Origin of the sequence: Pseudomonas sp. 3HC3 (assembly GCF_044904505.1) — a bacterium.
GTDB classification, from domain to species: Bacteria; Pseudomonadota; Gammaproteobacteria; order Pseudomonadales; family Pseudomonadaceae; genus Aquipseudomonas; species Aquipseudomonas putida_Y.
On the sequence record NZ_JADDRH010000005.1, the window covers coordinates 115,344 to 172,605 of the forward strand.

Here is a 57,262-nt window from a genome sequence, read left to right on the forward strand (position 1 = left end):
CCAGGATGCCTGCCAGCAAGTAGGTACGCAGCGGGTCCAAGGCATCCTGGCCCAGCGGCTGAAGCCCGGGAACCAGCGTGGCCGGGAACCAGGCGAACAGCAGCGCCACCAGCGGTGCGAGCCATAGGCCAAGGCGCAACTGGCGATGGTCGCCCCCGCGCGTCCACCATGCGTACCAACCCAGGCTGAGCAGGTAGGCAGGCAGCAACATGACGCTCAGCAACAGGGCTGAAAAGGACAATGCCGCGGCGTAGAAGCGCGGCGACCCTTGGGCCATTTCACCCATCAGGGTCGCAACCACCGCGATGGTAAAAGCGACCAGCGCCACCAGCAGAGGCACCGACAGCAGCCACAGGGCTGCGCGACGATCGCCCACGGCCCTGAAGCCTGGCTTCACGGCAGGTGGAGGTAATGCGTAGGACATGCCTGGAAACTCCTTGTAAGGGTCAGCCGGGCGGCCAGATTCAGAAGAACTGCCGCTGCGTGCCAGCCAACGTTCGACACCCTGTCATCTATCAAAATGACCTGTTAGAAAAATGTAGAAATTGATGGCGAGTATGAATTTGGGGCCTTTTGCCGTCAAGGTTTGAATCTTCGTCACTGGCAGGCACTCACTTGACCAAGCGCAGGGCGTAGCGCACACTCCAGGCATATAAAAAACGTTTTTCTAACAACACGAATTAATAGCAATTTGTCATCCAGAAGGATCTGACGCATGAAAGCCCTGCACCTCGCCCTGCCGCTGCTGGTTTCGCTCGCCTGCACATCGGCATACGCCGCAAACATCGATCAGGCCGAAGCCAATGCCCGCATCACTCAGGCCCTGACCTGCAAGCGCAAGGTTTCCCCTGAACAATTCGAGGCGCTGGTCAAGGCCGCCAACGGCAAGCCCATCGTGCAGGCCTCGGACCTGTCCGACGGCGAGTACACCGTGCCTAACCCACTGGACGTTTACGGCCGCGCCGTGACCAAGCTTGCAATGCACCCAGGCTCCAATGGTGAAGGTGACTTCGATACCTACTCCGGCGTATTCACCGGCGAGAGCATCCAGGCAGTGGCCAAGCTCGCCGACATTCCCAAAGACGAATTCGGCCAGTACAAGAAAGAAGTCGGTAACCACGACCTGTGGCTGTATGAAGATGGCAACAGCACGTACATCAGCTGCTCGTACGACATGCGCACAGTGGTGAAGACCATCAAGAGCACAGCTCGCAAGGCAGCGGATGCGGTACAGCGCGCCACCCAGTAACGCCTTGCGGACCTGTATGCGCTGAAAGGAGTCACGCCATGAGCTTCAGGACACTGGCTGCGAAGTTTCTGGAAACGGTCAAGGACGACCTGGGCATCCCTGCCCGTTTACGCCGGGTCATCGCCGACACTCCCAAGTTGCGCATGAGGGTGGATGACACCGCCGCCGTCATTGCCTCATCGAGCGTGGTGCGCTGGCATGAGTGGTCGCAGCGTATCGGTTTCGGCCAGGGCAGCGAACAGAACGGTCAGGTCAGGGGCTGGCGCGCCAGCGACGGCCATTACCACAGCGAGCATCGGCAGATCGCCGCACTGGCGCGGCTGGGCAAAACCGAAACCGTGCATGAATTTGCCTGTGACATCGGTGAGATAACTGGCCTGTCCGCCTCCAAATCCGAGCTGTACAGGTTTTTCTCCCTGCAGCAGATGGCCGAGCAAGCCTGCCAGGCTTTCACTCGCGACATGAGCCAGGAGGGGCTTGCGCAGAACCTGGGCTGGCCGGAGATCGGCATCGTGCATGGCGGCAGCGACTTCATGGTGCGCTACGACTGGGATGTTGGCCTGTACCTGGCCAACAGCGGCGGCTCGCACCACTTCGTCGCCGCCCGGCATATCGCCACGCAGTTGCAGCAACCGGTTACGCTGCAGGGTCGCCTGGTCCGCAACGGCCTCGATGCCGAGGCCGCCGCTCAGTTGAACGATGAATACGCCATCTATGCCGTGAACAAGGATGCGTTCTTCAATGATGCACTCGATGCCCTGCGCGACTTCAAGGCCACTCACTATTGGGGCGACCTGCCGCAGCCGTATAACAACGGCATGGCGATCTTCCTGCCCAGAGAAGAAGCGCGCTCACGCAAGGTTGCGCAAATCTTCGCCAGCGAAGGCTTCACCGATGTAGGTGAAATGCTGGTGGAACTGGCGTCGCCGAATGCGGCTGTGGAGCGCCGGGCGCGCCAGGAAGAGGTACGCGCGCGCATTGAGGCCCTGCCAGGGCTGGAAGCAAAAGCCAGCGTGGCACACCTCTTCGGCACACACGCGGCAGCCGCCCTGCGTGATGAACTGGTGACACAAGTGGACTGGCAAACCGTAGAGCAGGCCACCCTGGATGAAGCCTTCGGCATTCACCAGCTCGACGCCCAAAGTGTTTACGAAGCGCTCGCCCAACATAGCCCGGGCGCCGTCTCGAGGCATTCACTGCAAACCCTGCGCGCCACAGTCGATGGCTACGCAGCGCTGCATGATCGCCAATTGGCCAACCCGCCTACGCCCGAGAAACCAAGCCCCGACTGACTGCGGGGACGCCTGGTCATCAGGGACGACCCACGCAAGGCGTCCGCCGAAACTCGAAGTGCTAGCAGCTTGCAGGTGAGAGCAGGAAATGCGGCTCTGATGAACCGCAGAAAATCAATTTTTCAACAATGCAACGTTGGCATAAAACAGCTCAGCCAGAGCAGTATTGCCCAGCCAACTGATGAATGCGCGCTGCTGCTTGCTCCTGAGCGCGAGCCTGCTCGCAAGCCCACGACAGCGTCGCCGAATCAGGAATATTCTCAGGGATAGCCTTTTTAGCGATAAACCACAGGGCGCGCATGACAAACAGCGGGTCTTCAGTCAGTCGCGTATCTCCCGAGATCTGCAGGTAAGTAACCAGCGCCTGGGTCGCACTGACCAATCCCTTGTCCTGACTGAACTGGACCAATGTACCCAGTGCCTGCGGATTCATTGAAGGATGAATCGTCAGCGGTGTGCAGCGCTCGGAATCGAGCAAATCCCAAAACGTCACGCCGTCCTTGCAGACCATACCCACGCGACGGCCACCCGCCATGTCATCGACCTCGATGAAGGTGCCTGGCTGGTATTTGTGGATTTTCATCTTCTCGCCCTTAACGATTGAATGGCCGACCACCGCCGGCAACAGGTGCATTCTAAGCAAGCAGGCAGCAAAAAGCCTTACTACTGTGATTAGCGAAACTCAGCCTGACCGTCAGGGCTCGGGAGCTTGCCAGATAACAGTTCGCTGCAACTCGTGGGCGGCTGAGCGGGCAACCATCGCACGCACCAGCGGCTTGCCATCTTCCCCGGGAATTTCGTAATCATCCGTCAAACTGCCTTCCGGCCGCTCGGCAATCCATTGCGCGGCCTGCTTGAGGCCATCATGAAGGAAACCTGCCTGCGCATCTTGTGCCACGTGCCGCATGTCGATTGCGATCAGGACACCGCACTCACCAGCGAACGTCGGCGCCTCATAAGCAGCCTCCAGCCCGCCCACCACGTTGCCGTTGGTGTCGTGGAGCATGATGGGGTCACCAATACTCAGAGGGCCTCGATTGCGGACATAGTCACCGGCATCTTCGACAATACGGCTGGCCTCGTACTCGAAGCCTAGGTCAGCAAAGGCCGATGAGCCTTCGCGGTCGATCCGAAGCACTGCATACTTCGGCGGTATGTTCGGGGTTGGCAGCGGCACCTCTTCAAGGCCGAGCCGTTGAATGTGCTCTATCTCTGGCTTCGAGCCCGCGAGCAATAACGAGAGCTCAGCCACTTGCTTCCGTGACTGCGCAGCCTCTTCTGCCTCGAAGCGTTCTTGTCGAGCCTCTACTGTGCTGCTGAAGCTGCTATCGGGCTGGTAGTCAGGCAACGACGAAAAACCTTCGGCCTTGTCGCTCCACCCGAAGAAGTTCTGACCTAGCTCCTTGCCGATGCGTCGGATAACTGGCTCGCCGCGCGAACCATCATTTTCAAATATGACTTTCCGGCCGCTCACCGCGTGATCGAAGGGCTGTTTCTGCCACTCCAGACGCCCCAGGATTTTCCACCCCAGCACATTAGCCGTACCACGCTCCGTCGGAAACGGTCGATTGTTGAGCACTGTCCATGAACCGTTCGCCTCGCGCCTGAATGCCTCATTGCCTTTGAGCAATCGAGAATCGATCAACGCATCCTGCAACCGGTCAGGGTGCTTGATCAAGGCGTTGTATTGTTCGATGCGCTTCATTTCTTCCGGCGGCAACGGCGCCAATTCGACGCCTGCAGACTTCAGGCGATCGTACATGAAGGCCAGTGGACCAGCAGCCAGCAGATCGTTGCGGTAGCCGCCCCCAACTTGAGAGTGCGCGCCTGCGAACTTCACCTCTTCGACCCTTGAGTTGTCGTCGTTACGCAACGCGCTGGTCAGCGGAAACGTCGTACGATACTCATGCATTGCCACCAGGTGAGTGGTCGACTTTACGTTCCTGCTTATTTCCAGGTTCTTGTCAGTGTGGCTTTCAGTTATGGGCAAGCCGTAGGAGGCAACAGTGTCGAATATGGCGAGTTTGTTCACCTGCGCCTGACCAGGCGGAATCAGGTACTCCCGGGTCGCTTTCCACTGGCTATCAAGCTTAGGTACACCCCGATCAATGATCTCGTTTGCCAAGGCACGTGCTTGCGCTGCGCCGCGACTGAAGCCGATCAGGTTCAGGTCGACCTGCAGATCCTGGTTCTTGTTACAAAACGCGACAACGGCCTCGTAGGCTTGCTCGATACGGCTCTCGCTACCGCGCCCGGTACCACGCTCGACCAGGGCAGTCGGTGTGCTGCGCTGATGGCTACCCACCCCGTCGAAGTAGAGCTTTTCTGAAAGGCCCAGGTAATGTGCGGGATCATAGGCGACGGCCTCATGGCCCGAGTTTCGGGAAAGGTTGGTACCTTTCGCTGCATCACACTCATAAAGACGGGCCACGTTAGTGTGGGTGCCCAAAGGTTTGTCGTTGTCTTTGCTATTAGCCGTACCGTCAAAGTACACGCTAAAGTATACAGTCTTACTCATGTCATATCCCTATGAACAACTGCAAGCGTCAGCCTTCATTCAACTTCAGAATATGGGCCTTTATGGCCGCACCGGCCCGTTCGATAAAGTCGCCGAAAAACGCCTTGCCCAAGCCCCGCAACGGTGAGCCGTCCAGGGAATCCGCAGCTGCCTCCACGGTGACAATGGCAAACTGCTCGGCAATTATTTCGACACTACGCTTGCGCATCCAGGGCTCGTCATACGGCTTCTGATACCACGTGGCGATCTGGTATTGAATGTCGTCCCTCTCAAATGCCCGGTACAGATGCTCGGCCAGCGCGATAACAGTTTCGCGGATCAGACCGGGATCAATATTGTGCGCTTCAAGCAGCGCCTCCACAGGAGCGTTGGCAACTGCCAGAAGGTCCCCAGTGGTGTAGCCTGGCATCGGTGGAAATACGCCGGGAGGCAACTCAACACCCGTGCCCTTGTTGTCGCCCAAGTTGTCTTCGTCCTGCATATGAACATCCTCATCCAACATACCAAATCCAGATTACCGAGGCTGCTCCAGTACTTGAAGGATTGCCCCGCTCGACTAGTCATCGCCCAACTAGCCAGCTTGCTGCAAGCGCTGAGCAGCAGCATGGTAAAGAATTGTCAGATCCTGCCTGGCACCCATCACTTCATTGTGAAAAACCGCCGACACAAAAGGCGCCACCTTGAAAAAGTCCGGCAGCACTTCCGGAGCGCTGGCATGGATCGGAAAGACCGGATTGGCCGGCGCCGCCAGCTGGAACTGATAACCAAACCCGCCCAACCCGGCGCGCTCAGACAGCGCCTGGGCAATGCACAGCACTGCCACCAGGCCGATTTCCGCCACATCATCAGCGTACAGTTCACCACCATCGTAGATAAACTGCTCACCGCGCACCATGGCCTGGTCTGCCAGGCCGGTCAGAAGCCGTCGAAGCTGGTCTTCCAGTTGATTGTCATCCATGCCAAGCCTCCGCCAAGCGATCCGAGTCAGGTATCAAGATACGCACATGATTGCGCGTCACCGTCCAAGACAACCTGGCGCGGGTAAAATTCCGCCCACACTGGCAAATTGCCAGACCATTGTTGCACCTGACAGCGCCAAGCCATGTGCGGCAGGACAGCACCGTGGTTCAGCGGCTTTCATCATCGCCGTCTTTGTCGCTTGCCGAGCCGCTTCCGGCTGGAAGCGCAGCGTCGTTGAACGCGTGATTCTGGCTCGCTGAATGTTCTGCACCCGCATCAGGCGAGGCAGGCGGCTCCTGGGCCTTGTCGCTGCCGGCAGGTGGCGCCCCACCGGTCAGCGAAGCCTTGTACGCGTCGATCCGGGCGTCTGCACCTTCATGGTAGGCCGCTTTGCCTTCAGACATCGCTGTCGAAAAGGCTTGCTTGTACTCGGCCCCAGCGGCACTTGCAGTAGCGGCTAAACCCGCACCTGCAGTCAGCGCGCCAGCCGATACTGCGTCACGCACCCGGCCACCCAGGGACGCAGAACCCGAGTTGCGCAAAGATTCCACGCCAGACCGCCCCGCAGACAATGCAGCACTGCCCGCGCCACGCATGGCCCTGCCTGTTGCAGCAGCCCCCCCGGCGACCGCCCGCCCGAGGGCGACGCCAGCCGCTTCGCTGCGCTTCTCGCCGAGCGTACGATTGTCAGTCGACGCAGTCTCACCCTTGTTATCGCTGCCTTGGCTTGCACCGCCCGCGCCTTGACCGTTCGCGCTGAGCAGTGGCGTCTTGCCCCCGCGACCACCGCGCGGCCCACCACCCCTCGGCCCACCACCCTCTGGGCCACCATCCTCAGGGCCACCATCAGGAGAACCGCCGCCCTGGGATGTCAGTCGCTTCTGTCCCCCACCCAGGCGCATACCCGAGCCACTCCCGTGCAGCCTCGAACCCACAGAGGCGACGCCGCCGCGCATTTCCGCTGTTGCGCTGGTTTCACCCATGCTGCCGAGGCCGCCGCCGATCCACCTCAGCACCTCGTCAGGCAAGGTCTGAGGCAGACCGAAGATCATGTACAGCACCGGCAGAAGTGTCAGGCCGAACACCATGAACCACCAGGCAAAGGTCAGGAACTCGGCAATGACCCCAACGCCCCCGCTCGAGGAAACGACCGCCCCCCGCATGGCGAAGAAGCCCTGCGCTATGTAGTCGATCACAGGGTCGGATACCAATATCGCGGCAAACAGCCCCAGAACGGCCAGTGCCGGGCGAGCGAACAGCGACAGCAGCAACAGGTAGCCCTGCGTCTGCGAACCCACGAACGTCCGGTCGGGTGTCATGTGCATCACGGCCCAGAGCGGGGCAGCAATGATGGATTGCAACACGGCGAGCACCCAGCCGACGAACACGATCATGAACAGCGTGTAGGGCAAGCTGGGAAGGAATACGCCAAAGTAGAAGGCCAGAGGTTCAATATAGGTCGCCAGCAGCGCGAGCTGCTTGATCGGCACCTCCATGACCCAGTCCCACAGCGGGATGACAATCTTGTCGAGATCCAGCCCGTTACCCAGCGCCTTGACCGATGAAACAGTACCGGCCAGCACCCGTACTGCCGTCGCAGCACTTTTGATGGCAACATCGGCGAGCAGTATGCCGCCACGGGCAACGCTCAGGTAATCGCCCACGCACTTCATGCGGTTGAGCGAGCCCCCCATCTGCCCCGCCGTGCCACACAGTGGCGTCTGCCCGTTACTGCCCGCCCCCGTGGCAAGCTCGACCACGTTCTGCATCATGCCGTTGACGAACGAGGACATCTTGCTGTCCATGTCCGCCCTCAATGACCCTACGTTGATATCGCTTTGCGGATCTTTGGGGATGAGGCTCGCCAGATCATCGGCCTTGGCGGGCTTTGCACCGTTGTACGCGTCTTTCTCTTCAGCCTTCTTGTCGATTGCCTCGGTCACAGTGGTGAGGCTGTTGCTCAGCAACGAGAAGCGCGCATCCGAGGGCAGCCCCGCAAGGGATGGCGCACCCACCGAACCCACCGGTTCGGCAAGCACGTTGGCGATCTGCCCTCGCACCATGCCGACTCGCTGGAACCAGCCCCCAGCCGCAGCCCAGCCATCTTTCGTGAGCGTATCCAGAAAACCCTTCAAGCCACTATCGACGTCGCTCTGGCCGTCAGTGACCTCTTTGACGAGGTTCGTCGCAATCTGGTCTTCCTGCGTCCTTACAATCGTATTGAAGCGGTTTGAATCGACCTTGTCCCAACCGGGATCGTTGATGGTCGCTGGCCATGAGTTGACCCACTTGTCCAGCTCGCCCATCAACTTGCCAGCCGCTTTCACCTTCGCTAACTGAGTTTGTTCATGCACCTTCTCCAACGCCTGGGGAATGGGGTCGGTCTTGGTCTGTGCCGCGTAGGTAGACAGCTTCACGGTGCCGCAGAATGGCTCGCCACCGGCCAGGTTGGTTACCGCATTGCGATCCTTGAGGAAAAACGTGTATTCGGTACGCCCATCGACAAACGTCTGCTTGTCATAGACCTGCTCGACCTGTCCATTGCCCAGGCTCGTGCTCTTGGACTGGACAGCGGGCTGGCTACCAGACCCACTGTTGGCGTAGATGGCGTTTGCTGCCCTGGCACAGTAGGAAACAGCAACGTATTGCCGCGCAAAGTCACGCAAGCCGTAGAAATTACCCGCCTGGTTGACACCCTGAACGATCCCGTCCGACGACAGCACGCCAATCGCCATGCCGGCCTTGTAGGTGCCATTGGCAAAGCCGATACCCCAGAGGGCGAACATCAGGACGATCAACTGGATGAACGAGTAGCCGCTGGTCGTCGGCAGCAATACGGCACCGCCTGCCACGATCCGCACCGGCGTCCACAAGGACGACCAACTCTTGCCCATTGCCTCCCCGTCGTTGGCCGTGTTTGTTACCCCCATCACTGCCACATACGAGACGATCAGCGACCCGATGATCAGGATGCCGCTGTTGAAGAAGCTGAACATGGTGGCAAGGATGTTCGCGCCGGCTTCCACAGCGTTAGGGTCAGTACCTGCAACCAGGCTATCGATCACTGGCCCGAAAATTCTGCCAAGCATCTTGACCGATTGATCGGAGCAGTCGCTTGGGTCGCTGCACGGTGAAAACGGCATTTGAGCCATTGTGAATACCTACCTGAATCGAGTTGCGGACGGTTGATCTGAATCGTTCGCGACGAATTCCCTTGGAATGCTCCGTCGTCCTTGAATTGGGCTGTCATCCAACCCGGCAAGCCACAGGGCACAGGCATGCGTCGAGCCCAAGCCATGGCGCTACCCGTGCAACGTTGACTGCCAGGATAGCGAAAGCGCGCTAATCTTAAACCAGAAATCGCCTAATTATCAAAATATTGTTATGTAAGAAAACTAACAAGAAATGACATAAGGATGCTAGCTACCTGAAATTTTTGATAGCGACGCTAGATCGAGGCAAAATGTAAAGTCGTGTAAATATTGGCATTTAGCCATCAAACGATGGATAAATAACCGAATTAGCGTGATAACCTTCGCATTCCGCGGAAAACCCCTAGCGCGCAATGGATCATTCTTCAGATGGTGCTTCCACAGGTTTTGAAGTCGGTTTTCAGGCGCCAAAAGCACGACATCGCGCGCTTTCTCCCTGAAGCAAGAATGAATGGCGCGCTTGCGCAGCGCCTGCAGAAGAAGGGTGACGACGTAGCCAGACCCTGACGAAAAGGCTGTTTTACGGGCAGTTGAGCTAATTCGGCAGCAGTGGCAATTTGGCATTAGCGATCTTGGCTTAGTACGCCCCGACTCGCTCGGCGGGGATACTTAAAGTAACCAAAAAAACGATGATTTCGGGGCAGGCCCAAGAAATGCGAAAGCAAAAATGCTAAGGTCAAGCGAATCGATGAACCCATAGGGTTCGCAAGGGTTTATCCAGCACGTCAGCGGAGATCAGTGGATATCCGCATCAGGCCTACGCGACGCGGCGAGCCGCGCAGGGAAGCAGACGATGCTGAATGCCGACTGGTTGGGCGCGTTCAAGCCCTGTGAATAAATGATGGACATAGATGCAGCTATCAATACGTGATGCCAGCCGATTCGTGATCGGTGCTGGGTTAATGCGCGAGAGAGCCATAGAGGCCTCAGGCAATCCGGCAATCAGCTTTGAGAACGTAGCGCAAGCGGCGCTGCGCGAGGGCCCTGACGGCCAGAAAGTCCGGCAGACCATCGACACCCTTGCCGAACATGAGTCGGCATGGCTGCGCAGCACGCCGCCGCACACCCTGCGCACCGACCGGATCATGCAAAGCAGGGCAGCCGAAGCCAACGCTTTCACGGCCATTCATTGCGCCGTGATCAGTGCCATTGCCTTTGAGGTTGCCACCCCCAACGAAAAGCCCCATGCAGAATCCGGCCTGCGCCAGTCACTGACCCGTGCTATCGATGCGATCGACAATACCCCAGGTTCGCGAGCGGATCGTGAAGGGCTGCTGGGCAGCCTGCGAGACCAGGTGGTGTCCGCAGCCTCTGACGGCGACTTCATGAAACAAGCGCTGCGCCAGAGCGAACAGGCCTACCTGGCTGCCGAGCTGGACAAGACATTCGCCCGCTACACCAAGCCATCGCTGTCGCGCAGCGAGGACCTCAACGACAACAGCATGTAAGGACGAGACCATGCCGACTGCCCAGGACTTCCAGAGCTTCACAGCCTCCGTATTCCCGTCACAAGCGGAGGAAATCGTTATTGCCAAGCAGCCGGTGCTGGCCGAGTACGGTCAGGAGTTGCGCGGTGCAGTCAATCAGCTTGCGCCGGAGGCGTCGCGAGCACTGCTCGCAGAATATGGCGCTGCCTCGCCCACGCTGCTCAGCAGCATCGAAGCGTCCATCCTGCAACGCGAGTTCGCCCATGAACATGCGGCTCAGCAGGCGAACCTTAATCAGAACTGGCTGAACGCGGCCGACGCGCATGCGGCCGGTATCGACGAGTCGGTGGCAGCGGCTGACGATATATGGAATGCGGCTCAGTGATACCCCCAGCCTGCATCGCCTCCCAGCCTGAAAGAAGGGCCGGGTGCCACGGCGACTCGGCGCTTATTCACCACGCCGGCGCAGGGCACCCCACTGCTTAGCGCGAAGCGCTCTTGTACCCGTGCAAGGCATCCTTGCACGAGAGCGACGATACAGTGAAGCGCACCACGTACTGCATATAGTCACCAGGCGCGATATTGGCCGGACGCGCGCCTCTGTCAGCCACCGAATTGTAGGCAAGTACGGCATCACACGTTGTCCAGTCGCCAACCTCGGTATTCTGCTTGGCCGACTGCGTGCGCATCTGCGCAGCAAACCCTGCATCTTCCATGACAACCGGGATACGCTGAGGCGTGGTCGTCAAAGCCACATGCTGCCCACTGCCCACCCCCATGAAGCCTACGCTGATAGTGATGTTACCGTTGCGATCGACACGCGGGAGACCACCAAAACGCGTGGCGAACTGCTGCGTGGCCGCCAACCGAGCAAGGGTCTGCCCTTTCAACCTGGCCCAGTATGCATCGGGCGGATTGTCTGCATCATAGGCAGGTGCCGCCCTGTCGTACGGCTTGCCCGCAAGTTTCAGCGCCAGTTGCCGCTGGAAGTAACGGTCACGGCACCCTTCGTTGACATCGCGATCCAGTTCTTTGCCAGATTTGGCGCTGTACAGCAACGCGGACGCGCAGGTGTAGTCATACTGGCCGTTGAAATACAGGTACTGCCCATTACCAACAGGGCTCTTGGTCGGTATCAGGTCGAGCCCGCCGCTACCTGCACCACCAGCAACACCGGTCACAAGGCCATTGGGCATCATTGAAGTCAGCGAGCTGACCGTTTCGTCCGAGAAGCGAATCTTGGTTGTCCCGTCCGGCATCTGCTCGGTCGTGACACAGCCCGCCATTGCCACGGCGGCCAGCACGGGCAGGATGAATTTACACTTGGTCATGCACGTATCCTTACTTGTAAAGTCTGCTTGAACGCATCAGAAGAACCGCCCCATGTCTTGCTGCTGCACCTTCGCTTGACGGGTCTCGCGGAGCTGGCGCACCACGTCACCCGGGCGTATCTCGACAGGATCGCCACACGGCTCGCCCACCTCGACCACGTAGCCGTCACACACCGACACCTGGATGAGCTGGACGAAACGAGCAGCGGCCATTCGCGCACGCTTTTCACCCTCGTCGACGAATATGCCCAGCGCCAGCGGTGGCATGCGCGAATCCATGAAGTTCACGCCCTCGACAGACAGGTACAGCCGGTCAGAGACGTAGGCAGCCTCGAAAGGCATGCACGAAGCCCAGGCAGCCTCGAATGGCTGGACACCCACATACAAGGTGTCGCCCTCCAAGGCAAAGCTGAAACGCCCACTTTGCATGGGCGAGAGGAGTATCACGCGGTCGTGTTCAGGATGGCGCAGCACTTCGTCCCGCTTGAAGTTCGCCGTCCAGCGCAGAAAGTTGGCATACGCCACCACCTGCCTGGCCGCCCGCGCTACACGGGCCCGCTCCTCTGCACTTATTGCCGGCCCGACATCCTTATGGCCCTGGATACCCATGTAAATCAGTCCTCGTGCTTTTTGCGTTTTTCCAGCATTGCGAAGAAGTCATCCAGAATCTTGTTCAACATCTTCTGCGGCGTGTGGCCAAAATTCTTGGCGTGCTCCGACACCCGCTCATGGTTGTCATTACGCAAGGTGTAGGAGTTGGACGGGTCCTTTTTGCGGTTGCGGAACGAAATCAGCCCGGAACGCCGCGCCATCGACATCATGCGCTCGTAGTCCGTGTGCGAAATGTTGAATTTCTTGCGGATATCGACCTTGGTCAGGCGTTCGTCCGCCTTCATCAGCCGCACCGACTCCACCATCAGGTTATGCAACTGATTCAGCCGCACCAGGTGGTTGAAACCGCTATCGATCTGCCCCCGCTCCACAGCCCCGCGATCGGTGTCCGGACGCGCCAAGCCACTCGAGAGGTTCTTCAATACGACCTCGTCAGACAAGTCGAGCGGGTTTCGGTTCTTCTTGGTTTCCTTGAAATCGGGTGATTCACCGCTCAGGTAGTACACCGAGCCTTGCTTGGCGATTTCCACTTCCAGGAACGAACAGGCAACCATGAAGATGTCTTCAGTACAGAGCTTGCGCGACACGCCCTGCTGAATAGCCTCGCGACTAAGCGGCTCGTCGGCAGCGCGCATCGCGGCCTGGGTATGCTTGGCCCGCTGGATGTCCTGAACCATGTTGAAATACGACTTCAAAGGCAGCACCTTGTCGGACAAATTGACCAACGGGTGCAACTCCTTGACGGTGTCGGCCAGTACATCTGGCGAGGGGACCAGCAGCGACCTCAGGCCCTGGGCAAGGGACAATAACTTGGCCCCGTCTTTAACTTCATTCGCTGGTCGCATAAACGTACCTAAGATTTCCAATCCAAAATAGTCTTAAAGTGCCTGCGCAGGCTTACACACTCCGCTCAAGCAGAACAGCAGCACCAAGCTTCGTAGGCCGGGCCCGCTCTCATTCTCCAATCCTGGAAAAGATCCTCCTTCGGCACCACAAGGCAGCATTCGGGCGACGCGAGAGGACTCCCCGCCATTCTAAGCGCCCGCAAACCAGCGAAAGGCATACCCCATCCATGGAGCAGGAAGCAATGGTAATCATTGCGGCGCCAGGCACCCAATGTCACCACCCTGACCTGGATCAAGCCCCATGGACTGCAGGGTCTGCTTGGTCAATTCCACCTGCGCCTTGATCGACTCCGGGTCGTTCGCCATCTGCTGCGCGACAGCATTTTCAATCGGCGACTGGGAGGAAGCAAGATGAGACATGGTCGCCATCACCGCAATTACCACCAAAGGCGGCACCAGCCAGGCCATTGCGGTCTTGCGCCGGCGTGACCTGGCCTGGCTCTCGGCACTGCTTGCGGCCTGCTCGCGCAAGGCCTTGCGCGAAGGCTGGGACGCTGCACCCTGGTACTGCGAAGCAGTCAACGAAACCGGGCGCACGACCTCTGCAGGCACAGACGCCCTTTCAGTTTCCTGGCGCTGGAAGTAGTCGTTCAGGGCCTCGTTCAGGCATTCCGAAAGGGCCTGGCGCACCGTGTAGGCAACCAGCGCAGGCTCGATATGGGTAAGCGCACCCTTGCGGTCTGCCTCGGCATGAAACACCAGTTGCAGGGCCGCCAGTTCGTGACTGACCAGCAGCCCGCCATCGCCCTCGATCGCCAGGCTGACGCTACCTTTGAGCACCCGCAGATGGCCATCATCTTCAGCCGCATCGAAGCCGGCCACCACCAGCGACAGCTGCTGGAACGCCCTGGCGATACGCACGGTACGGGTAGCCCGCTGTGCGTCATGGGGACTTTGGCTGTCGAACACCACCAGCAAGTGCTCGCCCGAACCGAAGATTCGGATACTGGGGTCGAACTCAAAGTTCGGCGCTTTGGCTTTCATGTACTTTGCTCCTTAAAGTTTTCCAAAGATGTCTTCAAGCACGACCGCCTGTGAAAGGCCGGTCATCATCCTTGGCTTCCCTGTACGGTGATCGATGAAGAATGCAGCCGGCACACCCGCCTGTTCCTTGCCGTTGTGTTCGAATGCGGCGAACAGAAACGCGAGGTTGGTGCTCAGCTGCTCGACGGTTTCCGGCGATGGCTCGGAGCGGACCTGTTCGTGGTTGCCCAGTACCCGCGCCAGCATCTTCTGGTCCTTGGTCTGCAGGATGGTGGCGGCCAACGGCACGCCATCCGCCGGGTTACCCAGTGCTGCAGACGGGATCCACTTGATCGAATGACCCTTTGCTGCGTAGGCCCTTGTCAGGTTGTAGGCTTCGCGGCAGTACGGGCAACGCGGGTCGATGATGATGTAGACGGTATCGCCGATGCCGCCCTTGCCTTCCTTGATGCCTGCCAGGGAGTCGACGGTTTTCATCGACTCCGGGACCGCGCCTTTGAAGGTGCCGTCCATGGCTGCGGCCTCACGCACATTCGGCGCCTCAACGGGTGACATCTGCGGCGCAGCTGGCGCGGCCGCGACCGGGGCAGCTGCAGGCGGCGCAACGACGGCCTGGGCGACGCCAGGCAGGAAGGCATCGGAGATATTGCTGCCCGTTTCGGCATTCCAGGCCACACCGGTGAACAGCACCGCAGAGTCCGGCGTACTGAAAAGCACCACTTGATGGCCGTTCTTTTCAACAGTCCAGGCGGTCAGCCCGCCGAGGCCGACCGGCCGGGCACTGACGATACGCCCATAGCGCGACACCCGTTGCGCGGTCAGGTCATCAAACGCCTGTTGGCCAGCGTTTACCTGCGCGGTGCCTTGAGCGGTGATGAAGGCAGAGAGGTCCGCCGGTTGTGCCGGGGCGGCATGGGCGACGGAAACCCCCGCCGCAAGCGCCGCCAGCACGGCGACAGGTCTTGCAATCACACCCTTCATGGCTCGATGTCCCTATTAAGAATCCAATACGACCGCATTCTAACAAAAAAGCAAAAAAAGGCACCAAAAAAACAAAAAATGGCCATCTATATAGATGGCCATTTGCTTTTATCCAAACCCTCAAGACTGAGCTTCAGGCAGCCCCCTCATCGAGCGCTGCCCCTTGTGCCGCGGCATACCTCTCCTGCTGTAGGGCCTCATAGCGCTTCTTGTCGGCTTCGGAATACTTGTACGCCGACATCGCCAGTTCAAGCCCGTTGACCGCCTTGTCCAGCTGCGGCTCCGCCAGCGATACCCCCGCTTTGCACTCATACAGAAAGTGCGACAGGATCCCCGGCGCTTCCGGGAAACCGGCCTGGCGCCCGATCGTCTGCAGGGCATACCACATGTCACGGTCGAAGAAACGCAGCCAGCGCATTTCTGCGGGTGGCAGCACACCCAGGCGGCGCGCCTGGAAGAACATGGCAAAGATGATGGTGCGGACGAATGCGTGCGCGTGCAGGATCGCACTGGCATTGGGGTGCTTGATGTACTTCTGGATGATCGCCCGAGGCTCTTCCAGCGGCACTTCGGGCTTCAGCCAGGCATAAGGGTCGCCCCGCTGCTCGGCCTTGCCGGCAGGTGCCTTGAACTGATCCCAGCACCAGGCAACCATGTAGTCGCTGTCGGCCATTGCCGCCTTGAAGGCATTGTCATCCAGCGCCGTATCAGTGGCGACCACCCGCGGCAACGCTATCGCCACCAGCAGTGTTTCTGCCGGCGTCAGATTGGCAACCCGGGTCCAGTGCTGGCCCAACTGGCGACGCATCACCTCGGTGGTTTTCTCGCGATCCAGGGTTGGTGCCCAGCTGCGATCCGATTGCTCCTGCCAACCACTGATCAACGAGTGCCGGTAGGCAAACTGGCGGGAGGTCTGCGACATGCCGAACACTGGGTGGTCCAGCGGCTGGGCGATCAGGTCGAGCTCGGCGAACATGCGCAGGTGCGGGTACTGCGCCTTGTTCTCTTGCACAAAGCTCTTGATATTGTGCGTCTTGGTGAACCTGAGCTTGGGGTGGGTCTTGTTGATACGCAGGAACATGCGCACCGACAGGATCACCATCAACAGCAGGAAAAAACCATTCATGAGCAGCGACGACGAAGTGATTTCACCCCACGCCACGCTGGAAAAATCTCGCTGACAGGCACCGATGATGCCTTCCGGCGCACACATGCGCCCGACCCACTGGTTGATCGAGGCAATACCTGGCAGCGCGACAAAGTCGCCCAGCACACTTGGCAACCACAGCTCGACGTAGCGAATGTAGGTGTACACCTTGGCAATCTTGTCGTGAGCGAAGTACCAGGCACCCCACCCCCCGAGGTAAAGCACTGCCATGATCCCGAGCAAAATGGCGGGGTCATCCCAGGTAAAGCTCTTCTGCCCACCTCCCTGTTGCTTCATTCAACGCCTCCTCTGGCCGCCACAAAGACTCTGCCGGTCATGTCTGTCTTGCCAACTACCTGGCCAGTTCCTTGAGCAAATTGTGCGTGGTACGCACTCGCCCCACCATGAACACTGCGGCTCGGCGGCAAACCGCCCGCACAGTCATTTTCTTCACCACCTCGATGTAGACCAGGGCAATCGTCATGCACAGCGCCAGTGGCAGCAGAAACTTCCACAGCGCCGGTACCAGCAGCAACATCAACCACGGCAAGGCGGCACTTGCATTGATCACGAAAAAACGTGCGGGGGGAGCGCATCTGCTCCAGTGATACCGTCCTGTTGCCATAACTTCTCCGTAAACTCGTTGCAGTCAGCATTAATGGGCAGCCCGCACCTCAGCCGTGGCGCAGGTCGCGGGCAGTCGCCTCGCTGATCAGGCCTGCGGCCAGCAGGCGATCCGCCTCGGCAGCAAAGGTATGCCCTTCTTCACGCACGAACTCGGCAACCCGCTGGGTTACCCGGCCCATGTCGGTCAGGTCCATCAAGGTGTCGCGCACCTGCTCGGTAAACCTCAGCCACGATCGCGCAGCGGTGCGTTTGCCATCCACCGTCGGCACAAGCTTCTGCGCCATCATGAAGCGGCTGGTATCGACGAGGTCGTAGATGGCGGTGGCACGCTCCTGCTCCGGAAAGCGGGAAATCATCCGGCGCATGATCGCCGCCACATCCTTGGCGTGCACCGTGCCAAACACCGGGTGCCCCGTCAGCGACAGCTCCACCGCCGCGCGAATGGTCTCCTGGTCGCGCAACTCGCCGATCACGCACAGGCCAGGCGCACGTCGCATGGCCTCGCGGTTTGCCCGGTAAAAGTCTTTGAAGTGCGTGGGGATCTGCGACTGCACGAAGATCGAGTGCTTGCTCTGGACCTTGTCGTAGGTGAATTCGATCGGTTCTTCATGGCTGATCAGGTTGCCCTTGATCGGCGTGTCGTTTTCCAGGATGAAGCGGTTGATGGCGGCAAAGGTGGTGGTCTTGCCATGGCCGGTGGCACCGGCCACATAGACAATGCCATCACGTGGCGTGGCCATTCTGACGATTTCCTCGCTCAGGCCCACGTCCTGGATGCGTGGCGGGTCATCGGGAATGGCCCGGATGACAATCTGGCACGAGGTATCGCCATGGCAGGCGATAGGCGAGGCGTTTACCCGGTAGGCATAACGCAGGCGCGCACCGCGGGCATCCTTGCGCTCCGGGTCGAACAACTCGTAACGCTCGTTGACCGCCGTGCCGGAGACGATATCGGTGGTGGCGGTGTCCCGATTGGCCGCCATCTTCAGCAGTTCGTTGACTTCCCCGACATCCAGCGCACGCCGGGTGACCGCATACATCCGCCCATATTTCTTCACCACCACCGGCAATGCGGGCTGGATGAAAATGTCGCTGACGCCATGGGTCAGGGTTTCCAGCATCATGGCCTTGAACTGGTCGGCGCGATCGAAACGAAACGGGTCTTCGTAACTGGTCAGGCGCTCCAGGCGCTCGATCATCGCACCCGGCTCCAGCATCATCACGTCGTCGTGGAAGTCCTGCTTCATTGCCGCCCGCCTTCAACGCCCGCGGGCTGTCGGGCTGCAGCAGGCGATGACGCCGGGCTGCCAGCGCCGGTTACCGGCGCACGGCGTGGAGGGTTGGCAATGGTCGAAGTAGCGATCGAACTGCGCCACACGTTCATGTTTTCGTTGAACTCGGGCAAGGCGGTGATGCGCAGCAGGGTTTCGTCCACCGCCATCGACCGTCCTTCCCGGGTAACCGGGATCGCCGCACCGGAGATGATCGGCATGGTGACCTGGCCGTGACGGGCAAACTCATTGAAACGGCGCATACCATCGATATCGCGGTTCATCCGGTCGAAGCCGTAGGTCAGCATCAGGTTGGCCTGCTCGACACCTTGTTGCCAGCCCTCGCGCACGGCCAGTTTCCACACCCGCTCTTCCTCGTCGGAACGCGGCACCAGCGCCGAAACCAACGAGGTGCGGTCGAAGGTGGGCGGCGGGAAGTTCAGGTATTCGCGCCAGCTGGGCGGCACGGAGGAAAAGCGTGCCTGTGACTCGATCTTGTAGGCCGCCCCCGACAGGCGCAGCGTGTAGTCGCCGTCCTGGTTGTACAGGTGGCGCGCCTCGGTGATGACCGGCGGCACGACGCGATCCTGGATCATCAGGCTACTGAAGTCATAGACGGTGTCGAACTCACGCTCGCGCAGCTTCAGGGCTTTGTTAATGTTGGTCAGCTGCCACGCCAGGCCAGCCTTCACCCCCACCTGCAATGCCGCATCGAGAATGGCTTCGCCGCGCGCGGCCGATGCCTGGTTCTTCTCATCACGCATGGCCTCGATAGCCGACCTGGCATCGCCGGCGTCACCCTGCTGCTGCACGTAGGCGGGTTTGTCATAGAGGCGCTCGGCGTCCTCGAGGGTCATCGGGGGCATGTCCATCGCCATGTTCAGCCCCTCCCCAGCGCCAGCGGTACCGGCTTGTAGATCAGGCGCAGCGTGTTGGTGCTCTTGTCCAGCACCACATCGGCACCGGTATCGATCTGTGCACCCACATCCTTCAGCACGTTGATCGGCGTTGCTTTGCGCACCCACACGTTGATGGGCTTGAGATCGACGCGCTTGCCGCTCTCGACATAGGCGTAGCCATAACGGCTGGCGAAGGTCTGCAGAAGCTCCTGAGGCTTGCCAATGAAGTCGATATCGACCTGGTCGGTGTCTACTGCAGCCTGCCGCGAAGCAGCTTGCACACGGTCGGCGTTCAGCCGCGAAACGTAGGTGTGCTGAGAATTGACCGCTACCGACACCTTGTCGGCGATGATCCGGCTGGCAAACGCCTCGGTGTCTTCGGTAGTAGGCTTGGCAGAGCTGGCACAACCACCCAGCGCAACCAGTGCCACCAGCACACCGCCAGCCTTGCAGGCGCGTGCACCCATGCGTATTCCTTTCATGTAAAAACTCCTGAAGTTGTCTTGTTCATCGACCCGGGGTAACCCTTACCCAGAAGCCTTGGCATTCTGCGGCGACCTGCGTTACTGGTAGCTGACCACCAGCCTGGCGTGGCGCTGCCGCTCGAGGTACTTGCCCCATTTCACCGCCAGCGGGATCAGGTCTTTCTTGTAGATGTCGTTGAATTTGCGGGTACGCGAGTGGTAATTGGCGGCGCGGGTCCAGAAGTCCTGGCCGTTGTTCTCGTCCAGCTTCTGGCGCAACAGCCATGCCGCCAACTCCGCGTTGTAACAACCGCGCCAGGCAACATCGGACTTGGTGATCGCCGGGTATGCGGCAAACACACCTTTCGGGCCCCAGTGGGTGGTATTGATCTGGAAGTGGCCAAGGTCGAAGGTGCCATTGCGGTTCGACACGCTTTGGCCGTTCTTGCCGCTCTCCTTGCTGGAGATGGCCAACAGCACGTTGGCCGGCACACCCTGGCGCTGGGCGGCCTGCACGACGCAGTCGATATCCGCAGGCCGCACGGCATAGAAGTCATCGGCCAATGCCTGCATGGCGCAGCACATCAGGGCGATGAACAACCACTGGGGCCGCTTGCGCATCATGGTCAGATGATCCATTTCTGGTGCTGGAACCAAAACCAGAACGCGCCCTCGACGAACAGCTGCCCGGTCGAGACCTGCCAGCTGCGATAGGACTTCTTCATGCCGAATACCCACAGCGCGAAGCCGATCGACAGCCAGTTGAGGGCGATCAGGATGCCCGCGCCGGTCGCCAGCATGTAGATGAACCCGGCAATCGCAGCAGCGCTGGCAATGAAGAACGCCCTGGAGTGCAAGCGGTGGCTACGGGCAATCCGGTCGATCTCGTCACGCTCAATGGTGGTCAACTGCGCCTTGACTCGCTCGTTGCGGTAGCGCGCGGCATGCTCCTTGACCTTCTTGACGTCATCCTCTTCAAGCAAGGCGAAGTCGCAGTTGTTGCAACCCCAGCTGTGCAGCACACGCATCTTGCCTTTCGGCTCCTGCTCGAACTCCTGGTGGTCACCTTCCGTCTTTAGCAGCACACCTCGCTCGCACTCGGGGCACGCTGGGCTGAAGTTGGAACGCCAGAGTGCCTTGATGTGCTGGTTGCCCATGCGCAGCTGATTCACGCCAAGCGCCGCCATCGGCATGGTGATGAACGCGAACTTCGCAGCCTTCTTCCCTGAACTGAACAACCCCATCGCCTCACCTTAGCATGCAAAAATTCTTGTTTCTGATTATCTGTCAGATATCTATCGTCGTCAATTTATGACAAAAAATAGAATCACACGCCGATCTAGGGCTCTGACGTCCGGTCTTACTTGGGCGGCTGCTCTTTCATCATCAGGCGGCACTTGGCCTGCAGGTCATTCAGCCGCTCGCGCATGCCGGCCACACCTTGAGCAGCGGGTTCAGGGGTAACGCTGTAGTCCGTTTGCCGGGCAATTTCTGCGCAGGTTTGCTCGATCCGCTCTTGTGCGGCCCACTTGTCCGACAGCGATGCAAAGCCTTCGCCGCTGGCCATCAGCTGCATGTCGAGCATCTGTTGAGGCACGACCATGGCCAGCTCACGTGCCCATTCATCGTCCAGTTCCTGCTCGTCTACCGGTGCAATGGCTGGCGTTACTGGCGTCACGGCCAAAAGGTCGGCAACGGCCAGGATGCTTGCCTGGATCCCCTCCGGGCTCATGGGGTCAATTTGTGGTGCGGGCACTGGAGCTGCTGTAACCATTACCGCATCCGGCACCTCGGCGGGGGCCTGCGGCGCCGGTTTTTCTGCCAGTGGTGCTGCTGGAGCCGGCTTCTTCAGGTCGCCGGACAAATACGCCCCAAGCACGCCGAGCGAGGTGTCCAGCCGGCCCAGCAAAGGCCGGTCAGGGTCGGCATAGTTATGCTCGAACACACTGTGCATGCGGGCAAGAGTTGGGTCACCCTTCACTACCGCGCGTACCCGTTTGGCGAAAGAGCCATCCTTCAGGCTGTCGACGAATGCCTGGCGCGACTGCCGGTTCTGCGGCAGGTCCGAAGGCTCAGGCGGCTCGACCGGAATGAAATCGTTGATGCGCATTTCCTTCGGCGCCGGGCCGGCCGTGTAGAAGCCCAGGCCGCGAATAAGCGCCACGCCACCGGTCTTGCCATTTTGCGATTTCTTGCCGATCAGGAAGGTGAACTCGCCGTTCTCCTGCATGGCGACGTCGTCGTAGTTCAACCGGCTGCGCTGCTCGATGGCAATGTTGTCCGACTGCCGCAATTTTTCGTTGCCCGCAACACGTTCGAAGTTGCCCAGCATGGCTTGCGAAGACTCGGCCGCCGCACCCTGCACGCGCCGCCAGGTTTCCGATTCGGTGCCCGAGGTCAGGCGGCCAACGGCGCGAATGTTGGTGTTTTCCCAGGTGGCATCCGCTTCTTCGGCGCTGGATTTCTTCAGCGAGGAAAAGTCCTGCGCCGCGAAGGTGACACTGAAGCCCAGGCTACGCGCTTGGGCCGGGGCCACGGCAAAGCCGACCACGGCGTAATAGCCATATTCGTCGAGAATGGTATAGAACGGGAACTTCGAACCGGTCGGTCGGCTGTCGATGATTTCGCGCACTACCCCTTCGACCCGGTTGCCCAGGCAGCCGGCCATCATCTGCTTGATGCTGCCTACAATCATCTTGCCAAGCATGCGCATGCTGTCCGGTGCACGCTCCAGCGCCGGCAGCAGCACCACCAGCAAGCGGCGGTTGATCACCACATCATAGAAGTCCACGTCACCGACGCGGGTCTTGAAGATATGGCCGTAGTTGAAGGTCAGGTCGTTGAAGATCCGTCCCAGCTGCATGACGATGTAGCCGTGCTGCTCCAGGGTCTTGGTTTCCTGCTTCTTGAACTTCGCCTTCTGGTAGCCTGGCAGCGTTAGCAGGTACGAGCGCAACGGGGCGACGATCACGTCGAACATCTCACCGTACTTGCCGCCGTGCTCCCACACCAGATCTTCGATGACGTTGAGCTCGAAATATTCCAGGTACTTCTCGGGCGACAGGTTGATGTGCCCCTTGTCCCGCAGGTAGGTCAGCGGCCGCGTCAGGGCTGCCACGAACATGATCGCCCGCCCCTTCCACATGTCACCGCCGCCGCCGGAATCATCCATTAGCGACACAATCAGCTCGATCAACATGCCCGACGAGGTGTTGCCCATCATGTTCATGTTGTTGGTCACCTTGTCGACTTGCTTCTCGACGAAGTCGCGGCCAGAGGTGATGAAGTTGATGATCAGCAGGTCATCTTCGCGGCCCAGGTAGCGCGACAGGCGGAAGATTTCCTTCTGCAGCTTGGGGTCACCCTTGCCGTCGACGTAGATGAAACCAGTGTTCTGCACCAAGGCGTTGAAGACGATGCCGAGCAACAGCTCGGTGTTATGGGTGACCAGGCTGTCGTCAGTGATGTAGAGGTGATGCGGGTGATCGATCTCGATGCACTGGCAAGGTGCCTGGCCGGCAGCCGTCACTTTCCACACCTCGGCCCAGCCATTGAACTTGGCCGAGCCGCGCTTCTTGCGCACCTTGGGCAGCATCACCACGATGCCGCGCCCCATCAACTCGCGAATGGCGTCGGTGGTCACCGTATGGGCTTCTTCGCTGCCATCCTGCCCGCGGGTAAGCACCCGCCACAGGTGGTCACCCGTGGCTTGCGCCCGGCGCCCGTCACGCGTGGCCACGGTCCAGATCGGCTGGATGCCCTGCTCAATCACCCGCAGCACCGCAGCCTGCTTGCCATCGGGCGTGCACACGCTGTCGCCGACCCGGATGCGGCCCATTTCCACCCAGCCGCCCGGAGTCAGCACCTTGGCATGCTTGGGCTGCGGCTTACCGGAGCCAGTGGTACCCAGCACCAACTGGTGGGTGCGTAGGTCACTGTCGCCGGCGTAGATCTGCTCTTTGCTCTCCAGGTCATTGCCGAAGAGAGTCACGCCCTCACCTTTCTTCTTGCCCTTGTACGAGCCGTCATTGACGTCCGCCAGCTTAGGCACCCGATAAGGGAAATCGAACGTGCGATTGTCGACGTCGACGAACTTGCGCTTGAACGCCCAGGCCAGCAGCAACAGCAGCTCACCGGAAAAGGGCACCTTGATCGAAATCAGCGCCAGGACCGGTAGCGCGAAGGTTCCGAAAACCGCGCCGTCGGCCGACTGGAAGAAATCACTGAAGCGCTGCCCGGCCAGGCGGGTATCCTTGCGCCTGCGGCTGCTGCTGATTTCATGCTGACGGGATGCGCCCTTGTACTGAGCCATCTGTCACTCCCTCACACTACGTCTTCGAATGCACTGGCGCTGATGTAGTCAGCCACCAGGTCTTTGGCGATCCGCGCGATCACCGACTGCTCCATGTCGTCATCGACGAACTCGACGTCCTTGAACGTCTCTCGCTTCAAGCGTTCGACCATGTCTTTGCACCCCCCTGACGGGAAGCGCCGGGCCAGCAGGGCCAGCGCATCGGGGCGCGGCATGTGCTCGTAGAGCATGGTGCGCAGCTTGCGGTCCTCGGCGGTCGTGGTCAGTGCCCACAGGCGCATCGGCCCGGCAGACATGGTGAACAGCTGGCTGTAGGTGGCATTCTTGGTCTCGAAGCGGGCCAGGAAGGTACAGCCATGCTTGTTCGCACCGTGCACGAAGTTGACCAGCGCATGCTCTTCGGTGTCGGACAGGCCGATGTTCTTCCGCAACCAGTCGCGGGTTTCCTTGGTGCCCGAGTCGAGGATGAAGGTGGCCGTGGCGATCTTGGTCAGCTGGCCGAAGTCTTCCATCAACTGCGAAGCCAGAATGATCTCCATGTTCCACTTACGGGCCTCGCGGCCATCGGTCTGCATCTGCTCCTGCAAGCCCACGTGGCCACCGGTCTTGTGGAATTCGTCCATGCACATGACCTTGTATTCATCCACCAGGTCGGCCACCAGGCGCTCGTAGAACGGCAGGTACTTCTCGGTGAAGAACGGGAAGTCCTCCTTCGAGAATGCCACCTTCTTCATGAAGCACTGGCGGGCGATCATGTACATCAAGGCAGTCTGCTTCTTGGCCGAAGCAGAGCCCTGCAGCGCCACGTCCTGCAGGTCGAGGGCAACGATGCGGGCACTGCCGACGTCGAAACGGGTGTGGTCGGCGAACACCGGGAAGTCGCCGACCGCCTCGCGAATGCCGAGAATGAACGCATCGACCAGGCTGCGCCCTACCTCACCGGAGCCTTCGTACTCGGCACGCACCTCTTCGGTGGATGCCACCGCCACCAGGTCGTTGAGGGTAGGCACCGCATAGCGCTGGGTGACTTCCGCTTCGTACACCATGCCGGCATCGAACATTGCATCGACCAGTTCCCAGTAGGTGGTGGCCGGCAGAATGCGAAAGCCCAGCGCCGCCACGGCGCCGTCGACCACGTCGTTGTGCCCGGGCTTGTAGGTTTCCGGGCTGGCCCTCTCGATCTTGTCGTCCTTGCGCCGGTAGGCCAGGTCAACCATGCGGCCGACGAAGTTGCTCATCCCTTCATAGGGCTTCTCGCGTTCGGGCGGCGTCACCAGGATAGTGAGAAAGTTCTTGTTGAACTCGCGGTCCTTCGGCAGCGGGTAACGCTGGCCAAGCGGTGTATCCAGTGGGTTGATGCAGTCCTTGCGAGCGTTCTGCAAACGTTTGTACACCACCAGGTGATGCAGCCGTGGTGGCAGGTTGTCGCGCACCAGGTCGCAGAAACCGGACGAAGAAATACCGATGTCGGTGATGCCGATGTAGGGCAACCCGGTCAGGCCCGGCATCAGGCACGATTCGAAGTGGTTGTTGTTCATCAACACCGACTTGCCCGAGCCTGGCTTGCCTGCAATCAGGGTGATCCAAGTGGTCTGCTGCGAGGAAAAACGCTGGTACTTGAGGATCTTGCCATCCAGGCTGCGGTAGATGGTCGACCCTTCCTGGAACGGCGAAGCTGGCCGGGTCAGCGGCAGCATGGCCACGGCATCGCCCAGCGGCGCAGCGGCCGGGTCGCCCAGGTGCTTAGTGGTCAGGGCCAGACAGTTGGACTGAAACGCCTGCATCGGGTTACCGGTACGTTCGATGAAAACGGGTTGGCCCCAGGCTTCCAGGGTCCGCCAAAGCTTCGACTTGCGCAGCGCCAGTTCCTTCACGCCCTTTTCGTCCGGGCTGGCCCAGGTCATCGCGGCCACCTGCAGCTTGACCATGCATTCACCGTCACGCACGCGCTCGCGCAGTTCCTTGGTGGCGAGGTTGATGTTGCGGTTCTGCTCGGAGGTGACCGACAGCAGCTGGGCGAACAGGCTCTTCCAGGCCAGCACACTCATGCCGTCGGAGGACAGCATGATCGACACCGAATACGGCAAAGCGCGCGACACACCGTTCTCTTGCGTTTCCGCGCGGTTGAGGCTGTTGAACAGGGTGTTGAAGTATTGCGGCTCTGCCGGTGGAATCGACATCAACAACGGCGCATACACGCGCGAGCCAACCCGCACACTGGTAGGGTCCGGCAGCAGGCTGGTGCGCTCGCCACTGCCGATTTCAGCCGAAGTGACCATGATTTGGCTGGGCAGCGTGGGGTACATGAACTCCGACATGTCGCCATTGCGCTTGCTGGTCTTCCAGCGCATGGGAATGGCGCTACCCGGAATATAGGGCTTCCAGGTACGCGGCGTGATGTCGGGGTTTACCTTTGCACGGATGGCGCGGATCGCTTCACTGACGTCGAGCACATCCGCCGAGCAACCGAACTCAGGGGACGTCAGGTCTTCGGAAATCTTGGTGACAAAGGAAAGGTGGCGGTCCTTGAGGTAGGAAATAGGCCGCAGCAGGTTCTGCGCTTCGGCGGTGGCCGGCCACTCCGATTCCTTCCTGAACTCGTTCAGCGCCTCGCGCGCCATCGACCTTTCGGTCTGGTCGAGCAGCGCGGGCCGCGACCAGAACACCAGGTAGCATTCTTCGTCATACACATACTGAGCGTACTTGCTGACACCTTCGTTGATCAGGTGCCGCACGTTGAGATTCAGCCGCTCGGCGGTTGCTGCCTGCTGCAAGGCGTTCTGCTCCAGCGGCGCGGTCGCATCCAGGTCGCGGCTGAAGACAATCTGCAGGTGGTGGCCGCGTACCTTGAAGTACACCGAGAGCGACGCTTCCAGCAGGCTGACCAGGCGTTCGAACTGTTCGCGCCCAAGCACGCTCTTGGTGCCGTTGAAGCGCACGATGGAAGCCAGCGAACCGTCGTTTGCGACGATGGCCTGCCCGCCATCGACCGTTTCCAGGTCGCAATAGTCCTGCACGTCTGCCTTGAGCTGGCTCAGCACCGTCAGGATCACCGCCTCGAGTTTGTTAAACATTTCCTTGTTCTCCCTTGCCAACGCTCTCAACGGCGAGACTGAGCAGCAGTACGAGCGGCTGCATCAAGCAAAATTCTTCAGTAACTGGCCGGTCAATGCCGACCAGTTAGCTGGCAAAAACACCGCACGGTTATTGGCCGCGTAGTATTCGAGCTGTCCATCTTTGAACGCGCTTTTGGTTGGGAACAGCCGTAACGGCGCCAACCATTCAGCGCGCTTGCTAAATTCTTCATCGCTGACAAGTTGCTTGCTCGCGAGGGTTTCCGCCACGCCAAGCACGGTGATGACTTCGCCACCGAATATTTCTTTCAGCGTGTCATTACCACGAAACTTGAAAGCTGCCAGCAGGCTGGCCAGCTTTTCATTGGCCGCCACGTCATCGAGCAACTCATTAACGTAGATACAGCGGGCAATGTTATTGATCTCGGTTTGCGTCAGTTCCTGCACGGCGACGAAAAAGCCGGTGTCATTCATGGCGCAGGCGCCAAGATGATGAACCTGACGACACAGGTTGCAGGCGGTGATCAGGTTTTCCTTGGTGCAGTTGTCGGCATTGCCGTCCAGTGCATGAAGTTCCTGAAACTTTGCAGACTTGAACCCGCAAAAGCGGCAGGTGTAATTGTCGCGCTGCCACACCGAAGTGCGAAGTTTGCTGTTTTCATCGCTGAACAGTTTGCGCTGGTCATCGTCCGAGCGCCACAGCGGCCGACGCACGCCAAATACCGGCTGGTTGGCAGTTCGACTGAGATAGCCACTCGACAACGTGGGCACAGTGTTTGCCTCGCGTTCAGAAGCGTTTGTTTCGCTCACGTCCGAATATTCCCGAAACTGTTCTTGAGGTGCGGGGCATGACGCCCCGCAATAGGTTCAGCGGCGTGCAGCGTTAGTTGACCAAAGTGTTGCGCATGATCCACATCACGGTACCGACACCCGCCATCAGGCCGCCGATGAACAGGCCGACAATCGCCGACATCGGCTTCTCACGCTCATCCTTGGAGGCTTTCCACAGAGTGTAAAGGGAGATGGCGACAACTACGAAACCACCAACCGACACCAACGAGATCAGCAGCGTGGCGCCGCCCTGAGCAGTGTCGTCGATGTTGCTCATGACATCACTGGCCGTCTTGCCACCCGACTTGTCCTGGGTCAGGTCGGTTTTTTCGATGGCAAAAGCCGACGGTGCCGCCAGGGCCCCGATAACAGCGGTAGTTGCACGAACCTTGGCCGAATCGTATGCAGCTTTCAGAGTTTTGAGTGCTTTCATAAGTGACGCTCCTTATATTTCATGTTTCGAAAAGCCGTTACGACCACGGCGTGAAGAGGCCAACCAGATTGAATCCGATTGTGTTATTGAGTACATCGCTGAACCATTTGAAGTTCCACGCCAGGACGCCGCCGATGATCCAGCCGCTGGCGGTGCCGAGGCCGGCTTGAGTTTGATTGTTGTAATAACCGTTTACCGTCAACCAACCTTTCACCATGGCGATAAAGCCGACAACCTGCATGATGCCCAGCAGGGCCAGGGTTGCCAGTTGTGCCTGCTCTTGCAAAGTCGTCCCGGTCGAGGAATAGGACAACATGCGCGAGTTGGCATAATCCCCGGTCAGGGTTCGCGACATGATGCCCATCCACTCCAGCGTACCGATCGCCAGCAAGATAGAGCCGATCACCAATTGCACACAGGCAGAGCCGACAGAAAAACGCTGTCTTCCGGCCACATATTTCAATGCGTTGTCATGGGTCACGCCCCACAACTCGATCAACGCCGCACCGGTCAGATAGAGGCCGATAAGCACGGCAATACCCTGGCACATCATGATCGCTGTCGGGATGACCTTCCCGATATTGACCATTACATCTACTAGATCGGCAAATCCGGCCGCCATGACAACGTCCCTGTTTTAAAGAGCGGGTGAAGTAACAACGATGCCGCTGTCGCGATCGACGGCAAGCACTTTCAATTCGCGCTGCACCGGTGGCAACGGGTCGCCGGCCTTGACGCTGTCTTCGCTATCGCCATTTTTCACCCAGGCCCGGTGCCCGACCACCGCCTGCACCTTGTAGCCCGAGGACTGCGGGATCGGGTGAGCGCGCCTGGTGTATCCTTGCGAGGCAACGGGCGCCGGCTCCCGACGCGGTGGCTTGATCACCTCCACGCGCTGACGGCTGTCTTCGTAGAACTGCATGCGCTGCTGCAGGCCGGACAGGTTGTTATCCAGGGCCTTTATCTGGCTCAACAGCAGTTGAGTATTGCGCTGCGATTCCTCGCGCACGATCTTCAGCTGTTTTTCGCTGTTTTCCTGGGCCTGCAGCGCCGCCTGCGCCTGCTCCCGGGACTTGGCCAGTTCGATGCTCAGCACATCCATGTGTGGCTGTTGCGCCAATTGTGCCTGGGACTGCGGGATGCGCCTGGCCTTGGCCGCTGGCGACGAGGTCGCCTTGATCACAACCACGGCGAGCACGATGAGCGCCAGGAAGCTGCCGGCAAAAACGCCAATGAGTTTTCCGAACGACCAGTTCTTCATGTCGAACTCCTTATCGAGATTGATCGTGAACGTCTTGCAGGAAGAACAGGCCAAAGCCTTTGTTCGCAGGCGTTGCGTAGGTTGCCGGGCGGTTGAAGCCGCGGCGCACTTCGCCGGCGATGGCGGTGCCCATTTCACCGACCGACGAACCGATCACCTGCTTGGTCGAGGGCTCGGTAGTGGTCTGTGCCACGACGCCACTCGGGCTGATGACAGTGGTACCCGCTGTCTGCTGGTAAGCCCGGCCGTAGCCGGACAACAGCGAGGCGGCACCCAGGGCGAAATAGCGCTCCATGGTGTGGTGGTCCTTGGTCTCGGCAATGCCCTGCTTGGCATCATCCTCGCGCAATGCCACAGCGCTGATGCGCATGGTCGGACGAGGGTCGTTGACCGGTGGCGCAAGAATGGTGAACTTCACGCGAATGTTGTCGGGCGCCTGCTCGATCTTGCCGATCAGCTTGGAACCGTTCCACTTGCCGCCTCGAATGGTCGCCAGCACGTCACCACCATCATCGGTGTTGACCTCGGCATCGAGCGTGGCGTACATGATGGTACCGGTCTTGATCAGCATCGCCCGGTCGGTGTCACCCACGGCCTCGATGGCATTGGGGTCCTTGTCCTTGGCAGCCCGTACTGCGGGGCCTGTGACACTGCCGCCAACGCGCTCGGTCGGGTAGTAGCTGACGGTGCTGAAGCTGCTTCTCTCAGCGAAGCCCTTGGCACTTTCAGACTCGCCCATCAGTTGCTTGATCGACTTCAGCGTTTCGCTTTTCAGCTCGCTGACGTACTGGTCGCGCTGCTCCTCGGCCTTTTTCAGCTCCTCCTCCAGGCGCCGGCGCTCCTGCTCCTGGGACTGGGCGCTGGCCACACCAGGCCGCTGTGAAACCTGGGCTGAGTCACGAGGCGGCATACCCGCCCCGATGTAAATCTCGGGCGAACGCTGATTGCCGTCATTGTAAGGCTGCCCAGGCACGTTGAACTGCGCGCCCTGGCCACGAGCCAGATCCCGCCCGGTGGACTGCACGATGTTCGGATCGAAGCCAGGCTGATAGGACATCCCGCGCTCGGCAGCCTGTTCGGCCTCCAACATGCTGCGCTGCGCACGGCGCTCTGCTTCGGCCTTGGTAATAGGGTCGATCGACACTTCAGGTTGCGGCGCATTCGGCACGTCCACCGTGGACGCCTTGCCCGCAGGCGCATCCTTCGAAGACATGCCGTTGTAGGCCAGGGCGCCCAGCGCCAGCACGACCAACCCGGCAGCAATCAGCGAGACCTTGCCGACACCGGAACCGAACACCGCCTGCAAGTTGCGCTGCATCTCATCGGACTTGCGCGCCTTCTTCACCTGCGGGCCAGCCGGCCCGTCGCGGTCGGCTACCAGGTGCTCGTCCTCTTCATCGAAGCCCGAGTCGTTCGGCGGCATGTTGTTATCACTCATTGCAGATTCCCTTGCTCGATGAAGACGGTTACGGCTTGCCCGCCAGTCGTGAACGTGACGCTGTTCTGCATGCCCGCATAGCGATACACCGCCACACCGGTGGTGCTTCGCGCTGCGTTGGTGTAGGCCGGATATTGCGCATCAGCCTTGGCTTTCACGTACATGTTAGGGCCATAGCTCCAGGCCTCGACGCCCTCCAGCCCGGTCACCTTCAGGCGGTTGGCATCTTTCGGCGGCACACCATCCAGGAAGTAGGTCAGCGCATCGTCGATCGACGGCATCCGCAACATCGCCACACTCGCTGTCGCATCCGGGTTGCGCCCCGGCACCTTGGCATCAACACGCATGTCCACTTCTTCCTGGCCGGCGGCCAGGATCAGGATTATCGGCGTGGCCAGGCCGCGCAGGGTGACGGTGACATTGCCGTAGGCCGCCGCTGTGGCGGGGTCCAGGGTGAGGATGTTGGTCGGTGCGGCAGTACCGTTCTGACCGTTCTGCCCACCTCGCTCGCGACCGTCGCTGAACAGCTCGCGGTTGATCGACACGTTCTGGATCATCCACGGCTGCCCGGCATAGTCGGAGAACACGATCGATGACTGCTGGCCCTTGCTCAGGCGAACGATGGGTGGCGATACCCCCGGGTCGAGGTTGAGTGCCAACGTGCGGGTCACCGGCTTGGCCGGGCTGACATAGGCGGTGGCCTTCTGCTTTTCCCGCTCCAGCCACAACTGCTTGATCAACTCGACTTGCGACGATGTCAGCTGCGAGTCCTGCACGTCGTTGACCGTGTCACTGATGACATCCTCCGGGCGCGGATAGACCACTTGAGCAGCGCTGGATACCTGCCGGCCCAGGCCATTCATCGGCGGCTGGGGCGGAGCCTCGCTTCCTTGCGCCGCGTCAACCTGCCCTGCGCGACCCTCGGCAGCGGGCGCAGTTGGCGCCTCGTTGGCAAATGCAGGCAAAGCGATAGCGCTCGCAAGCAACGATGCGATCAGATGCTTCTTCATGGTCACTTCCTTGAGGTGTACGGCGACAGCTGAACAGAATCGACGGCAATGCCTTTGATGTTGGTGGCCGAGGCGGGGATCTGGACGATGGTCACGGCGGCGAGGAAGTCCTGGCGCGAGCGCGCCTGCTGGTCACCGCCGACATAGAATTCGATGGCAATCGGTACCTGCACCAGCCAGTAGTTCTGCCCGCTGGCCAGCACACCAGCCTCCTCGACCTGGGCAACCTGGGTGGCCATGGCGCGCAGGATCATCCGCCCCTTGAGCACGCGTTCCAGGTTGCCGGAATCGTCCAGGGTCTTCAGGAAAGCCTTTCGCCCCTCGTCGGTGTACCAGCGGGCGCCCGCAGAATTGAGGTTGGAGCGGTAGTTCACATAGTCGTAGGAGTACGAATTGACCACGGCATCCTTGGCATACTCGGCAAGGGTGGCCGGGGTGACGCGCGGATTGCTCTCGGTCGAGACTTCACAGATCGCGTGATTGTCAGTGGTCGGGATCCAGCGGTACTTCGGGTACCAGAACACCACCGCAGCGATGGTGACGCCAAACACGCAAGTCAGCGCCAACAGTTGGCCCCATACGCGCTTGTTGCGGCGCTTGAGATCGAGGCATTCCAGCTGCAGGCGTTTGACTTCACGCACGGTGGCCGCTGCTTCACCCGGCGTTTCATCCAGCGCCAGCTCCAGCAGTTTCTCTTCGTCCGTGCCCCGCCGAGTCTCCTGCGCTTCGCCACCAGGGGTTCCGTGTTGGGTTTCCTTACTCGACATTGCGGATTTCCCCTGTCGTTCCGTCGTAGATGCAAATCGAGTCGGTTCCGTCATAGAACACGACATTTTCAAAGTTGGTTTGAGTCACCAGCCAGATGGCAGCAACCGCAACAAACGGCAGCAGGCCTATGCACGCCCACTCGCCAACATTCAGCAACACGCCAAGCAAGCGGTTGTAGCGTCGCAGCGCGCGAACATCCACGTCCTGCCCTGCACCGCTGCCCCATGACGTAGTGATAGACCCCAGCTCATCCATATCTCGCTCCATGCGGCGGCATTTTCATCCAAAACTTAGAAAGCTGCAACAGCGAAATTTTGACAGATTGAGATAATACCTGCAATCCGCGACGCATTTTGACACGCCAGCACCCGAGCCTTTGACGCTAAATGAGCCAGATCACGCGAGCGCGCAGCCAAACAAAACCCTGCCGAAAACAGGGATTTTATCCAATAAATGCTAATAAAATCAGAATGTTGAGATCGAGCGCCCAGCCACCAGATGCAACCGAGCACTTGAGTACAGGAGGTTTTAAAAAATGAAGGCCTTCAGATTATTATGATGCTAGAAACCTGACCATTCAGTCATGCGCAGAGGCCAAACGAGCCTGTTTTGAAAAGCCTTTGAGAAACTGTATAACCCACGAATTGCGTGGCTTACAGGGGTTTTAGAGGGCCATACTTCCAGGTTGGCGGCGGAGGGGTTGCGACACTTCCGCCATAACAATCCTAGAACTTGCTCCAGCCTCCCTCCCTGACCTTCACCGAGGGCCTACACCCACACACCTCGGATTAAAAACCCTTTTAAATCAAGGGAAACGGCACATCAAAAGCGCGTTCTGCCGCTTGGCATGTTGCGCAGCGCAACCGCAGAAGCGGCGGATAAAGTCCGACCGAGGCGCATTAGCCTAACGCCAGGGTAACGAACCTGTATGGCTAAAACGTGATTTTCCAACAAATACACAATATTCCGAGATAGCGGCTTTTTGACATCAAATTGCCAGCATGCTTCCTATGTTTGGGTGCCATGCAAATCGAACGCCGCCAGGGCGACGCTCGATCTCATGGATGATAAAAAACTTGCGACAAGCACCCTTCAGCGCCGCCGCTATTTCACACCCGAAAAAAAAGGGCACCCATTCACGGGTGCCCTCTGCTCTACTGCCAGGTGAACTTGATCACCCCATTGATCGCGCGCCCACCGGTTGCGCATGGCCCCTCGCCGTCACGATCCCCAGGAAGGAAATCACGATCGCCAGGCCCAATGTCGAGCTCACTTCCGCCCGATGCTCAGGCGTGTACATCATCACCGCCAGCGCCCCGGCAATGAAAATGATCACCGCCCAGGTCAGGTACGGGAACAGCCACATGCGGAACTTCAATTCGGTGTTCTCGCGCTCCAGACGGCGGCGCATGCGCAGCTGGGAGATGGCGATAACCATGTACACCAACAGGGCGATGGCGCCGGAGCTGGCCAGCAGGAACTCAAACACGCCCTTGGGTGCGAAGTAGTTGAGGACCGCGATGGCCGCACCGATCAGGGTGCTGCCGAACACTGCAGCACGCGGTACACCGACCTTGGAGGTCTTGTTGAGGAAGGCCGGGGCGTCACCGCGCTTGGCCAGCGAGAACATCATCCGCGAAGCGATGTAGATCGACGAGTTCATGCAGCTGGTAACAGCTACCAGTACCACCAGGTCGACCATGAATGCCGCGTTGGGGATGTTCATGATTTCCAGCGCACGCTGGTACGAACCCACCACTGCAAGCTGCGGGTCGTTCCACGGCACCACCGAAATGATCACGAAGATCGACAGGATGTAGAAGGTGCTGATACGCCAGATCACCGAGCGAGTGGCCTTGGCGATGTTGCGCGACGGGTCGCTGGACTCGGACGCGGCGATGGTCACCGCCTCGGTGCCGATGAAGCTGAACATCACGGTGATGAACGCACCCACCACTGCCGACCAACCTTTTGGTGCAAAGCCGCCGTACTCGGCAACCAAGCTGCTCAGGCCACTGACCTCGCGGTTGGGCAACCAGCCCATCAGCGCGGCAAAGCCCAGGCCGATGAAGCCCAGAATGGCGGTGACTTTGAGGATGGCGAACCAGAACTCGAACTCGCCGTACTTGGCCACGCTGAACAGGTTGGTACCGGCCAGCAGCAATACCGAAGCCAGGGCGAAGATCCAGCTGTCCACCTGCGGGAACCAGGCGTTCAGCACATGCCCGGCGGCCAATGCTTCGATAGGAATTACCAGTACCCAGAACCACCAGTATAACCAGCCGATGGTATAGCCGGCCCAGCGGCCAATGGCCTGGTCGGCATAGGTGGAAAACGATCCGGTGTCGGGGTGTGCCACGGCCATTTCGCCGAGCATGCGCATGACCAGTACCACCAAGGTTCCGGCCACGAAATAGGAAATTATGGTTGCTGGCCCGGCTGCCGCGATGGCATGGCCAGAACCTACGAAAAGTCCGGCGCCGATGATGCCGGCGATGGACAGCATCGTTACGTGACGTGGCTTGAAACCTTGTGCAAGGTTGCCATCAGATCCCACGGTGTTCATTGATGTTGTTCTCTTTTTGCTGACACAAGGAAGGACGGGCAGGCGTAGGCGAAAAATATCTCCTTTGAAATCAATAAGTCGACACGTTACTCGCGCTCTGTTGTTGATCTTTGGAGCGCTTCACAGAGCAACGTGTCAGTGCAGGGCGGGCTTCATTTAATCCCCGCATGGCTGTGGGGAATTACACGAGAACGCCCCGGAACTGTTCGATCACGACAGGGCATTTCCATCAACGCCAAATGTCGCGAATGGCATATCCGAACGCGCCACAGGCCCAAATGGAGCTTTTATTTTTCATATGAATGTGTGTTGCCTGTGCCGGCCCTTTCGCGGGTGAACCCGCTCCTACGACGGGACGTGGCGACGGTAGCGATTGATGAATGCGGTGGCGGCTGCGGCGGTGAATGACTGGGGGTATTGGCCGGCAGGTCCGGCCTATTCGCGGGTGAACCCGCTCCTACGACGGTGCGTGGCGACACCACCGGTTGATGTAGGAGCGGGCTTGCCCGCGAAGAGGCCAGCAGCCTCAACGCACCAGGCAAGGCCGTTTGTTATCGAAGCTCCAACCCGGAATCAGGAACTGCATCGCCACGCTGTCATCGCGCGCCCCCAGCCCCATGTTGCGGTAGCACTCATGGGCCTTGGCCAGCTGGTCTTCATCCAGTTCCACGCCCAAGCCCGGGCGCGCCGGCACCCGCACATGCCCGTCGACAATGCGCAGCGGCTCACGGGTCAGGCGCTGGCCATCCTGCCAGATCCAGTGGGTGTCGATCGCCGTGATTTCACCCGGCGCCGCAGCCGCTACCTGGGTGAACATCGCCAGCGAAATGTCGAAGTGGTTATTGGAGTGAGAACCCCAGGTCAGCCCCCAGTCGTTGCACATCTGCGCCACCCTTACCGAACCCTGCAAGGTCCAGAAGTGCGGATCGGCCAGCGGAATGTCCACCGACTGCAACTGAATGGCATGGCCCATCTGTCGCCAGTCGGTGGCAATCATGTTGGTCGCGGTAGGCAGGCCGGTGGCGCGGCGGAATTCGGCCATCACCTCGCGGCCCGAGTAACCATTCTCGGCGCCGCACGGGTCTTCGGTGTAGGCCAGTACATCGTGCTTGTCGCGGCACAGGGCGATGGCCTCCTTGAGCGACCACGCGCCATTGGGGTCGAGCGTGATGCGCGCTTCGGGGAAGCGTTCGGCCAGCGCTGTCACGGCCTCCATCTCTTGTTCACCGCGCAGCACGCCGCCCTTGAGCTTGAAGTCGCTGAAGCCATAGCGCGCCTTGGCGGCCTCGGCCAGCCGTACCACTGCTTCCGGGGTCAGGGCCTTTTCGTGGCGCAGGCGGAACCAGTCGTCATCGCTGTCGGCTTCGTTGCGATAAGCCAGGTCGGTCTGCTGGCGGTCGCCGATGTAGAACAGGTAGCCGAGCATCTTCACCGCATCCCGTTGCTGCCCCTCGCCCAGCAGTGCCGCCATCGGCACGTTCAGGTGCTGGCCGAGCAGGTCGAGCAACGCCGACTCGATGGCCGTTACCGCATGCACGGTGATGCGCAGGTCGAAGGTCTGTAGGCCACGGCCTGCCGAGTCGCGGTTGGCGAAGGTCTGGCGCATGGCATTGAGCACACGCTGGTAATGGCCGATCGGCTGGCCGACCACCAGACCGCGGGCGTCCTCCAGAGTCTGGCGAATGTTCTCGCCGCCGGGCACTTCACCCAGGCCGGTATTGCCGGCGCTGTCGCGCAGCACCACTACGTTGCGGGTGAAATACGGGCCATGGGCACCACTGAGGTTGAGCAGCATGCTGTCATGGCCGGCCACGGGGACCACGCGCAGGTCGGTGACCACCGGGGTGCTGGTGTGAAGGGTCTGCATATTCATGAGGGTTGTCTCGCAGTCATCAGTGGGTCTGGCCCAGGGCCGAAGGGGCCTTGAGGTCATCGGAAGGGACGCCCTTGGGGCGAATGCGTACGAAGAAGATGGCAATCGCCGCCAGCACCGAGGTCACCGCCAGGCCGTACAGCCCGCCCTGGATCGAGCCAGTCTGCTGCTCCAGCAAACCGAAGGTGGTGGGGGCAACGAAGCCACCGAGGTTGCCGACCGAGTTGATCAGGGCAATCACCGCCGCAGCGATGCGGGCGTCCAGATAGCCCTGGGGGATTGGCCAGAACAGTGACGACGCTGACTTGAAGCCGATCGCGGCAAAGCACACGGCGACGAAGGCGAACACCGGCCCACCCGTGGTGGACATGAACATGCCCGTGGCAGCGACCAGCAGGGCGCCCGCCACCCAGGCCTGCTGGAACTTCCAGCGAGCGGAACCGGCGGCGAAGGCGTACATGGCCAGGATCGAGATCAGCCAAGGGATCGAGTTGAAGAAACCGACCTGCATGTCACTGAGGTCGCCCATCCGCTTGATGATGCTAGGCAGCCAGAATGTCGCTGCGTAGATGGTCAGCTGGATACAGAAATAGATCAGGCAGAACAGCACGATCTGGCGGTCCTTGAGCAGGCTCCAGGCCGACGGCCTGACCGCGCCGATGGCCTCACGTGCTTGCTGCTCGCGGTCGATGGTGGCAACCAGCGCGGCCTGCTCGGCCTTGCTCAGCCACTTGGCGTCCTGCGGCCTGGAGTCGAGCCAGAAGAATACGAAGAAGCACAGTGCTACCGAGGCCATGCCCTCGATGAACAGCATCCACTGCCAGCCATGCAGGCCCAGGCCCTGGATTTGCATCAACGCCCCGGCCAGCGGCCCGGAAATCAGCGATGCCAGTGCAGAACCGCTGAGGAAGATAGCAATGGCCTTGCCGCGCTCTGCCGCTGGCAGCCAGCGGGTGAAGTAGTAGATCACGCCAGGAAAGAAACCTGCTTCGGCCACCCCGAGCAGAAAACGCAACACGTAGAACTGGGTTTCGTTCTGCACGAAGGCCATGGCCGTGGCCACCAGCCCCCAGGTGAACATGATGCGGGTGAGCCACAGCCGGGCACCGACCTTTTGCAGCAGCATGTTCGAAGGTACTTCGAACAGCGCGTAACCGATGAAGAACAGCCCGGCACCAAAGCCAAAGGCCGCAGCGCTGATGCCCAGGTCGCTTTCCAGGTGCGGGCGGACGAAGCCAATGTTGACGCGGTCGAGGTAGTTGACGATGAACATGATGACGAACAGCGGCAGGACGTGGCGCTTGACCTTGGCCACGGCGCTGGCCAACGCGTCGCCGTCATGCCGGGCAGACGGAGCGAGGGTGTCGTTCACTTGCGAATCTCCCACTAATTGTTTTTGTGCGGGTCGGGTTGTCTGACAGGGAAGTGGGGAGGAGCTTATTCGCAGCGAAGTTGTACGACAAGATCATCAACGTCGGCAAAATAGCAAAATACAAGCTGTCATAATGCCAATTTGATACGAACATGCAAAAACACATCAACTACATGCCGAATTGGATGCGCGAAAATTCGGCAAAAAATATTTCTATCGATTAACTTGTCGTACAAGCAAATCAAGAAGCGGATCACACATGGAACCGGAACACGTTCGCAAACGCGGCCATAGCCGCGCCCATGACCTGGTTTCCAGCCTGACCCAGCAGATTCTGCTGGGCACCTTCAAACCAGGCGACAAACTGCCTTCGGAAAACACCTTGGTGCGCGAGCACGGGGTCAGCCGCACGGTGGTTCGCGAAGCCTTGTCGAAGCTGCAAGCCTCTGGGCTGGTGGAGCCGCGCCACGGTATCGGTACGTTCGTGATGGAGCGCCAGGCCCAGGCCGGCCTGCGCGTTGCCGCGGAGAGCGCGGCGAATGTGCGCGATCTGCTGGAACTGCGTATTGGCCTTGAGGGCCAGGCTGCCGCGCTGGCCGCACTGCGTCGTGATGAGGGGCAACTGGCACGCATGCGCCAGGCACTGGATGACTATCAGGACCTGGCCGCTGCCGGCGACAACTGCATCGAAGCCGACCGGCGCTTTCACCTGCTGATTGCCGAGGCCACCGGTAATCTGTATTTCACCGAGATGCTGCTGCAACTGGGTAACGGCCTGATCCCGCGCAACCGCATGGCCCAGGCCGAGCGCGCGGGGGCCAAGCTGGCGCGGCAAGCGTACCTGGCCAACCTGGAGCATGAGGCGATCCTCAATGCCATCCGCCGACAAGACCCGGATGCGGCGCGGGCGGCGGTGTGCCTGCACCTGTCCAACAGCCGCGACCGGCTACTGCCAGACTGACTGTCAGGCAGTGCAAGGCCTCGGGCTTGATGCTACGAATTAGAGTGGTGTGCAGGGTGGCCGTCACGTCCAGCTACCCTGCCCTCACTTCACCAAGTCAGGCAGATCTTGCCGAAGTGCCGGTTGCTCTCCTGGTAACGGAACGCCTCGACGATCTGTTCCAGCTCGAAATGCTTGTCCACCACCGGCCGCAGGCCGTTGGCGTCGATCGCCCGCACCATCGCCTGCTGCTGCGCTCGGCTGCCGACCAGCACCCCTTGCAGCCGAATCTGCCGCACCAGCGCCTGCACCAGCGGCAACTGCCCGGCCACCCCGGTAAGGATGCCGATCAGCGAAACATGCCCGCCAATGCGCGCAGCAATCATCGACTGCTCCAGCGTCGCCGGGCCGCCTACTTCAATCACATGATCGACACCACGGTTGCCAGTCAGCTCGCGCACCTTCTCACCCCAGGCCGGGGTGCTCCTGTAGTTGATCAGGTGGTCGGCACCCAGGGCCTTCAGGCGCTCCAGCTTGGCATCGCTGGACGAGGTGGCGATCACGGTCGCACCCGCCAGCTTGGCGAACTGCAGGGCGAAAATCGACACACCGCCGGTCCCCTGCACCAGCACCGTGTCGCCGGGTTTGAGGTGATCATCGCTCATCAGCGCGCGCCAGGCGGTAAGGCCGGCGGTGGTCAGGGTGGCAGCCTCGGCATGGCTGAAACCCTGGGGTGCCAGGGTGAATGCGGTGGCGCGGGCGGTCACCTGCTCACGGGCGTAGCCATCGATGCCGTCGCCGGGCACCCTGGCAAAGCCCTCGACATTGGCCTGGCCATCGAGCCAGTCGGGGAAGAAGGTGCTGACCACGTTGTCGCCGACCTGGAACTCAGTGACGCCAGCCCCCACCGCAACCACCTCGCCGGCGCCATCGGCCATGGGGATGCGTCGCTCGCTCGGGCCCCACATGCCGCTAACCACGGCGAAATCGTGGTAGTTGAGGGAACTGGCGTGCAGGCGCACGGTAATCTCGTCGGCTTTGGGGGCCTGGGCCTCGCAGGTGCCGACCTCGACCTTGTCGTAGCCGCCGCCGGGTTGTACGTAGATGGCCTTGCTGCTCATGGGTGGGTCTCCGTATCAGAGCAAAGATGGGGTTCAGCATAGACAGATCCGGCCCTTTCGCGGACACGCCCGCTCCGACAGGGGCACCACAGGCCCCGAGACGTGCGCAATACCTGTGGGAGCGGGCATGCCCGCGAAGAGGCCCGCATTGCCAAAACAAGCGTCAGCCCAGCATCACCTTCAACGCCCGGCAATCCGCCGCATGCCAATCCACCAGCTCTGGCCACGGGTTGTCCGGCAGGTTCACCAGCACCGTGCGTGCCCCCGCCGACCGCCCACAGTCCAGGTCAAAACGGTAATCCCCCACCATCACCAGTTCGCTCGGTGTCACGCCCCAGGCGCTGGCAATCTTCAGCAGCCCATCCGGGCTCGGCTTGGGCGCAGCCTCGTCACGCCCGAGAATGTGTTCCACCGGGAAGCAGTCCGCCAGGCCGATGGCCTCCAGCGTTACATGCGCAAGCTCACGTGCATTGCGGGTCAGAATACCCAGCCGGCACCCGCGCTCGGCCAACTCGCGCACCAGTTCCACCGCCCCGGTGGCCGCCGTGGAGGCCGTTGCCAGGTCCCTTTCATGTTCCAGCAACCAGGCATGCTTGGCCGCCGCTTCCGCCGCCGGCAAGGCCGCCAGGTGGGTGAGGATGTCGTGTTCGGCCGGGATGTCCAGCGCCACCCGAATGGCGGCGAAGTCGTGCACGGCCACGGTCAGGGTGCCGTCCATGTCGAACACCCAGTTGCGCACTTCGCCCAGGCTCATGCCCAGTCCTTGCGATGGCGAATCAGGCCTTCCTGGCTCGACGATGCCACCAGCTGCCCGGCCTGGTTGAAAATGCTGCCGCGGCAGAAGCCACGGGAGTTGCCGGCCCAGGGGCTATCGGTGGCGTACAGCAGCCACTCGTCGGCGCGCAGGTTGCCGTGAAACCACAGCGAATGGTCGAGGCTGGCGATCTGCATGTCGCGCTGCCACACCGATTTGCCATGGGGCAGCAACGCCGTGGTCAGCAGGCCGAAGTCCGAGGCGTAGGCCAGCATGTACTTGTGCAGGGCAGGCACGTCAGGCAGGTTGCCGTCGGCGCGGAACCAGGCGTATTTCACCGGGTCGCCCGGCTTGGGGTTGAACGGGTCGCGCTCGGTGACCGGGCGGATCTCGATCGGCTTGGCGCACAGCACCTTGTCGCGGATGCGCTCGGGCAACTGGTCGGCCATGGCACGGGCCAGTTCGACTTCGGTAGGCAGGTTTTCCGGGCCGACCACGTCAGGCATCTGCGCCTGGTGCTCGAAGCCTTCCTCGTCGTACTGGAACGACGCGCTGCAGGTGAAAATGGTCTGGCCCTTCTGGATCGCCGTCACCCGCCGTGTACTGAAGCTGCCGCCATCGCGCACGCGGTCTACCGAGTACACCACTGGAAGGCTGGCATCGCCCGGGCGCAGGAAGTAGCCGTGCAACGAATGCACATGGCGCGCGTCCTCGACTGTCTGACTGGCAGCCGACAACGACTGGCCCAGCACCTGCCCACCGTAAAGCTGGCGGAAGCCCAGGTCCTGGCTACGTCCACGGAACAGGTTCTCCTCGATGGATTCGAGGCTCAACAGGTCGACCAGGTCGTCCAACACATGACTCATCGGGGGATCTCCGTAGGAGCGAGCCTAGCTCGCGATGCGCCGCCCGAGCGGCGCTCGATTTCACAGGCGCTGAACGTGTTACGGGCAAGCGCCTTCCAAGTAGGCAAATGATACAGCGTTTGTCATTCGTGCCGGGCATGGCCGTGCATTCAGGCGCGCAGGGTGCGCTCCCAGTGCGCGCGGTCAATGCGGTACAACACATGCGGGCGCAGTGGGTGGCCAGTGGGCAGGCGGGGGTGCTCGAAACTGCCGTGTGGGTCCTGCTGCATGCCGATGGCCTGCATGACCTTCTGCGACGGCAGGTTGCATTCGCTAGTGAATGACACGACCTCCTCCAGGCGCAATTGGGCAAAAGCACAACGCAGGCAGGTCCACGCCGCTTCGCTGGCAAAGCCAAGGCCCCAGTGGCGACGGGCCAGGCGCCAGCCAATCTCTACGGCGGGGGTGAAATCGGCGTCAAAGCCCACGTGCAGCAAGCCAGTCATGCCGATGAACGCGCCGCTGTCCTTGCGCTCCAGAGCCCACAAACCAAAACCGTATTCATTGAAGTGCCCACGCACCCGGCCGATCAACGCAGCAGCCTCAAGACGCGTCAACGGCGCCGGAAAGTAACGCATTACCTGCGGGTCGGCGCACAGTGCGGCGAACTCGCGCAGGTCGTCGTCATGCCATTGGCGCAGCACCAGCCGTGCGCTTTCCAGTTCAAGAATAGGGGTCATCGGGCCTGCTCCGGTTTTGCCGTGTTGCAGTTTACAGCGTAGGCGCGGGCGCGGGTTTCACCCAGCCGGCACTAGCCAAATGCAATTTTCACACGCCCTTCACCGGCCCCCGACAGGCCACTTGGCAGGATGCCGCCATCCCTGCCGTGCCAAGCACGGCCATGCCAACGGAGCCACGCATGCAATCGAGCAATACCCTGGGGCACTCTGCCATTCACGCCCGGCGCAAGCGACGCCTGACCCGCAAAGCCCTCGGAGCCGCCCTGGGCCTGTGCATGGTCGTGGCGGCGTTGACCACCTGGCTGGCGACGAGGACGCATATCGTGGACCTTGGCAACGAGCAACAACTGAGTGACAGCGGCCTGCTGCAGGACTGGGCCGACGGTGCGGTGATCGTGATGATCCGCCACGCTGAACGCTGCGATAGCGCCCCCGGCCCTTGCCTGGACGACCCTACGGGTATCACCCTGAGCGGTAGCCAGGCCGCTGCCCGCGTTGGCCAGGGGCTGCACCGGCTGGGCCTGAACAACGCCGACTTGCTCACCAGCCCGAAACTGCGCACCCGGCAAACCGCGCACTTCATCCTCGGCCAGGCGGTGGCCAGCGAAGACTGGCTGGAAAGCTGCGATAGCCAGTTCGCCAACGAAGCGCTTGCGCACAAACGCGCGGGCCACAACCTGGTGCTGGTGACTCACAACGGCTGCATCGACCACTTTGCCCGCCAGCAGCACGTTGCCGGCGGCGAACGTCAAAGCAACTATGCCAGCGCCCTGTTCGTATCGGTGGATAGCAATGGCAAGGCCCGCATCCTGGGGCGCCTGAACGAACCGGACTGGCAACGGGTACTGGCCAGCGCCGCAAAGTGATGCGGGCCACAGCAATCCCGTGCAGGCGATTGAGCAGCAAAGCTGGCCCGGCCATGGCAAGATCAGGACCTGGCCCTGCTTACGACCTCAACCATGCCGTTGCCGCTGATCTACCACGAAGATTACAGCCCGGAGTTCCCCGCTGAACACCGCTTCCCGATGGACAAGTTCCGACTGCTGCACGACCACCTGGTCGGCAGCGGGCTGACCACCGACCAGGCCCTGCTGCGCCCGGACATCTGCCCCAACGACATCCTCGCCCTGGCCCATGACCGCAGCTACATAGAGCGCTACATGAACGGCGAGTTGTCGCGCGAGGACCAGCGCCGCCTCGGTCTGCCCTGGAGCGAGGCCCTGGCCCGGCGTACCGTGCGCGCCGTCGGCGGCTCACTGCTGACTGCCGAGATGGCGTTGCAGCACGGCATCGCCTGCCACCTCGCCGGTGGCACCCATCACGCCCATTACGACCACCCCGCCGGCTTCTGCATTTTCAACGACCTGGCGGTCATCAGCCGCTACCTGCTGGAAGCAGGCCGGGTACACCGGGTGCTGATCTTCGACTGCGACGTGCACCAGGGTGACGGCACCGCGCGCATCCTGCACGACACGCCCGAGGCCATCACCGTGTCGCTGCACTGCGAACAGAATTTCCCCGCCCGCAAGGCACAAAGCGACTGGGACATCCCCCTGCCCCGAGGCATGGGCGACGCGGCCTACCTGAAGGTGGTGGACGATGCCCTCAACTACCTGCTGCCGCTTTATCAACCCGACCTGGTGTTGTATGACGCCGGTGTCGATGTGCACAAGGACGACGCCCTAGGCTACCTGCAGCTGACCGACGCAGGCGTTGCCGCCCGTGACGAAGCCGTGCTGCGCCACTGCCTGGGCCGCGATATCCCGGTGGTGGGCGTGATCGGCGGAGGCTACAGCAAGGACCGCACAGCCCTGGCCAAACGCCACGGCATCCTTCACCACAGCGCGGCACGTGTCATGGGTTGTTCACAATGACTGTGGAACCGCTTGTGGATAACCTGCGCGAAAGGCGCTGTAGCCCTTTACTGGCAAGGCCTGCGTGACGCTGGCTATTTTTTGACCAGTGCTTCCGTGGGCAGCGCTGCGGTAGAATGCGCCTCTTTTCCACAGCCTGCTGCCCACCATGCCCGATCTGAACCCCGCATCCCCTCCCCCCGCTGTCGTCATCGGTGGCGGCCCCGCCGGCCTGATGGCTGCCGAAGCACTGGCCAATGCAGGCCTGGCGGTCGAGGTGTTCGATGCCATGCCTTCGGTTGGGCGCAAGTTCCTGCTGGCGGGTGTAGGCGGCATGAACATCACCCATTCCGAGCCCTACCCAGCGTTCGTGGCCCGCTATGCCGAACGCCAGGGCGAAATCGAGGCCCTGCTACGCGACTTCGATGCTGACGCGTTGCGCCAGTGGATTCATGGTTTGGGCATCGAAACCTTCGTCGGCACCTCGGGCCGGGTATTCCCCACCGACATGAAAGCCGCACCGTTGCTGCGTGCCTGGCTCAAGCGCTTGCGCGACAACGGAGTGGTTATCCACACCCGCCATCGCTGGTTGGGCTGGAGCACCGATGGCAGCCTGCGAATTGCTTATCCACAGGGCGAACGGCAGGTGAAAGCCTCGGTCGTGGTGCTGGCGCTGGGTGGCGCCAGCTGGGCGCGCTTGGGTTCTGACGGCAGCTGGCAACCGCTGCTGGCAGAACGGGCTGTGGATATCTCGCCTTTGCAGCCGAGCAACTGCGGTTTTGAAGTAGAGGGCTGGAGCGCGCTGCTCAAGGACAAGTTCGCGGGCGCACCGCTGAAGAACATCGCCCTCAGTGTCCCGGGCAGCGCACCGCGCAAGGGCGAGTTCATCCTCACCGCTCAAGGTGTGGAAGGCAGCCTGGTGTATGCCTGGTCGGCACCGGTACGCGAGGCCATCCACCGTGAAGGCCGTGGGGTGTTGTTGCTCGACCTGCTGCCGGACAAGCCTGTGGACAAGATTGCCCAGGCACTGGCCAGACCACGCGGTTCACGCTCCATGGCCAAGCACCTGCACAGCCAGCTGGGGATTGATGGGGTCAAGGCAGCACTGCTGCGCGAGCTGACGGATCCGGCGACCTTTACCGACGTTGATGCCTTGGCTCGAGCCATCAAGGCATTGCCCATCACCCTGGTACGCACGCGGCCGCTGGATGAAGCGATCAGCAGTGCCGGCGGGGTCCGCTTCGAGGGACTGGATGAGGGGTTGATGGTCAAGGCCGTGCCGGGGGTGTTCTGTGCCGGCGAGATGCTGGACTGGGAGGCGCCAACCGGGGGTTATCTGCTCACGGCGTGCTTTGCCAGCGGCTTGCGCGCCGGGCGGGCAGCGGCGGATTGGCTGATGCGGTCAGCCTGATGGATTGCGGGGCCGCAAAGCGGCCCCAATACCTCAAGGCTTACGCTTGCGCGGCCCACCATTGAAGCTCGGCACCTTGCGTACAGCCTTCACCGCCGGTTCCGCGCTGCCGGCTTCAGTGCTGTCCATCCAACGCCCAAGCCCGCGCTTGGCGCTGTTTTCTTTCGGCTTCTTGGGCTTCTTCGGTTTCTTGATAACCTGCCCGCTGGCATCGGTCATCGGCACCCGGTGCTCGGGGATGAAATCCGGCTCTTCATGACGCGGCAGGGTCTGCCGGGTCAGCACCTCGATCGCCGCCAGCAGTTGCACTTCATCCGCACACACCAGCGAAATCGCCTCGCCCTTGTTGCCCGCCCGCCCGGTACGCCCGATGCGGTGCACGTAGTCTTCGGCAACGATCGGCAGGTCGAGGTTGACGACCAGCGGCAAGTCATCGATATCCAGGCCACGGGCCGCCACATCGGTCGCCACCAGCACTTGCACCTCACGGGCCTTGAAGCTGTCAAGCGCACGCTGGCGGGTCGCCTGTGGGCGATCACCGTGGATGCCATCGGCATTCACGCCTTCAGCCAGCAAGCGCTCCACCAGTTGGTCGACGCCATTGCGGGTCTTGGCGAACACCAGCACCTGCTTCCAGCGCTGTTTGCGCAGCAGGTGACAGAACAGGTCGGCCTTGCGCTTCTTGTCCACAGGCACCAGCCACTGCTTGACGCTGGTGGCCGTGGCGTTGCGCGGGCTCACTTCGATACTGAGCGGGTCATTCAGCGCCAGCCCCGCCAGCATGCGAATCTGATCAGAGAAAGTGGCAGAGAACAGCAGCGTCTGGCGCTTGCGCGGCAGTGCCGCATACACCGACTGCAGCTCTTCGGCAAAGCCCAGGTCAAGCATGCGGTCGGCTTCATCCAGCACCAGGGTCTGTACCTGGTTGAATTTGACTGCGTTCTGCCGGAACAAGTCGAGCAAGCGACCTGGGGTAGCCACCAGCAGGTCGACCCCACGGCGCAGGCGCATCATCTGAGGGTTGATACTGACCCCGCCATACACCGCGTAAGTACTCAGCGGCAGGTTCTCGGCGTATTCACGCACGTTGTTGTGCACCTGCTCGGCCAGCTCGCGGGTGGGTACCAGCACCAAGGCGCGGATCGAGTTGCTGGCCACCTTCTCGCCCTCCAGCGCCAGGCGCTGCAGCACAGGCAGGGCGAAGCCTGCGGTCTTGCCGGTACCGGTCTGGGCTGCGGCCATCAGGTCGCGGCCGGCCAGCACGGCGGGGATGGCTTTGGCCTGCACCGGGGTCGGGGTGGTGTAGTCCAGTTGCTGCAGCGTGCGCAGCAGCGGTTCGATCAGGCCGAGTTTGGCGAAATTCATGGCAATACCGTCAGGGGGTTCAGCGAAGGCGGCAAGTTTACCGCATCGCCCCTGCCTACTTGCAGATTTCACCTTTCAACGGTGGCACAGTTACAGGCGCCTTGCGCCACTGCGGCAGGCCGATCAGCACCACCGCGCCGATGATCACTGCCATCGCCACGCACTCTTCAGCGCCAATCTGCTCACCGGCAAAGACGATACCCAACAGCACCGCCACCGCCGGGTTGACGTAGGCGTAGCTGGTGGCCGCTGCTGGGCGCACGTGCTTGAGCAGGTACATGTAGGCACTGAACGCCAGGATCGAACCGAAGCACACCAGGTAGGCTAGCGCACCCCAGCCAGCAGCGGTCGGCAGCTGTGTCATGCGTTCGCCCGACAGCACACTGCCCAGCAACAGCACCGCACCACCGACCAGCATTTCCGCTGCGCTGGCCATCGGCCCCTGGGGCAGTGGCAAGGTCTTGCTCCACACCGAGCCGAATGCCCAGGACGCCGCCGCGAAGATGATCAGCGCCGCTCCTATCGGGCTTGCCTGCAGGTTGGAACCCAGGTTCAGCAGGCCGATGCCCACCAGCCCAAGGGCGATCCCCGCCCATTCCAGCTTCGAATTGCGGTGCCCGAACAACAGGCCGAACAGCAAGGTGAACAGTGGTACCGTCGCCACCGCCAAAGCCGCCACGCCCGAAGCCACACCGGCATGCTCGGCCACGGTCACCCCGCCGTTGCCACAGCTGAGCAGCAAGAAACCGATCGCCCCTGCCGCCCGCCATTGCGGCCAGGTAGGCGCCGGCACGCCGCGCCAACGCAGGAAGCCGTACAGCAGGCCCCCGGCGATCAGGAAGCGCACCCCGGCCATGAGCATCGGAGGCCAGCTCTCGACGCCGATGCGAATGAACAGGTAAGTGGAACCCCAGACCAGATAAAGGGCCAGGAAGGCGCCAATCAGCAACAGCGGGAAACGACGGGAGGCAGGCATGGGGAAAACTCGAAATCCGTTTACGGGTGGCTCAGTTTAACGGCCTGCCTGGGTGAAGGGACGTTACAGAACGGGTGCAAATGAGCGGCACAATTCTGGTGCGTGCGGCGTAGGCGACACCCCAGACGATCACCTGCTAGCCCTGACGATACTTGGCCAGCGCTTCGCGCACCTTCGCAGCTGGGGTTTTCTGCAGCCGGCAAAGCAGATCGTGCGAGAGCTGCTGAACCCCGTGGTCCTGGTGCAACACACCCGCCAGATGCTGCAGCAGGTTGGCGGCCATTTCGGCATCGGCCATGGCCCGGTGCGCGGTGCCCGTGTCAGGCAACCCAGCCCAGCGTGTCAAAGTGCCCAGCTTGTGGTTCGGCGCCGCGGGCAGCAGGCGCCGTGACAGCAACAAGGAACACGCGAAGGGCTGACTGCGGCTGCGGCCAATACGGCCCAGCTCATAGTCCCAGAACTTCTGGTCGAAAGCAGCGTTGTGCGCCAACAGTGGGGTGCTACCAACGAACTCGGCCACCTCGTTCATTACTTTGTCCACCGGCGGCGCACCACGCAGCATGGCGGTGGTGATGCCGGTCAGCCCTGCGACGAAGGCAGGCACCGGCACGCCGGCGTTCATCAGGCTCTGGTAGCGCTCGACAATGCGGCCACCCTCAAGCATTACCACCGCCACCTCGGTGGCACGGCAGCCGGTACCGGGGGAAATGCCGGTGGTTTCAAAGTCGATGACAGCGATACGTTCCATGAAAAGACCTTAGTGTTTAAGCAACAGCGCGCCTTCGATGGGCACATAACGGGTGGCAGCACGAATCAGTGACAATGCCGTCAGCCCCGGCACGCCATACACCACCGCTTCGGTGCCATGACGCTGGATTACCCGCTCCAGCAGCAGGTCGAAATCACCGTCACCGGAGGCCAGCACCACCTGGTCGACCCGGCTGGCCGCGTCGATCACATCCAGGGTAATGCCCACATCCCAGTCGCCTTTGGCCGAGCCATCGCTGCGCTGGATGAACGGTTTGAGGCGCACATCGAAACCGAGGTTGCGCAAGATCTGCTGGAATTGCTGCTGTTTGCTGTCGCCACGGTCGATGGCATAGGCCACGGCCTCGACGATCTGGCCTTCGCGGCTGACGTCGGCCCACAGGGCGGTGTAGTTGAAATGGCAGCCGTGGGCCTGGCGCACGGTGTAGTAGAGGTTCTGCACATCGGCGAACAACGCGATCTTTTTCACCTGGGAACCTTATTTATGGCCTGGAGTGCTGGGGGGCTGCTCCGCTGCCCTTCGCGGGCAAGCCCGCTCCCACAGGTATCGCGCGTACATCTGTGAGAGCGGGCGTGCCCGCGAAGGGGCGCAAAGCGCCCCCGGAAATGCCAGCAGTATGCCAGACCTGTCAGACGAACGAGTCGTCGTCCGAGAAGAACCCGCCATCATCGCTGCCGTAATCACTGTCAGCGTAACCGCCCTGGTCACTGCCCCAGCCACCGTTGTCAGCCACTTGCTGCTGCCCGCCCTGATCGTTCCAGCCGCCACTGTCACTGGCTGGCACCGGCTCTTCCTTGATGACCTCGACCACTTCCTCCGGTTGCGAGTTGTGGTTGAACAGGCTGCTGATACCCTGCGCCAGCAACACACCACCGGCCACGCCGGCGGCAGTCTGCATGGCCCCGCCAAGGAAGCTGCTGGCCCCACTGCGCGCAGGCGCGGCGCCATAGCCAGGCTGCGGCGCCTGAGGCTGTGCGAAACCAGGTGCCGACGGCTCGCGCCAGCCACCACCGGACGCTACCGGGGGCGCCGAAGGACGCGGTGGCTGCGCCGCCGGGGCCGCGTTGCGCCCACCCGAACCAAAGATGCCGGACAAGAAACCACCCCCGCCATTGCTCGGCGCACTGCTGGCGGCTTGTGCCGCCTGAGCCTGGGCACGGGCCTGCTGCAGCTCGGCTTCCAGCTGCTTGTTCTGTTCGTCGAGGCGCTTTATCGCGGCCTCCTGCACCAAAATCGCCTGGGCCATGTAGTAAGGCGCTGCCGGTTGCTGACGCACATGCTGCTCGATGCACGCCTGGGCTTGTGCGTCACGTGGCTGGCTCGGGTCTTCGGCTTGCTTGAGGCGGCCGAACAGGCCGTCGATAAGGGTTTGTTCTTCAGTGTTCATGGGGCGACCTCGTGGGGTAGCGGGACAACGGACAGCGTCAAAGATGGGGCGCACAGGCGCGGGATTCAATCACTGTTGCGGTGAAACTTTTTTCAGCAAGTGACAGCCCCAGGCCTGCTTTGGGCTAAAGTTAGGCCCCTGTTTTTACTGCCATGCGATGTTGACTGATGAATCCGCTGAGCGTTCTGCGCGACTCCCTGTACTTCTTCCGCCGTCACCTGCCAAACATCCTCCAGCTGTGCCTGCCGCTGGTGGTGGTGGAAGCCCTGCTCACCCAATTGCTGTACCGGCAGATGGGCGACCAGGCATCACCGGCCTACGGCATGCTGGTCAGCCTGTTGTTCTACCCGCTGTACAGCGCAGCCCTGATCCTGTACCTGGACACACGCAGCAATGGCCAGGAAATCGCCAAGCGCGACCTGTTCGCCCGCGCCCTGCAGCTGTGGCCGCAGTTGGCCCTGCTGATCCTGATCAGCTCGCTATTGATCATGGCCGGCCTTGCGCTGTTCATCTTCCCGGGGGTGTGGATCATGATCAACCTGGTGTTCGCCGAGTACCTGCTGGTACTGCGCGGCCGGCCGGTGGTGCAGGCGATGCGCGAAAGCGCAAGCATGACCACCGGGCACTTCATGCGCATCATGATCTGCGTTGTAGGCGTGCTGGCGCCGATCTGGCTGATCGACGGGCTGCTGCTGATGGCCTTCCCCGAGCCATCACCTGGGATGGAACTGGCCATGGACAGCCTCAGCGGCTTCCTGCAACTGTTCAGCACCGTGGTGCTGTATCGCCTGTTCATGTTGCTGGAAGGCGAAGCCGGCACCTGAGGCCACCGGGGAATGTTTTCGATCTGACGGCTACCCAGCCTTGGCGCCAGAGTGCACACCCTCAACACCATTCAAGGAGTGCACCATGAACGAAGACATTCAGGCCGGGTACGCCCGGTCATTTCGCGGCCAGCTGTACATGCGCGCCCTCCACCGGGACATCCCGCTGCGACTCAGCCGCAGTACAGACAAGTTCGGCTGGGGCATTACCCCCGAGGATGACTGGTTACAGGCGGGGGGAAGGCAGGACTCGCCGGTGATGGACTTTCATTACCACTCGCGGACCAACGATCGCCTGCACTACCGCATCAGCATGCCAGGGCGCCCGGAGACCAAGAAGCTAGGACTCAGCCGCAATGGCTATCTGGGCTTTTACTGGCATGCAGATGTTAGCCAATACTGGAAAATCGAGCCGCTGGCGCTGACAGATGAAGGCCTTGTCTGCCATCTGCGCGACCAGCGAGGCTACAGGGTCGGCGCCCTCAAGGATACGCCGCACAGGAGTGGGGAGTGGGTAGCCTTGCTCAACGTCGAGGAAGGCGAAGTGATCACCTTCCTGCTGAAGCAGGCAGATCAAGCCTCACTGACGGGGGCAATACGATGAATGGCACGACCACTGACACGGCGTGGCCAGAGCGTTATTCTTTTGGCCTGCCGCACTCGGTGTTGAGCATCAGCTCCCCCTCGGCTTGGCCCTCGCAGTAGCCTCGGCCACCAGAGGGTCGTCCGGCCAGTAGTGCTTCGGATAACGCCCTTTCAGGTCTTTCTTCACCTCGGCATAGGTCGTGCGCCAGAAGTTGGCCAGGTCCTGGGTCACCTGCACCGGCCGACGTGCCGGTGACAGCAGGTGCAGCTTGACCTGCTGCCGGCCATTGGCGATGCGCGGGGTGTCGGCAAGGCCGAACAGTTCTTGCAGACGCACGGCGAGAATCGGCGGGGTTTCGCTGTAATCCAGGCGGATGTTCGAGCCGGACGGCACGGCCAGATGCGCCGGAGCCTGTTCTTCCAGGCGTTGCGGCAGCGGCCAGGGTAGCAGGTTGCGCAGCATCGACGGCAAGTCCAGCGCAGCAAAGTGGCTGAGGCGCGATACTTTGCTCAAGTAAGGCTGTAACCAGTCTTCCAGGCTGGCCAGCAGGGCCTCGTCCCCCAGGTCAGGCCATTCACTGTGGCCATCCTTCTGCAGGTCGAGCTGCCGCAGCAGCGCCACACGTGCCTGCCACTGCCGCAGTTCCGGCGTCCAGGTCAGCAGGTTCAAACCTTTGCGCCGGACCAGGCCAAGCAGCGCACGAGCCCTGGCTTCGTCATCCAGCCCGGGCAGCGGCTCGCGGCTTAGGACCAGTTCGCCAACTTTGACCTGACGCTCGGCGCGCAACACCTGCTCGCGCTCGTCCCAATCAAGGATATCGACCCGCTCGACCTGCTCGGCCAGCACGCCATCGAGCAACGCCGGATCGAATTCGGCTGCCAGATAGATCCGCTCCTCACGCTGCCCCTGGCGGCTCCCCAGGTCAGCGATCACCAGCCATGGGCACTTCATCAAGGCATCGACTTCGGCAAACAGCGCCGCACGGCCGTTGGCGAGCCGATACTCCGCCCCGCCCGCCCGGCGCTGCTGGGCGACCCGGTCAGGGTAGGCCAGCGCCAGCAGGGCGCCCAGCCAGCGGGTGTGGTCCGGGTCGGCGACCGGCGCACCGACCTTGCCACGCAACAGGCCACGGTATTGGCGGGCCAGTTGGCGAGCACGCTGCACCCCACCCTGGCCGCCACGCGCAGCCTTGCTCTCACCGCTGACCAGCGCAAGCCGGCTGTGCAAGTCAGCACCACCGCCACGCTGAATGTCCCGCTCCCCTAGAAGTGCAGCCACATCGCATGCCATCTGTGCCAGGCCCAGGTCCTGGCCGCGCAGCAACAAGTGCGCGATGCGTGGGTGAGCCGGCAGTTCGGCCATGGCCTGGCCATGCTCGCTGAGGTTGTCGCGGCTGCCCGGCTTGAAGGCGCTGAGTCGCGCCAACAGGTCCTGTGCCTGGGCGAACGCTGCAGCAGGCGGCTGGTCCAGCCAGCGCAACTGCTCGGGGGTTACACCCCAGCGCGCCAGTTGCAGGGCCAGCCCGGCCAGATCGGCCTGTAGGATCTCGGCACTGCCATGGGCGGCCAGTTGGTCATGCTGGGCCTCGGACCAAAGGCGGTAGCACACGCCAGGCTCCAGACGGCCGGCACGCCCGGCGCGCTGGGTGGCACTGGCGCGGGAAATGCGCTGGGTGTCCAGGCGGGTCATGCCGCTGCCGGGGTCGAAGCGCGGCACCCGGGCCAGGCCGGCATCGATCACCACGCGTACGCCATCGATGGTCAGGCTGGTCTCGGCGATGTTGGTGGCCAGCACAACCTTGCGCAGGCCCTTGGCCGGCGGGTCGATAGCGGCGCGCTGGGCATTGAGGTCGAGCTCGCCATGCAACGGGCACAGCAGAATCTCGGGGCGTGCCCCCAGGGCGTCCTGAAGGCTTTGGTGAACCCGCCGAATCTCGGCTTGCCCAGGCAGGAACACCAGCACGCTGCCGGTCTGGTCGGCCAGCGCATGCAGCACGCTGTCCACCACCCGTGGCTCGATGAACTCGCCTGGCTGGAACGGCCGCCCCCAGCGGATATCCACCGGATGCATGCGCCCTTCACTGCTGACCACCGGGGCGTCGTCCAACAGCCGCGACAGGCGCTCACCTTCCAGCGTCGCCGACATCAGCAGAATCTTCAGGGGCGGGTCGTCACGTAGCAACTCGCGGCCGTTAAGGCTCAGCGCCAGCGCCAGGTCGGCATCCAGGCTGCGCTCGTGAAATTCGTCGAAGATCAGCAGGCCCACACCTTCCAGCGCCGGGTCGGCTTGCAGGCGGCGTGTGAGGATGCCTTCGGTCACCACTTCGATACGGGTTTTCGGCCCGACCTTGCTGTCCAGGCGGATGCGGTAACCCACCGTTTCCCCAACCTGCTCGCCCAGCTCACTGGCCAGCCGTTCGGCTGCTGCCCGCGCTGCCAGGCGCCTTGGCTCGAGCATGAGGATGGTCTGCCCGGCCAGCCACGGTTCGTGCAGCAGCGCCAGCGGCACGCGGGTGGTCTTGCCAGCACCGGGCGGGGCTTCAAGCACCACTTCGTCACGGTTTTCCAGAGCCTGGCGCAGGGCGGGCAAGGCAGCATCAATGGGTAATGAAATCATGGTGGTCCTCGAACAGTGTCGCGAGTATAACGGCGAACCCAGCCTGCTCTATCATGGTCTTAGCATCAGGCGCAGGCGCTTTGCTTGCCCTGCTGATTACTTTTCGGAGATTTACATGCGTATCTCGACCCGCGTCATCGGTGGCGCCCTCATCGCCACCCTGCTGACCCAATTGACGGCCTGCGGCACCATTTTCTACCCGGACCGGCGCGGCCAGATCGGCGGCAAAATTGACCCTGTGGTTGCCGCCATGGATGCCATCGGCATCCTGTTCTACGTGATCCCGGGGCTTATTGCCTTCGGTATCGACTTTGCCACCGGCGCCATCTATTACCCGGGTGGCCGTACTGCCCAGGTTGACCCGGCCAAACTGCAAGAAGCCGTCAGCCCCGATGGCAAGGTCGACAACCTGAAGTTGCAGGCCATTCTGGAAAGCGAACTGGGCCAGCGCCTGCCGCTGAACGACCCAAGGCTGATCCAGCACCGTGGCAGCATCGAACAACTGGCCAGCCTGGGCCTGGTCCCGGCAGCCTGATCCACAAGGACACTGCCCACGGATGATCACTACCCCAGCCGAACACCAGCGCCTGCTGCGCCTGGCCACTCGCGCGTCACTGACGGTCGCCAGCATCCTGGTGCTGAGCAAGGCGCTGGCCTGGTGGCTGAGCGGGTCCGTGAGCCTGCTGGCAGGGTTGACCGACTCGGCACTGGACGCAGTGGCCTCGTTCCTCAACCTGCTGGCGGTACACTACGCCCTGCGTCCGGCCGACGACGATCACCGGTTCGGCCATGGCAAGGCCGAGGCCTTGGCCGGTATGGCTCAGGCGCTGTTCATCGGCGGCAGTGCGGTGCTGATTGGGGTGCAGGCGGTCGAGCGCCTTTACACCCCACAACCGCTGGGTGATACCTCCATCGGCATCGCGGTGATGCTGCTGTCGCTGGTGCTGACCGTCGCCCTGCTGGCACTGCAGCACAAAGTGGTCCGGCTCACCGGCTCTACTGCAGTACGGGCAGACTCCCTGCACTACCGCTCGGACTTGCTGCTCAACGGCAGCATTCTGCTGGCCCTGTTGCTGGCGCGCTTTGGCTGGCCGCAGCTGGATGCGCTGTTCGGCCTGGGCATCGCCTTTTACATCCTCTGGAGCGCGCTGCAAATTGCCCGCGAAAGTACGGCGATCCTGATGGACAAGGCGTTACCCGGCGATGTCGGCGAGGACATGGCCGCGCTGGTGCTGGCCGTTGCAGGCGTGAAAGGCGTGCATGACCTGCGCACGCGCGTCTCGGGCAACCAGTGGTTTGTGCAACTGCACCTGGAACTGCCGGGGCACCTGCCGCTGCATGAGGCGCATGGCTTGTGCGTGGAGGCCTCGCGGGTGATCCGCCAGCGTTATCCACAGGCGGACGTGATGGTGCACGCCGACCCGGTATGAGGTAACCACCCATGCCCCACCCCTTGTAGGCGCGGGTTCATCGCGAAAGGGCCGGGGCTGCTGGCCAATTTCCACCCGCCGATCACCGTTGCCGCCGCTACCGTATTCGCGGGTAAACCCGCTCCTACACACGCATGAGCTGCGCCCCGGTGTTGGATTTTTTGTCCAACATCCGGGGCGCAGCTCAGCACAGGCCTTTGTAGGAGCGGGTTCACCCGCGAAAGGGCCGGGGCTGCTGGCCAATTTCCACCCGCCGATCACCGTTGCCGCCGCTACCGTATTCGCAGGTAAACCCGCTCCTACAGGGGTTTGAGCAGGGTTCAGTTGATGCTGTAACCCCGACCACTGAAACAGGCACCCAGCGCCCGCCGATAATTGTCGAGCACATTGGCCGCAGGTGCGTACGTTGCCGTCGCCGGGTCGAAGCCCGACTGGCTCACCGCCCAGCGATGGCACTGGTAGCGGTCCTGCTCCTGCTGTTCCTGACCCTGGCCATACATCGGATAAGCCACCACGTCATACCCGCCATTTGCCGGGGCCACCGGCACGGGCGACGGCACGCCGACCGGCGGGCTGACCACCACATATTCCTGGCTGTCTGCCAGGTACTGGTAATAGGTATCGGCCACCAGAAAGAACAGCGCACCACCCAACCACACTTCCCGCGCATAAGGCGGCAGGTAATTGACCCGCACGCCGTACGGCGGGGTCACCACGATGTAATTGCCCCCGTGCGGGCGGTACCAGTAACCCCCGGAGTAGAAATAGTCAGCGCCCCGGTAGGGTACTTTCCAGTAGCGGTCAGAAAAATGGTCCACCCTGTGCCCT

The 57,262-nt window shown here is 61.4% G+C and carries 54 protein-coding genes (2 of these 54 only partly in view); 12 read left to right on the top strand and 42 right to left on the bottom strand.

The genetic code is table 11. The features are described from left to right. Positions 1-424: the 5' portion of a hypothetical protein gene (locus tag INQ47_RS10845; protein ID WP_129932627.1), read on the bottom strand. Its footprint begins 68 nt before the window's first position; 424 of the gene's 492 nt are visible here — the first part of the coding sequence; its start codon is at positions 422-424; the stop codon falls past the left edge of the window. 291 nt (positions 425-715) lie between these two features. Here INQ47_RS10845 and INQ47_RS10850 point away from each other — a divergent pair, with 291 nt between their 5' ends. Both INQ47_RS10850 and INQ47_RS10855 read left to right on the top strand, forming a co-directional pair. After that, entirely contained in the window at positions 716-1,249 is a 534-nt protein-coding gene (locus INQ47_RS10850; protein WP_404701659.1) for a hypothetical protein, read from the top strand. Positions 1,250-1,287: 38 nt separating this feature from the next. Beyond that, positions 1,288-2,541, top strand: a complete 1,254-nt coding sequence (locus tag INQ47_RS10855; protein WP_404701660.1) for a DUF6685 family protein — start codon at positions 1,288-1,290, stop codon at positions 2,539-2,541. Positions 2,542-2,692: 151 nt separating this feature from the next. Here the strand turns inward: INQ47_RS10855 and INQ47_RS10860 are convergent, their stop codons facing one another. The 5 genes from INQ47_RS10860 to INQ47_RS10880 form a co-directional block, all read right to left on the bottom strand. Beyond that, a complete protein-coding gene (locus tag INQ47_RS10860; protein WP_404701661.1) occupies positions 2,693-3,124 on the bottom strand; it encodes a hypothetical protein in 432 nt (143 codons plus the stop codon). A 111-nt stretch (positions 3,125-3,235) separates the two neighbouring features. Next, positions 3,236-5,059 (bottom strand): phospholipase effector Tle1 domain-containing protein, encoded by a 1,824-nt coding sequence (locus INQ47_RS10865; RefSeq protein ID WP_404701662.1) that lies wholly within the window; start codon positions 5,057-5,059, stop codon positions 3,236-3,238. Positions 5,060-5,087: 28 nt separating this feature from the next. After that, positions 5,088-5,540 carry a hypothetical protein gene (locus INQ47_RS10870; protein ID WP_104887863.1) on the bottom strand — a complete coding sequence of 151 codons (453 nt, stop codon included), beginning with the start codon at positions 5,538-5,540 and terminating at the stop codon, positions 5,088-5,090. Positions 5,541-5,630: 90 nt separating this feature from the next. Then, positions 5,631-6,017, bottom strand: a complete 387-nt coding sequence (locus INQ47_RS10875) for a hypothetical protein (protein WP_404701663.1) — start codon at positions 6,015-6,017, stop codon at positions 5,631-5,633. Positions 6,018-6,186: 169 nt separating this feature from the next. Next, positions 6,187-9,171: a DotA/TraY family protein gene (locus INQ47_RS10880; protein ID WP_404701664.1), complete on the bottom strand. Its 2,985-nt coding sequence runs from the start codon at positions 9,169-9,171 to the stop codon at positions 6,187-6,189. A gap of 911 nt (positions 9,172-10,082) precedes the next feature. Here INQ47_RS10880 and INQ47_RS10885 point away from each other — a divergent pair. Continuing rightward, the gene (locus tag INQ47_RS10885; RefSeq protein ID WP_404701665.1) at positions 10,083-10,679 is read left to right on the top strand and encodes a hypothetical protein; all 597 of its coding nucleotides are present in this window, start codon (positions 10,083-10,085) and stop codon (positions 10,677-10,679) included. A gap of 10 nt (positions 10,680-10,689) precedes the next feature. Next, entirely contained in the window at positions 10,690-11,043 is a 354-nt protein-coding gene (locus tag INQ47_RS10890; protein ID WP_404701666.1) for a hypothetical protein, read from the top strand. Positions 11,044-11,140: 97 nt separating this feature from the next. Here the strand turns inward: INQ47_RS10890 and INQ47_RS10895 are convergent, their stop codons facing one another. The 25 genes from INQ47_RS10895 to INQ47_RS11015 form a co-directional block, all read right to left on the bottom strand. Beyond that, entirely contained in the window at positions 11,141-11,989 is an 849-nt protein-coding gene (locus INQ47_RS10895; protein ID WP_064491224.1) for a hypothetical protein, read from the bottom strand. Positions 11,990-12,025: 36 nt separating this feature from the next. Further along, positions 12,026-12,598, bottom strand: a complete 573-nt coding sequence (locus tag INQ47_RS10900) for a hypothetical protein (protein ID WP_404701667.1) — start codon at positions 12,596-12,598, stop codon at positions 12,026-12,028. 5 nt (positions 12,599-12,603) lie between these two features. Further along, complete coding sequence (locus INQ47_RS10905; protein WP_026031970.1) at positions 12,604-13,446, bottom strand: hypothetical protein; 843 nt, start codon at positions 13,444-13,446, stop codon at positions 12,604-12,606. A gap of 249 nt (positions 13,447-13,695) precedes the next feature. Continuing rightward, positions 13,696-14,490, bottom strand: coding sequence for a hypothetical protein (locus INQ47_RS10910; protein ID WP_404701668.1), 795 nt, complete (start codon positions 14,488-14,490; stop codon positions 13,696-13,698). Positions 14,491-14,502: 12 nt separating this feature from the next. Then, a complete protein-coding gene (locus INQ47_RS10915; RefSeq protein WP_404701669.1) occupies positions 14,503-15,471 on the bottom strand; it encodes a hypothetical protein in 969 nt (322 codons plus the stop codon). A 133-nt stretch (positions 15,472-15,604) separates the two neighbouring features. Then, positions 15,605-16,915 (bottom strand): type IV secretion protein, encoded by a 1,311-nt coding sequence (locus INQ47_RS10920; RefSeq protein ID WP_404701670.1) that lies wholly within the window; start codon positions 16,913-16,915, stop codon positions 15,605-15,607. A 55-nt stretch (positions 16,916-16,970) separates the two neighbouring features. Continuing rightward, positions 16,971-17,189, bottom strand: a complete 219-nt coding sequence (locus INQ47_RS10925) for a hypothetical protein (protein WP_019438931.1) — start codon at positions 17,187-17,189, stop codon at positions 16,971-16,973. A 103-nt stretch (positions 17,190-17,292) separates the two neighbouring features. Further along, complete coding sequence (locus tag INQ47_RS10930) at positions 17,293-18,492, bottom strand: ATPase, T2SS/T4P/T4SS family (RefSeq protein ID WP_014592463.1); 1,200 nt, start codon at positions 18,490-18,492, stop codon at positions 17,293-17,295. Next, a complete protein-coding gene (locus INQ47_RS10935; protein ID WP_404701671.1) occupies positions 18,489-19,382 on the bottom strand; it encodes a type IV secretory system conjugative DNA transfer family protein in 894 nt (297 codons plus the stop codon). The genes INQ47_RS10930 and INQ47_RS10935 overlap by 4 nt, the downstream gene beginning before the upstream one ends. 14 nt (positions 19,383-19,396) lie before the next feature. After that, positions 19,397-19,897 carry a DotD/TraH family lipoprotein gene (locus INQ47_RS10940; RefSeq protein WP_223279199.1) on the bottom strand — a complete coding sequence of 167 codons (501 nt, stop codon included), beginning with the start codon at positions 19,895-19,897 and terminating at the stop codon, positions 19,397-19,399. 81 nt (positions 19,898-19,978) lie between these two features. Further along, positions 19,979-20,518, bottom strand: a complete 540-nt coding sequence (locus INQ47_RS10945) for a transglycosylase SLT domain-containing protein (protein WP_404701672.1) — start codon at positions 20,516-20,518, stop codon at positions 19,979-19,981. Then, positions 20,506-21,123: a hypothetical protein gene (locus INQ47_RS10950; protein ID WP_404701673.1), complete on the bottom strand. Its 618-nt coding sequence runs from the start codon at positions 21,121-21,123 to the stop codon at positions 20,506-20,508. Before INQ47_RS10950 ends, INQ47_RS10945 begins: the two co-directional genes overlap by 13 nt. Before the next feature lie 116 nt (positions 21,124-21,239). Further along, positions 21,240-24,191, bottom strand: coding sequence for a type IV secretion protein DotL (locus INQ47_RS10955; protein WP_404701674.1), 2,952 nt, complete (start codon positions 24,189-24,191; stop codon positions 21,240-21,242). 11 nt (positions 24,192-24,202) lie between these two features. After that, complete coding sequence (locus INQ47_RS10960; protein ID WP_019438927.1) at positions 24,203-27,265, bottom strand: type IV secretion system protein IcmB/DotO; 3,063 nt, start codon at positions 27,263-27,265, stop codon at positions 24,203-24,205. 63 nt (positions 27,266-27,328) lie between these two features. After that, positions 27,329-28,075, bottom strand: coding sequence for an HNH endonuclease (locus INQ47_RS10965; RefSeq protein ID WP_404701675.1), 747 nt, complete (start codon positions 28,073-28,075; stop codon positions 27,329-27,331). 73 nt (positions 28,076-28,148) lie between these two features. Continuing rightward, entirely contained in the window at positions 28,149-28,529 is a 381-nt protein-coding gene (locus tag INQ47_RS10970; RefSeq protein ID WP_404701676.1) for a hypothetical protein, read from the bottom strand. A 37-nt stretch (positions 28,530-28,566) separates the two neighbouring features. Continuing rightward, entirely contained in the window at positions 28,567-29,151 is a 585-nt protein-coding gene (locus INQ47_RS10975; RefSeq protein WP_014592472.1) for a hypothetical protein, read from the bottom strand. A gap of 15 nt (positions 29,152-29,166) precedes the next feature. After that, complete coding sequence (locus INQ47_RS10980) at positions 29,167-29,790, bottom strand: hypothetical protein (protein WP_404701677.1); 624 nt, start codon at positions 29,788-29,790, stop codon at positions 29,167-29,169. Positions 29,791-29,800: 10 nt separating this feature from the next. Continuing rightward, complete coding sequence (locus INQ47_RS10985; RefSeq protein ID WP_404701678.1) at positions 29,801-31,228, bottom strand: DotG/IcmE/VirB10 family protein; 1,428 nt, start codon at positions 31,226-31,228, stop codon at positions 29,801-29,803. Beyond that, on the bottom strand, positions 31,225-32,238 hold the full coding sequence (locus tag INQ47_RS10990; protein ID WP_404701679.1) for a DotH/IcmK family type IV secretion protein: 1,014 nt from the start codon (positions 32,236-32,238) through the stop codon (positions 31,225-31,227). The genes INQ47_RS10985 and INQ47_RS10990 overlap by 4 nt, the downstream gene beginning before the upstream one ends. A 2-nt stretch (positions 32,239-32,240) precedes the next feature. Then, positions 32,241-33,005 carry a DotI/IcmL family type IV secretion protein gene (locus INQ47_RS10995; protein WP_014592476.1) on the bottom strand — a complete coding sequence of 255 codons (765 nt, stop codon included), beginning with the start codon at positions 33,003-33,005 and terminating at the stop codon, positions 32,241-32,243. Next, entirely contained in the window at positions 32,995-33,261 is a 267-nt protein-coding gene (locus tag INQ47_RS11000) for a hypothetical protein (protein ID WP_019438921.1), read from the bottom strand. Before INQ47_RS11000 ends, INQ47_RS10995 begins: the two co-directional genes overlap by 11 nt. Before the next feature lie 919 nt (positions 33,262-34,180). Further along, positions 34,181-35,572, bottom strand: a complete 1,392-nt coding sequence (locus tag INQ47_RS11005) for an amino acid permease (RefSeq protein WP_252458873.1) — start codon at positions 35,570-35,572, stop codon at positions 34,181-34,183. A gap of 526 nt (positions 35,573-36,098) precedes the next feature. Beyond that, positions 36,099-37,445, bottom strand: coding sequence for a glucarate dehydratase (gene gudD / locus INQ47_RS11010; protein ID WP_404701680.1), 1,347 nt, complete (start codon positions 37,443-37,445; stop codon positions 36,099-36,101). 19 nt (positions 37,446-37,464) lie between these two features. Continuing rightward, positions 37,465-38,817, bottom strand: coding sequence for an MFS transporter (locus tag INQ47_RS11015; RefSeq protein WP_252459144.1), 1,353 nt, complete (start codon positions 38,815-38,817; stop codon positions 37,465-37,467). Between the two features lie 259 nt (positions 38,818-39,076). Between INQ47_RS11015 and INQ47_RS11020 the strand changes: the two genes are divergently transcribed. Beyond that, complete coding sequence (locus INQ47_RS11020; protein ID WP_252459143.1) at positions 39,077-39,778, top strand: FadR/GntR family transcriptional regulator; 702 nt, start codon at positions 39,077-39,079, stop codon at positions 39,776-39,778. Positions 39,779-39,867: 89 nt separating this feature from the next. Here INQ47_RS11020 and INQ47_RS11025 read toward each other — a convergent pair whose 3' ends face one another. The 4 genes from INQ47_RS11025 to INQ47_RS11040 form a co-directional block, all read right to left on the bottom strand. After that, the gene (locus INQ47_RS11025) at positions 39,868-40,878 is read right to left on the bottom strand and encodes an NAD(P)-dependent alcohol dehydrogenase (protein ID WP_252459142.1); all 1,011 of its coding nucleotides are present in this window, start codon (positions 40,876-40,878) and stop codon (positions 39,868-39,870) included. Positions 40,879-41,041: 163 nt separating this feature from the next. Continuing rightward, positions 41,042-41,632, bottom strand: a complete 591-nt coding sequence (locus tag INQ47_RS11030; protein ID WP_404701681.1) for an HAD family hydrolase — start codon at positions 41,630-41,632, stop codon at positions 41,042-41,044. After that, the gene (gene tesB / locus INQ47_RS11035) at positions 41,629-42,498 is read right to left on the bottom strand and encodes an acyl-CoA thioesterase II (protein ID WP_003249851.1); all 870 of its coding nucleotides are present in this window, start codon (positions 42,496-42,498) and stop codon (positions 41,629-41,631) included. Before tesB ends, INQ47_RS11030 begins: the two co-directional genes overlap by 4 nt. Before the next feature lie 149 nt (positions 42,499-42,647). Then, positions 42,648-43,217 (bottom strand): GNAT family N-acetyltransferase, encoded by a 570-nt coding sequence (locus tag INQ47_RS11040; RefSeq protein WP_021784365.1) that lies wholly within the window; start codon positions 43,215-43,217, stop codon positions 42,648-42,650. 179 nt (positions 43,218-43,396) lie between these two features. On the opposite strand from INQ47_RS11040, the gene INQ47_RS11045 reads away from it, so the two are divergent. The 3 genes from INQ47_RS11045 (at position 43,397) to INQ47_RS11055 (ending at position 46,481) form a co-directional block, all read left to right on the top strand. Continuing rightward, positions 43,397-44,083 (top strand): histidine phosphatase family protein, encoded by a 687-nt coding sequence (locus tag INQ47_RS11045; protein WP_252459140.1) that lies wholly within the window; start codon positions 43,397-43,399, stop codon positions 44,081-44,083. Positions 44,084-44,176: 93 nt separating this feature from the next. Further along, positions 44,177-45,091, top strand: coding sequence for a histone deacetylase (locus tag INQ47_RS11050; RefSeq protein ID WP_021784367.1), 915 nt, complete (start codon positions 44,177-44,179; stop codon positions 45,089-45,091). A 148-nt stretch (positions 45,092-45,239) separates the two neighbouring features. Then, complete coding sequence (locus tag INQ47_RS11055) at positions 45,240-46,481, top strand: TIGR03862 family flavoprotein (protein WP_404701682.1); 1,242 nt, start codon at positions 45,240-45,242, stop codon at positions 46,479-46,481. 33 nt (positions 46,482-46,514) lie between these two features. On the opposite strand, the gene INQ47_RS11060 is transcribed toward INQ47_RS11055, so the two are convergent. The 5 genes from INQ47_RS11060 to INQ47_RS11080 form a co-directional block, all read right to left on the bottom strand. Next, the gene (locus tag INQ47_RS11060) at positions 46,515-47,846 is read right to left on the bottom strand and encodes a DEAD/DEAH box helicase (RefSeq protein WP_012053786.1); all 1,332 of its coding nucleotides are present in this window, start codon (positions 47,844-47,846) and stop codon (positions 46,515-46,517) included. A 55-nt stretch (positions 47,847-47,901) separates the two neighbouring features. Continuing rightward, positions 47,902-48,822 carry a drug/metabolite exporter YedA gene (yedA, locus tag INQ47_RS11065; protein WP_252459137.1) on the bottom strand — a complete coding sequence of 307 codons (921 nt, stop codon included), beginning with the start codon at positions 48,820-48,822 and terminating at the stop codon, positions 47,902-47,904. 136 nt (positions 48,823-48,958) lie between these two features. After that, on the bottom strand, positions 48,959-49,570 hold the full coding sequence (locus tag INQ47_RS11070) for a PolC-type DNA polymerase III (RefSeq protein ID WP_404701683.1): 612 nt from the start codon (positions 49,568-49,570) through the stop codon (positions 48,959-48,961). 9 nt (positions 49,571-49,579) lie between these two features. After that, positions 49,580-50,059 carry an NYN domain-containing protein gene (locus tag INQ47_RS11075; protein ID WP_004576858.1) on the bottom strand — a complete coding sequence of 160 codons (480 nt, stop codon included), beginning with the start codon at positions 50,057-50,059 and terminating at the stop codon, positions 49,580-49,582. A 160-nt stretch (positions 50,060-50,219) separates the two neighbouring features. Further along, positions 50,220-50,978, bottom strand: a complete 759-nt coding sequence (locus tag INQ47_RS11080; protein ID WP_252459135.1) for a DUF2076 domain-containing protein — start codon at positions 50,976-50,978, stop codon at positions 50,220-50,222. A 167-nt stretch (positions 50,979-51,145) separates the two neighbouring features. On the opposite strand from INQ47_RS11080, the gene INQ47_RS11085 reads away from it, so the two are divergent. Both INQ47_RS11085 and INQ47_RS11090 read left to right on the top strand, forming a co-directional pair. Then, positions 51,146-51,802, top strand: coding sequence for a YciC family protein (locus INQ47_RS11085; protein ID WP_252459134.1), 657 nt, complete (start codon positions 51,146-51,148; stop codon positions 51,800-51,802). A gap of 85 nt (positions 51,803-51,887) precedes the next feature. Further along, the gene (locus INQ47_RS11090) at positions 51,888-52,406 is read left to right on the top strand and encodes a hypothetical protein (protein ID WP_404701684.1); all 519 of its coding nucleotides are present in this window, start codon (positions 51,888-51,890) and stop codon (positions 52,404-52,406) included. A gap of 69 nt (positions 52,407-52,475) precedes the next feature. Here the strand turns inward: INQ47_RS11090 and hrpB are convergent, their stop codons facing one another. Then, complete coding sequence (gene hrpB, locus INQ47_RS11095; RefSeq protein ID WP_404701685.1) at positions 52,476-55,004, bottom strand: ATP-dependent helicase HrpB; 2,529 nt, start codon at positions 55,002-55,004, stop codon at positions 52,476-52,478. A 115-nt stretch (positions 55,005-55,119) separates the two neighbouring features. Here hrpB and INQ47_RS11100 point away from each other — a divergent pair, with 115 nt between their 5' ends. Further along, positions 55,120-55,539 carry a hypothetical protein gene (locus INQ47_RS11100; protein WP_014592516.1) on the top strand — a complete coding sequence of 140 codons (420 nt, stop codon included), beginning with the start codon at positions 55,120-55,122 and terminating at the stop codon, positions 55,537-55,539. Positions 55,540-55,561: 22 nt separating this feature from the next. Further along, positions 55,562-56,434: a cation diffusion facilitator family transporter gene (locus INQ47_RS11105; protein ID WP_021784376.1), complete on the top strand. Its 873-nt coding sequence runs from the start codon at positions 55,562-55,564 to the stop codon at positions 56,432-56,434. A 320-nt stretch (positions 56,435-56,754) separates the two neighbouring features. On the opposite strand, the gene INQ47_RS11110 is transcribed toward INQ47_RS11105, so the two are convergent. Beyond that, positions 56,755-57,262, bottom strand: partial view of a DUF6515 family protein gene (locus INQ47_RS11110; protein ID WP_404701686.1) — the 3' portion only. It continues 293 nt past the right edge of the window; the window shows 508 of its 801 coding nt (coding positions 294-801); the start codon falls outside the window, past its right edge; it ends in the stop codon at positions 56,755-56,757.

Excerpts from the sequence above, each read along its gene's own strand:
- INQ47_RS10860 (WP_404701661.1), bottom strand. The coding sequence starts at position 3,124 with ATGAAAATCCACAAATACCAGCCAGGCACCTTCATCGAGGTCGATGAC.
- INQ47_RS10900 (WP_404701667.1), bottom strand. The coding sequence starts at position 12,598 with ATGGGTATCCAGGGCCATAAGGATGTCGGGCCGGCAATAAGTGCAGAG.
- INQ47_RS10890 (WP_404701666.1), top strand. The coding sequence starts at position 10,690 with ATGCCGACTGCCCAGGACTTCCAGAGCTTCACAGCCTCCGTATTCCCG.
- gudD (WP_404701680.1), bottom strand. The coding sequence starts at position 37,445 with ATGAATATGCAGACCCTTCACACCAGCACCCCGGTGGTCACCGACCTG.
- INQ47_RS11080 (WP_252459135.1), bottom strand. The coding sequence starts at position 50,978 with ATGAACACTGAAGAACAAACCCTTATCGACGGCCTGTTCGGCCGCCTC.
- INQ47_RS11050 (WP_021784367.1), top strand. The coding sequence starts at position 44,177 with ATGCCGTTGCCGCTGATCTACCACGAAGATTACAGCCCGGAGTTCCCC.
- INQ47_RS10980 (WP_404701677.1), bottom strand. The coding sequence starts at position 29,790 with ATGAAGAACTGGTCGTTCGGAAAACTCATTGGCGTTTTTGCCGGCAGC.
- INQ47_RS10995 (WP_014592476.1), bottom strand. The coding sequence starts at position 33,005 with ATGTCGAGTAAGGAAACCCAACACGGAACCCCTGGTGGCGAAGCGCAG.
- INQ47_RS10850 (WP_404701659.1), top strand. The coding sequence starts at position 716 with ATGAAAGCCCTGCACCTCGCCCTGCCGCTGCTGGTTTCGCTCGCCTGC.
- INQ47_RS10920 (WP_404701670.1), bottom strand. The coding sequence starts at position 16,915 with ATGAAGCAACAGGGAGGTGGGCAGAAGAGCTTTACCTGGGATGACCCC.
- INQ47_RS11060 (WP_012053786.1), bottom strand. The coding sequence starts at position 47,846 with ATGAATTTCGCCAAACTCGGCCTGATCGAACCGCTGCTGCGCACGCTG.
- yedA (WP_252459137.1), bottom strand. The coding sequence starts at position 48,822 with ATGCCTGCCTCCCGTCGTTTCCCGCTGTTGCTGATTGGCGCCTTCCTG.
- INQ47_RS10960 (WP_019438927.1), bottom strand. The coding sequence starts at position 27,265 with ATGTTTAACAAACTCGAGGCGGTGATCCTGACGGTGCTGAGCCAGCTC.
- INQ47_RS10865 (WP_404701662.1), bottom strand. The coding sequence starts at position 5,059 with ATGAGTAAGACTGTATACTTTAGCGTGTACTTTGACGGTACGGCTAAT.
- INQ47_RS10945 (WP_404701672.1), bottom strand. The coding sequence starts at position 20,518 with ATGGATCATCTGACCATGATGCGCAAGCGGCCCCAGTGGTTGTTCATC.
- INQ47_RS10885 (WP_404701665.1), top strand. The coding sequence starts at position 10,083 with ATGCAGCTATCAATACGTGATGCCAGCCGATTCGTGATCGGTGCTGGG.
- hrpB (WP_404701685.1), bottom strand. The coding sequence starts at position 55,004 with ATGATTTCATTACCCATTGATGCTGCCTTGCCCGCCCTGCGCCAGGCT.
- INQ47_RS10905 (WP_026031970.1), bottom strand. The coding sequence starts at position 13,446 with ATGCGACCAGCGAATGAAGTTAAAGACGGGGCCAAGTTATTGTCCCTT.
- INQ47_RS11030 (WP_404701681.1), bottom strand. The coding sequence starts at position 41,632 with ATGAGCCTGGGCGAAGTGCGCAACTGGGTGTTCGACATGGACGGCACC.
- INQ47_RS11005 (WP_252458873.1), bottom strand. The coding sequence starts at position 35,572 with ATGAACACCGTGGGATCTGATGGCAACCTTGCACAAGGTTTCAAGCCA.
- INQ47_RS11040 (WP_021784365.1), bottom strand. The coding sequence starts at position 43,217 with ATGACCCCTATTCTTGAACTGGAAAGCGCACGGCTGGTGCTGCGCCAA.
- INQ47_RS10855 (WP_404701660.1), top strand. The coding sequence starts at position 1,288 with ATGAGCTTCAGGACACTGGCTGCGAAGTTTCTGGAAACGGTCAAGGAC.
- tesB (WP_003249851.1), bottom strand. The coding sequence starts at position 42,498 with ATGAGTCATGTGTTGGACGACCTGGTCGACCTGTTGAGCCTCGAATCC.
- INQ47_RS10940 (WP_223279199.1), bottom strand. The coding sequence starts at position 19,897 with ATGAAAGGAATACGCATGGGTGCACGCGCCTGCAAGGCTGGCGGTGTG.
- INQ47_RS11100 (WP_014592516.1), top strand. The coding sequence starts at position 55,120 with ATGCGTATCTCGACCCGCGTCATCGGTGGCGCCCTCATCGCCACCCTG.
- INQ47_RS10875 (WP_404701663.1), bottom strand. The coding sequence starts at position 6,017 with ATGGATGACAATCAACTGGAAGACCAGCTTCGACGGCTTCTGACCGGC.
- INQ47_RS11085 (WP_252459134.1), top strand. The coding sequence starts at position 51,146 with ATGAATCCGCTGAGCGTTCTGCGCGACTCCCTGTACTTCTTCCGCCGT.
- INQ47_RS10915 (WP_404701669.1), bottom strand. The coding sequence starts at position 15,471 with ATGAAGGGTGTGATTGCAAGACCTGTCGCCGTGCTGGCGGCGCTTGCG.
- INQ47_RS10930 (WP_014592463.1), bottom strand. The coding sequence starts at position 18,492 with ATGAAGCAGGACTTCCACGACGACGTGATGATGCTGGAGCCGGGTGCG.
- INQ47_RS10880 (WP_404701664.1), bottom strand. The coding sequence starts at position 9,171 with ATGGCTCAAATGCCGTTTTCACCGTGCAGCGACCCAAGCGACTGCTCC.
- INQ47_RS10985 (WP_404701678.1), bottom strand. The coding sequence starts at position 31,228 with ATGAGTGATAACAACATGCCGCCGAACGACTCGGGCTTCGATGAAGAG.
- INQ47_RS11020 (WP_252459143.1), top strand. The coding sequence starts at position 39,077 with ATGGAACCGGAACACGTTCGCAAACGCGGCCATAGCCGCGCCCATGAC.
- INQ47_RS10935 (WP_404701671.1), bottom strand. The coding sequence starts at position 19,382 with ATGCCCCCGATGACCCTCGAGGACGCCGAGCGCCTCTATGACAAACCC.
- INQ47_RS10955 (WP_404701674.1), bottom strand. The coding sequence starts at position 24,191 with ATGGCTCAGTACAAGGGCGCATCCCGTCAGCATGAAATCAGCAGCAGC.
- INQ47_RS10895 (WP_064491224.1), bottom strand. The coding sequence starts at position 11,989 with ATGACCAAGTGTAAATTCATCCTGCCCGTGCTGGCCGCCGTGGCAATG.
- INQ47_RS11070 (WP_404701683.1), bottom strand. The coding sequence starts at position 49,570 with ATGGAACGTATCGCTGTCATCGACTTTGAAACCACCGGCATTTCCCCC.
- INQ47_RS10970 (WP_404701676.1), bottom strand. The coding sequence starts at position 28,529 with ATGAAAGCACTCAAAACTCTGAAAGCTGCATACGATTCGGCCAAGGTT.
- INQ47_RS11055 (WP_404701682.1), top strand. The coding sequence starts at position 45,240 with ATGCCCGATCTGAACCCCGCATCCCCTCCCCCCGCTGTCGTCATCGGT.
- INQ47_RS11025 (WP_252459142.1), bottom strand. The coding sequence starts at position 40,878 with ATGAGCAGCAAGGCCATCTACGTACAACCCGGCGGCGGCTACGACAAG.
- INQ47_RS11090 (WP_404701684.1), top strand. The coding sequence starts at position 51,888 with ATGAACGAAGACATTCAGGCCGGGTACGCCCGGTCATTTCGCGGCCAG.
- INQ47_RS11000 (WP_019438921.1), bottom strand. The coding sequence starts at position 33,261 with ATGGATGAGCTGGGGTCTATCACTACGTCATGGGGCAGCGGTGCAGGG.
- INQ47_RS11105 (WP_021784376.1), top strand. The coding sequence starts at position 55,562 with ATGATCACTACCCCAGCCGAACACCAGCGCCTGCTGCGCCTGGCCACT.
- INQ47_RS10870 (WP_104887863.1), bottom strand. The coding sequence starts at position 5,540 with ATGCAGGACGAAGACAACTTGGGCGACAACAAGGGCACGGGTGTTGAG.
- INQ47_RS10950 (WP_404701673.1), bottom strand. The coding sequence starts at position 21,123 with ATGGGGTTGTTCAGTTCAGGGAAGAAGGCTGCGAAGTTCGCGTTCATC.
- INQ47_RS11045 (WP_252459140.1), top strand. The coding sequence starts at position 43,397 with ATGCAATCGAGCAATACCCTGGGGCACTCTGCCATTCACGCCCGGCGC.
- INQ47_RS10990 (WP_404701679.1), bottom strand. The coding sequence starts at position 32,238 with ATGAAGAAGCATCTGATCGCATCGTTGCTTGCGAGCGCTATCGCTTTG.
- INQ47_RS10975 (WP_014592472.1), bottom strand. The coding sequence starts at position 29,151 with ATGGCGGCCGGATTTGCCGATCTAGTAGATGTAATGGTCAATATCGGG.
- INQ47_RS10910 (WP_404701668.1), bottom strand. The coding sequence starts at position 14,490 with ATGAAAGCCAAAGCGCCGAACTTTGAGTTCGACCCCAGTATCCGAATC.